The 54930-nt window shown below is 70.2% G+C and carries 61 protein-coding genes (1 of these 61 only partly in view); 25 read left to right on the top strand and 36 right to left on the bottom strand.

Annotation, left to right across the window (positions count from 1 at the left end; all coding sequences use genetic code 11):
* Positions 1-308: the beginning of a transcriptional regulator gene (locus ACWCQM_RS36850; RefSeq protein ID WP_450919445.1), read on the bottom strand. 1051 nt of this gene lie to the left of the window's left edge; only the first 308 of its 1359 coding nucleotides appear in the window; it begins with the start codon at positions 306-308; the stop codon falls past the left edge of the window.
* A 182-nt stretch (positions 309-490) separates the two neighbouring features.
* Here ACWCQM_RS36850 and ACWCQM_RS36845 point away from each other — a divergent pair, with 182 nt between their 5' ends.
* The 8 genes from ACWCQM_RS36845 to ACWCQM_RS36810 all read left to right on the top strand — a co-directional run bounded on the left by ACWCQM_RS36845 (position 491) and on the right by ACWCQM_RS36810 (position 8010).
* Positions 491-1477, top strand: coding sequence for a glycosyltransferase (locus tag ACWCQM_RS36845; RefSeq protein WP_450919444.1), 987 nt, complete (start codon positions 491-493; stop codon positions 1475-1477).
* On the top strand, positions 1477-2721 hold the full coding sequence (locus tag ACWCQM_RS36840; protein WP_450919443.1) for a methionine adenosyltransferase: 1245 nt from the start codon (positions 1477-1479) through the stop codon (positions 2719-2721). The genes ACWCQM_RS36845 and ACWCQM_RS36840 overlap by 1 nt, the downstream gene beginning before the upstream one ends.
* Positions 2718-3620: a sugar phosphate isomerase/epimerase family protein gene (locus ACWCQM_RS36835; protein WP_450919442.1), complete on the top strand. Its 903-nt coding sequence runs from the start codon at positions 2718-2720 to the stop codon at positions 3618-3620. Before ACWCQM_RS36840 ends, ACWCQM_RS36835 begins: the two co-directional genes overlap by 4 nt.
* Positions 3617-4648, top strand: a complete 1032-nt coding sequence (locus ACWCQM_RS36830; RefSeq protein WP_450919441.1) for a Gfo/Idh/MocA family oxidoreductase — start codon at positions 3617-3619, stop codon at positions 4646-4648. Before ACWCQM_RS36835 ends, ACWCQM_RS36830 begins: the two co-directional genes overlap by 4 nt.
* A 1-nt stretch (position 4649) precedes the next feature.
* On the top strand, positions 4650-5516 hold the full coding sequence (locus tag ACWCQM_RS36825; RefSeq protein WP_450919440.1) for an AAA family ATPase: 867 nt from the start codon (positions 4650-4652) through the stop codon (positions 5514-5516).
* Positions 5516-7135 (top strand): carbamoyltransferase family protein, encoded by a 1620-nt coding sequence (locus ACWCQM_RS36820; protein WP_450919439.1) that lies wholly within the window; start codon positions 5516-5518, stop codon positions 7133-7135. Before ACWCQM_RS36825 ends, ACWCQM_RS36820 begins: the two co-directional genes overlap by 1 nt.
* A 21-nt stretch (positions 7136-7156) precedes the next feature.
* Positions 7157-7618, top strand: a complete 462-nt coding sequence (locus ACWCQM_RS36815) for an NUDIX hydrolase (protein ID WP_450919438.1) — start codon at positions 7157-7159, stop codon at positions 7616-7618.
* A gap of 170 nt (positions 7619-7788) precedes the next feature.
* Entirely contained in the window at positions 7789-8010 is a 222-nt protein-coding gene (locus ACWCQM_RS36810; RefSeq protein ID WP_450919437.1) for a hypothetical protein, read from the top strand.
* 50 nt (positions 8011-8060) lie between these two features.
* On the opposite strand, the gene ACWCQM_RS36805 is transcribed toward ACWCQM_RS36810, so the two are convergent.
* Positions 8061-8285 carry a hypothetical protein gene (locus ACWCQM_RS36805; protein WP_450919436.1) on the bottom strand — a complete coding sequence of 75 codons (225 nt, stop codon included), beginning with the start codon at positions 8283-8285 and terminating at the stop codon, positions 8061-8063.
* Positions 8285-8530, bottom strand: coding sequence for a DUF6372 family protein (locus ACWCQM_RS36800; RefSeq protein WP_450919435.1), 246 nt, complete (start codon positions 8528-8530; stop codon positions 8285-8287). The genes ACWCQM_RS36805 and ACWCQM_RS36800 overlap by 1 nt, the downstream gene beginning before the upstream one ends.
* A gap of 120 nt (positions 8531-8650) precedes the next feature.
* Between ACWCQM_RS36800 and ACWCQM_RS36795 the strand changes: the two genes are divergently transcribed.
* Positions 8651-9181 (top strand): hypothetical protein, encoded by a 531-nt coding sequence (locus ACWCQM_RS36795; RefSeq protein WP_450919434.1) that lies wholly within the window; start codon positions 8651-8653, stop codon positions 9179-9181.
* A 70-nt stretch (positions 9182-9251) separates the two neighbouring features.
* On the opposite strand, the gene ACWCQM_RS36790 is transcribed toward ACWCQM_RS36795, so the two are convergent.
* Positions 9252-9617 carry a hypothetical protein gene (locus tag ACWCQM_RS36790; protein WP_450919433.1) on the bottom strand — a complete coding sequence of 122 codons (366 nt, stop codon included), beginning with the start codon at positions 9615-9617 and terminating at the stop codon, positions 9252-9254.
* A gap of 82 nt (positions 9618-9699) precedes the next feature.
* Between ACWCQM_RS36790 and ACWCQM_RS36785 the strand changes: the two genes are divergently transcribed.
* The 3 genes from ACWCQM_RS36785 (at position 9700) to ACWCQM_RS36775 (ending at position 11781) form a co-directional block, all read left to right on the top strand.
* Complete coding sequence (locus ACWCQM_RS36785; protein ID WP_450919432.1) at positions 9700-10182, top strand: hypothetical protein; 483 nt, start codon at positions 9700-9702, stop codon at positions 10180-10182.
* Between the two features lie 565 nt (positions 10183-10747).
* Positions 10748-10936: a hypothetical protein gene (locus ACWCQM_RS36780; protein WP_450919431.1), complete on the top strand. Its 189-nt coding sequence runs from the start codon at positions 10748-10750 to the stop codon at positions 10934-10936.
* A 98-nt stretch (positions 10937-11034) separates the two neighbouring features.
* Positions 11035-11781 carry a hypothetical protein gene (locus ACWCQM_RS36775; protein WP_450919430.1) on the top strand — a complete coding sequence of 249 codons (747 nt, stop codon included), beginning with the start codon at positions 11035-11037 and terminating at the stop codon, positions 11779-11781.
* 201 nt (positions 11782-11982) lie between these two features.
* Here the strand turns inward: ACWCQM_RS36775 and ACWCQM_RS36770 are convergent, their stop codons facing one another.
* Together ACWCQM_RS36770 and ACWCQM_RS36765 are read right to left on the bottom strand one after the other, a co-directional pair.
* The gene (locus tag ACWCQM_RS36770) at positions 11983-12135 is read right to left on the bottom strand and encodes a hypothetical protein (RefSeq protein ID WP_450919429.1); all 153 of its coding nucleotides are present in this window, start codon (positions 12133-12135) and stop codon (positions 11983-11985) included.
* Entirely contained in the window at positions 12132-12548 is a 417-nt protein-coding gene (locus tag ACWCQM_RS36765; protein ID WP_450919428.1) for a hypothetical protein, read from the bottom strand. The genes ACWCQM_RS36770 and ACWCQM_RS36765 overlap by 4 nt, the downstream gene beginning before the upstream one ends.
* A gap of 121 nt (positions 12549-12669) precedes the next feature.
* Between ACWCQM_RS36765 and ACWCQM_RS36760 the strand changes: the two genes are divergently transcribed.
* Together ACWCQM_RS36760 and ACWCQM_RS36755 are read left to right on the top strand one after the other, a co-directional pair.
* Positions 12670-12942: a hypothetical protein gene (locus tag ACWCQM_RS36760; RefSeq protein ID WP_331720845.1), complete on the top strand. Its 273-nt coding sequence runs from the start codon at positions 12670-12672 to the stop codon at positions 12940-12942.
* Entirely contained in the window at positions 12939-13331 is a 393-nt protein-coding gene (locus ACWCQM_RS36755; RefSeq protein ID WP_450919427.1) for a hypothetical protein, read from the top strand. The genes ACWCQM_RS36760 and ACWCQM_RS36755 overlap by 4 nt, the downstream gene beginning before the upstream one ends.
* A gap of 126 nt (positions 13332-13457) precedes the next feature.
* On the opposite strand, the gene ACWCQM_RS36750 is transcribed toward ACWCQM_RS36755, so the two are convergent.
* Both ACWCQM_RS36750 and ACWCQM_RS36745 read right to left on the bottom strand, forming a co-directional pair.
* A complete protein-coding gene (locus tag ACWCQM_RS36750) occupies positions 13458-14360 on the bottom strand; it encodes a hypothetical protein (RefSeq protein WP_450919426.1) in 903 nt (300 codons plus the stop codon).
* Entirely contained in the window at positions 14357-15052 is a 696-nt protein-coding gene (locus tag ACWCQM_RS36745) for a hypothetical protein (protein ID WP_450919425.1), read from the bottom strand. Before ACWCQM_RS36745 ends, ACWCQM_RS36750 begins: the two co-directional genes overlap by 4 nt.
* 311 nt (positions 15053-15363) lie before the next feature.
* On the opposite strand from ACWCQM_RS36745, the gene ACWCQM_RS36740 reads away from it, so the two are divergent.
* The gene (locus tag ACWCQM_RS36740) at positions 15364-16764 is read left to right on the top strand and encodes a DUF2637 domain-containing protein (protein WP_450919424.1); all 1401 of its coding nucleotides are present in this window, start codon (positions 15364-15366) and stop codon (positions 16762-16764) included.
* 247 nt (positions 16765-17011) lie between these two features.
* Here ACWCQM_RS36740 and ACWCQM_RS36735 read toward each other — a convergent pair whose 3' ends face one another.
* The 3 genes from ACWCQM_RS36735 to ACWCQM_RS36725 are packed head-to-tail and all read right to left on the bottom strand — an operon-like array spanning position 17012 to position 18502.
* Complete coding sequence (locus ACWCQM_RS36735) at positions 17012-17653, bottom strand: hypothetical protein (RefSeq protein ID WP_450919423.1); 642 nt, start codon at positions 17651-17653, stop codon at positions 17012-17014.
* Positions 17650-18057, bottom strand: coding sequence for a hypothetical protein (locus tag ACWCQM_RS36730; RefSeq protein ID WP_450919422.1), 408 nt, complete (start codon positions 18055-18057; stop codon positions 17650-17652). Before ACWCQM_RS36730 ends, ACWCQM_RS36735 begins: the two co-directional genes overlap by 4 nt.
* Complete coding sequence (locus tag ACWCQM_RS36725) at positions 18044-18502, bottom strand: hypothetical protein (RefSeq protein ID WP_450919421.1); 459 nt, start codon at positions 18500-18502, stop codon at positions 18044-18046. The genes ACWCQM_RS36730 and ACWCQM_RS36725 overlap by 14 nt, the downstream gene beginning before the upstream one ends.
* 454 nt (positions 18503-18956) lie before the next feature.
* Between ACWCQM_RS36725 and ACWCQM_RS36720 the strand changes: the two genes are divergently transcribed.
* Together ACWCQM_RS36720 and ACWCQM_RS36715 are read left to right on the top strand one after the other, a co-directional pair.
* A complete protein-coding gene (locus ACWCQM_RS36720) occupies positions 18957-19835 on the top strand; it encodes a helix-turn-helix domain-containing protein (protein WP_450919420.1) in 879 nt (292 codons plus the stop codon).
* Positions 19832-20047 carry a DUF397 domain-containing protein gene (locus ACWCQM_RS36715; protein ID WP_450919419.1) on the top strand — a complete coding sequence of 72 codons (216 nt, stop codon included), beginning with the start codon at positions 19832-19834 and terminating at the stop codon, positions 20045-20047. Before ACWCQM_RS36720 ends, ACWCQM_RS36715 begins: the two co-directional genes overlap by 4 nt.
* 307 nt (positions 20048-20354) lie before the next feature.
* Here the strand turns inward: ACWCQM_RS36715 and ACWCQM_RS36710 are convergent, their stop codons facing one another.
* The 5 genes from ACWCQM_RS36710 to ACWCQM_RS36690 all read right to left on the bottom strand — a co-directional run bounded on the left by ACWCQM_RS36710 (position 20355) and on the right by ACWCQM_RS36690 (position 24065).
* Positions 20355-20657, bottom strand: a complete 303-nt coding sequence (locus ACWCQM_RS36710) for a hypothetical protein (RefSeq protein ID WP_450919418.1) — start codon at positions 20655-20657, stop codon at positions 20355-20357.
* A gap of 47 nt (positions 20658-20704) precedes the next feature.
* On the bottom strand, positions 20705-21322 hold the full coding sequence (locus tag ACWCQM_RS36705) for a hypothetical protein (protein WP_450919417.1): 618 nt from the start codon (positions 21320-21322) through the stop codon (positions 20705-20707).
* Between the two features lie 81 nt (positions 21323-21403).
* Entirely contained in the window at positions 21404-22105 is a 702-nt protein-coding gene (locus ACWCQM_RS36700; protein ID WP_450919416.1) for a hypothetical protein, read from the bottom strand.
* A gap of 170 nt (positions 22106-22275) precedes the next feature.
* Positions 22276-22959 (bottom strand): hypothetical protein, encoded by a 684-nt coding sequence (locus ACWCQM_RS36695; protein WP_450919415.1) that lies wholly within the window; start codon positions 22957-22959, stop codon positions 22276-22278.
* 44 nt (positions 22960-23003) lie between these two features.
* Positions 23004-24065: a peptidoglycan DD-metalloendopeptidase family protein gene (locus tag ACWCQM_RS36690; RefSeq protein ID WP_450919414.1), complete on the bottom strand. Its 1062-nt coding sequence runs from the start codon at positions 24063-24065 to the stop codon at positions 23004-23006.
* A 1286-nt stretch (positions 24066-25351) separates the two neighbouring features.
* Here ACWCQM_RS36690 and ACWCQM_RS36685 point away from each other — a divergent pair.
* Genes ACWCQM_RS36685 through ACWCQM_RS36655 form a run of 7 tightly spaced genes read left to right on the top strand, consistent with a single transcriptional unit; the run spans position 25352 to position 33571 of the window.
* Positions 25352-25675 (top strand): hypothetical protein, encoded by a 324-nt coding sequence (locus ACWCQM_RS36685; RefSeq protein WP_450919413.1) that lies wholly within the window; start codon positions 25352-25354, stop codon positions 25673-25675.
* Between the two features lie 4 nt (positions 25676-25679).
* A complete protein-coding gene (locus tag ACWCQM_RS36680) occupies positions 25680-26444 on the top strand; it encodes a hypothetical protein (protein ID WP_450919412.1) in 765 nt (254 codons plus the stop codon).
* On the top strand, positions 26437-28254 hold the full coding sequence (locus ACWCQM_RS36675) for a hypothetical protein (RefSeq protein WP_450919411.1): 1818 nt from the start codon (positions 26437-26439) through the stop codon (positions 28252-28254). The genes ACWCQM_RS36680 and ACWCQM_RS36675 overlap by 8 nt, the downstream gene beginning before the upstream one ends.
* Positions 28255-28256: 2 nt before the next feature.
* Complete coding sequence (locus ACWCQM_RS36670; protein WP_450919410.1) at positions 28257-29783, top strand: SCO6880 family protein; 1527 nt, start codon at positions 28257-28259, stop codon at positions 29781-29783.
* Positions 29783-31333, top strand: a complete 1551-nt coding sequence (locus tag ACWCQM_RS36665) for a type VI secretion protein (protein WP_450919409.1) — start codon at positions 29783-29785, stop codon at positions 31331-31333. The genes ACWCQM_RS36670 and ACWCQM_RS36665 overlap by 1 nt, the downstream gene beginning before the upstream one ends.
* Before the next feature lie 17 nt (positions 31334-31350).
* Positions 31351-33033: a type IV secretory system conjugative DNA transfer family protein gene (locus tag ACWCQM_RS36660; protein WP_450919465.1), complete on the top strand. Its 1683-nt coding sequence runs from the start codon at positions 31351-31353 to the stop codon at positions 33031-33033.
* On the top strand, positions 33026-33571 hold the full coding sequence (locus ACWCQM_RS36655; protein ID WP_450919408.1) for a hypothetical protein: 546 nt from the start codon (positions 33026-33028) through the stop codon (positions 33569-33571). The genes ACWCQM_RS36660 and ACWCQM_RS36655 overlap by 8 nt, the downstream gene beginning before the upstream one ends.
* Positions 33572-33630: 59 nt before the next feature.
* Here ACWCQM_RS36655 and mobF read toward each other — a convergent pair whose 3' ends face one another.
* The gene (gene mobF, locus ACWCQM_RS36650) at positions 33631-39150 is read right to left on the bottom strand and encodes a MobF family relaxase (RefSeq protein ID WP_450919407.1); all 5520 of its coding nucleotides are present in this window, start codon (positions 39148-39150) and stop codon (positions 33631-33633) included.
* A gap of 901 nt (positions 39151-40051) precedes the next feature.
* On the opposite strand from mobF, the gene ACWCQM_RS36645 reads away from it, so the two are divergent.
* Positions 40052-40645, top strand: coding sequence for a hypothetical protein (locus ACWCQM_RS36645; RefSeq protein ID WP_388495110.1), 594 nt, complete (start codon positions 40052-40054; stop codon positions 40643-40645).
* Between the two features lie 82 nt (positions 40646-40727).
* Here ACWCQM_RS36645 and ACWCQM_RS36640 read toward each other — a convergent pair whose 3' ends face one another.
* From ACWCQM_RS36640 to ACWCQM_RS36550, 19 genes are all read right to left on the bottom strand, one after another.
* The gene (locus tag ACWCQM_RS36640; protein ID WP_450919406.1) at positions 40728-41327 is read right to left on the bottom strand and encodes an HNH endonuclease; all 600 of its coding nucleotides are present in this window, start codon (positions 41325-41327) and stop codon (positions 40728-40730) included.
* Between the two features lie 65 nt (positions 41328-41392).
* Positions 41393-42187, bottom strand: coding sequence for a hypothetical protein (locus ACWCQM_RS36635; RefSeq protein WP_450919405.1), 795 nt, complete (start codon positions 42185-42187; stop codon positions 41393-41395).
* 118 nt (positions 42188-42305) lie between these two features.
* On the bottom strand, positions 42306-43586 hold the full coding sequence (locus tag ACWCQM_RS36630; RefSeq protein WP_450919404.1) for a hypothetical protein: 1281 nt from the start codon (positions 43584-43586) through the stop codon (positions 42306-42308).
* A 195-nt stretch (positions 43587-43781) separates the two neighbouring features.
* The gene (locus ACWCQM_RS36625; RefSeq protein WP_450919403.1) at positions 43782-44336 is read right to left on the bottom strand and encodes a DUF6884 domain-containing protein; all 555 of its coding nucleotides are present in this window, start codon (positions 44334-44336) and stop codon (positions 43782-43784) included.
* A gap of 81 nt (positions 44337-44417) precedes the next feature.
* Positions 44418-44858, bottom strand: coding sequence for a DUF6197 family protein (locus tag ACWCQM_RS36620; RefSeq protein ID WP_450919402.1), 441 nt, complete (start codon positions 44856-44858; stop codon positions 44418-44420).
* A 72-nt stretch (positions 44859-44930) separates the two neighbouring features.
* On the bottom strand, positions 44931-45851 hold the full coding sequence (locus ACWCQM_RS36615) for a hypothetical protein (protein ID WP_450919401.1): 921 nt from the start codon (positions 45849-45851) through the stop codon (positions 44931-44933).
* An 82-nt stretch (positions 45852-45933) separates the two neighbouring features.
* Positions 45934-46200 (bottom strand): hypothetical protein, encoded by a 267-nt coding sequence (locus ACWCQM_RS36610; protein WP_450919400.1) that lies wholly within the window; start codon positions 46198-46200, stop codon positions 45934-45936.
* 77 nt (positions 46201-46277) lie between these two features.
* Complete coding sequence (locus tag ACWCQM_RS36605; protein WP_450919399.1) at positions 46278-46415, bottom strand: hypothetical protein; 138 nt, start codon at positions 46413-46415, stop codon at positions 46278-46280.
* A 176-nt stretch (positions 46416-46591) separates the two neighbouring features.
* A complete protein-coding gene (locus tag ACWCQM_RS36600; protein WP_450919398.1) occupies positions 46592-48466 on the bottom strand; it encodes a DUF3560 domain-containing protein in 1875 nt (624 codons plus the stop codon).
* Positions 48467-48696: 230 nt separating this feature from the next.
* Positions 48697-49128: a hypothetical protein gene (locus ACWCQM_RS36595; protein WP_450919397.1), complete on the bottom strand. Its 432-nt coding sequence runs from the start codon at positions 49126-49128 to the stop codon at positions 48697-48699.
* A 64-nt stretch (positions 49129-49192) separates the two neighbouring features.
* The gene (locus ACWCQM_RS36590) at positions 49193-49975 is read right to left on the bottom strand and encodes a hypothetical protein (RefSeq protein WP_450919396.1); all 783 of its coding nucleotides are present in this window, start codon (positions 49973-49975) and stop codon (positions 49193-49195) included.
* A 131-nt stretch (positions 49976-50106) separates the two neighbouring features.
* Positions 50107-50694, bottom strand: a complete 588-nt coding sequence (locus tag ACWCQM_RS36585; protein ID WP_450919395.1) for a hypothetical protein — start codon at positions 50692-50694, stop codon at positions 50107-50109.
* Positions 50695-50768: 74 nt separating this feature from the next.
* Positions 50769-50939, bottom strand: coding sequence for a hypothetical protein (locus ACWCQM_RS36580; RefSeq protein ID WP_450919394.1), 171 nt, complete (start codon positions 50937-50939; stop codon positions 50769-50771).
* Between the two features lie 126 nt (positions 50940-51065).
* Positions 51066-51608 (bottom strand): hypothetical protein, encoded by a 543-nt coding sequence (locus ACWCQM_RS36575; RefSeq protein WP_450919393.1) that lies wholly within the window; start codon positions 51606-51608, stop codon positions 51066-51068.
* 233 nt (positions 51609-51841) lie between these two features.
* Positions 51842-52282 (bottom strand): hypothetical protein, encoded by a 441-nt coding sequence (locus tag ACWCQM_RS36570; protein ID WP_450919392.1) that lies wholly within the window; start codon positions 52280-52282, stop codon positions 51842-51844.
* Between the two features lie 111 nt (positions 52283-52393).
* The gene (locus ACWCQM_RS36565) at positions 52394-52942 is read right to left on the bottom strand and encodes a hypothetical protein (RefSeq protein WP_450919391.1); all 549 of its coding nucleotides are present in this window, start codon (positions 52940-52942) and stop codon (positions 52394-52396) included.
* Between the two features lie 197 nt (positions 52943-53139).
* Complete coding sequence (locus ACWCQM_RS36560; RefSeq protein WP_450919390.1) at positions 53140-53595, bottom strand: hypothetical protein; 456 nt, start codon at positions 53593-53595, stop codon at positions 53140-53142.
* An 80-nt stretch (positions 53596-53675) separates the two neighbouring features.
* Positions 53676-54023 carry a hypothetical protein gene (locus ACWCQM_RS36555; RefSeq protein WP_450919389.1) on the bottom strand — a complete coding sequence of 116 codons (348 nt, stop codon included), beginning with the start codon at positions 54021-54023 and terminating at the stop codon, positions 53676-53678.
* Between the two features lie 151 nt (positions 54024-54174).
* Positions 54175-54570: a hypothetical protein gene (locus ACWCQM_RS36550; RefSeq protein ID WP_450919388.1), complete on the bottom strand. Its 396-nt coding sequence runs from the start codon at positions 54568-54570 to the stop codon at positions 54175-54177.
* Positions 54571-54930 lie beyond the last annotated feature (360 nt).

Raw genomic sequence — 54930 nt, 5'->3', positions numbered from 1 at the left:
GCAGGGGACCAGGGGCTGTCGAGCACTGGGCGGTCATCGGGGAAGGCCAGCAGGAGGAATCCGGGCCAGCCGAGTTCGGTGACGGCCGTCGCCGGGATGCCGTGGAGGTGTGCCATCGCGTAGCGGGTGGGTTCGTCGGGGGCATGGACGCCGGTTTCCCAGCGGGACACCTTTTCCCGGCGCTTGGCCATCCGGCCGTAGCCGAGCGCGTGATGGGAGTCGTCGAGCCGATCCAGGTACTCCTCGGCGGTCAGGTCGAGTTCGGCGCGCAGCGCGGCCAGAGGGCTGCGTAACGGCGTTGCGGCCATCGGAATCTCCTCCGCACCGGGGCCTAGGGTGCGCTGCTGACAGTAGTCAGTGGCTCACCACGGCGGCACCGGTTCGAAATACGGTCCGCAACACCTCAGCAACAGGCTTCGCCTTCCCTGCCCGGGGTCGGCGGCGGTGCCATGGACCCGCCGCACACACCGCCGTGAAGGAGGGAGCCACGATGGGCGAGTTCAACGTACCGCTGGTGTCAGTGGTGGTGAGCGCTCGCGGGAACACCGCGCGCCTGCGGAACCTGCTGGATGCCCTGGCCCGCCAGAGCCTGCCCGCCGACCGGTTCGAGGCGGTGGTCGTGGACAACGACCTGCCCGGACCGGTCCGCCCGATCGCCGAGGCCGTCCGGGATGGTGACTGGCCGTTCGCGGTGCGGGTGCTGTACGAGCCGACGCCGGGCCTGAGCGCGGGACGCAACCGCGGAATCTGCGCGGCCCGGGGCCGCTACGTCGCCATCACCGATCCGGACATCACCCCCGAACCGGAGTGGCTGGGGACCCTGGTGGCCGCGATCGAGGAGGAGAAGGTGTTCGCGGTCGGCGGCCGCACCGTCGTGGAGTACCCCGGCGGCGAGGTCACCGCGCTGACGAAGGCCCTGCGCGAGTGCCACGGCGCGGTGGACTGGCCCGATCACCGCGAGCTGGCGGTGTGGCCGTACTGGGTCACCGGCTGCAACCTGCTGTTCGACCGTCAGACCGCGCTCGACATCGGCCTGTTCCGAACCGACCTGGGGCGCCGCGGCCGGTGGCTCGGAGACTGCGAGGACCTGGAGTTCGTAGACCGCGCCCGCCAGAGCGGTCACCAGACCCTCATCGAGCCGGCCGCCGTCGTCTCCCACCCCGTCTACCGGCCGGAGACAACCCTGCGGTACTTCGTCCGCCAGGGCGCCGGCCACGGGATGTGCGTCGCCCGGATGCACCTGAGCGTGCGCGTCGAGCCCGCCGCCATCCAGGCCGGGCGGGACGCGGTGCACCAGGCCGTGATCGGACTGGCTGCCGGATGGACCTTCCTGGACCGCTCCCGCGCCGTGGAGTCGGCCCGCGACCTGGCCCGTATCGGGGCCTACCACCTGGAGCGCGGACGCCTGCGGCTGCTCGGCCGCCGCCCGATCGCGCTCGCCCACCTGCCTGCCCAGAAGACCAAGGAGACCTGCTGATGGACGTCATCACGGCCGCAGGGCTGTACCCCGCTGGCGCCGAGAACGCCGTCGAGGTGATCGAGCGGAAGGGCTCCGGCCACCCCGACACCCTCGCCGACGGCATGGCAGAGGCGATCTCCCGTGCGTACAGCGCGTACTGCCTGGACCGCTTCGGCGCCATCCTGCACCACAACACCGACAAGCTCGCGCTGCTGGGCGGCGCCGCCGACGTCGCGTTCGGACACGGCGAGATGACCGCCCCGATCCAGGTCCTGGTCAACGGGCGGATCACGACCGCGCTGGGCGAGCAGAGCATCCCCGTCGAGGACATCGTCACCACGGCGGCGCGGCAGTTCCTGGGCGCCGCCCTGCCGCTGCTGGACACCGGGCGGTGGGTGCAGGTGAGGCCCCGGCTCACCCAGGCGTCCAGCCCCGGGGCCGTCACCACTGGTACGAACGCCGACCGGGAGGCGTCCCGCCAGCGCTGGTTCGCCCCGCGGAGCCTGGACGACCTCGCCGAGCGGCACCGCCTGTTCTCCAACGACACCTCCGCCGGCGTCGGCTATGCCCCCCTCGGCATCGGGGAACAGCTCGCCGGCGGCATCGAGACGCACCTGAGCAGCGAGAGCTTCCGTGCCGAGCACCCGTACTTCGGAACGGACATCAAGCTGATGGTCGTGCGCACCGGCACCCGTGTGCGCCTGACGGCGTGCGTGCCGCAGATCGCCCGGCACACCCCCGACCTGGACACCTACATCGCCCGCCGGGCGCTGGCCCGGGAGCTGATCATCGAGACGGCCGCGCGGATCGCTCCGGCCGTGGACGTCGAGGTCTTCGTCAACACCCGCGACCAGGACCAGCGGCCCGAGCTCTACCTGACCGCCACCGGCTCATCCATCGAGTCCGGCGACGAGGGAGTGGTCGGCCGGGGCAACCGCTCCAACGGGCTGATCTCGATGCTTCGCCCCTGGTCGGCCGAAGGCGTCTCCGGTAAGAACCCGGTCTACCACGTCGGCAAGCTCTACAACCTGGCCGCCACGGAGGCCGCCCGCCGGCTGCACGAGGAAACCGGGCTGGAGTGCGCGGTCGCACTCGTCTCGCAGTCCGGCCGGGACCTGGCCGACCCGTGGCAGGCCGTCGTCCAGACCTCCGGCCCGAACCCGATCCTGGCCGCCGACGCCCGCCGGGTCCTCACCGCCGTGATGGAGGACCTGGAAGGGCTGCGGGAGCGGCTGCTGGCCGGGAAGCTGGCCACCGCATGATCGCCCACCGCGAGACGGCCGCCCCGTTCCTGCCGTGCCTGAACCCCGCCACCCTCTCCGGTGTCGACCTGCCCGACTTCCTCGCCCTGGCGTCGGCCGCCGGGTTCGAGGCGGTCGAGCTGTCCATCCAGCAGGCTCAGGCCGTCGGCGCCGCCAGGGTCCGCGACCTGCTGGCCGAGCACGGGCTGGCGGTGGCCGCCGCCAGCGGCATCCTGCCCGCCGGGCCCGTGCTGCCCGCCCCGCTGCTGGTCGACGCCGCGGCGTACGACGGGCACCTGCTGACCCTGCGCGAGCGGCTGAAGACGTTCACCGAACTGGGCTGTCCCGTCGCCACGACCGTCCTCAACCCCTTCTCCCCGCTCGACCAGGGCGAGGCCCTGACCCTCGCGCGCCAGCGGATCGCCCGCCTCGCGGACACCGCCGCCGAGTACGGCGTGCGCCTCGCGGTGGAGGCGGTCAGCGTCGTGGACGGGCTGCCTCCCGAACTCGCCGGTCCCCACCCGGTGGCCGCCACCCTGCCCGCCGTCGCCGAGCTGCTGCACGAGAGCGGCGCGGAGAACGCCGCGGTGCTGGTCGACTCCTTCCACTGGGCGGTCTCGGGAGCCGACCCCCGGCACATCACGGATCTTGGTACAGGAGGAGTCGGCCACGTACAAGTCGCGGACGTCCCCCACGCCGGCACCCCGCACGGCTGGACGGACGGGCTGCGGCTGTTCCCCGGCGACGGCGCCCTCAACTGGTCCGCCTTCGCCGACGCGCTCACCCAGGTCGACTACGCCGGGACCGTCTCGGTGGAGCTGTTCAACCCCGTTCTGCGGGCCCTGCCCGAGGACGAGATCGCCGCCCGTTCCTACCGCGCGGCCACCGGCTACTGGACCCCCGAGGAGGCATCCCGATGAGCCCGCAGACCCGGCCGTGGAGACTGGCCGTCGCCGGATGCGGCGCCGCCGCCTTCGGTCTCCACCTCCCTCTGCTCGTCTCCCGCCCCACCTTCGAGGTGACGGCACTGGCCGACCGCGACCCGGCGCGGGCCCGCGCCGCCGCCGCTCGCTTCGCCGTACCCCGCGTCGCGGGAACCACGAAGGACCTGCTCGATGGCGCGGACATGCTGGTGATCCTCACCGGCGTCCACGAGGACCTGATCGAAGCGGCACTGGACGCGAACGTGCACGTCTTCACCGAGAAGCCGGTCGGACTGGACGTCACCGGCACCCGCAAACTGGCCGCCCGTGCGCAGGAGGCGGGGCTGCTGCTGGAGGTCGGGGCGATGCGCGCCCACGACCCGGCCCTGCACGCCGCCCTCGCGGCGGTCCCCGACCCGTCGGGCGGCTGGCTGATCAAGGCCGACGGCGTGGACGAGACCGCCCGGCGGCGCTTGCTGCCGCCCGGCTTCAGCCCGTACACCTTCGCGGACGACCCGCCCCAGGCCGCACCCGAGCAGCTCGGCGACCCGAGCCAGGTCGCCGCCCTCCAGATCCTCCTGTGGCAGGGCTACCACCTGCTGACCGCTCTGGTCCTGGCGGTCCCCGGCGTGACGCCGGCCGCGTGCACCCTGGACGCCGACGGCCAGTCCCTCCATGCCGTACTGCACGGTCCCGCTGCGGAGACCTTCACCCTGGTCATCAGCGCGACCCCGCCGGGCCGCTTCCTGGAACAGATCCATTTCAGCGGTGCGTCCGACGCGGCCACGGTCGACTTCGCCCGCCCCTACGAGCCGTCCGCCGCGACGCGCGTCACCACCGCTACCGGCGAGCAGAACGGCTTTGCCGACCCGTTCGCCGCCATGTGGCAGGCCGTCAGCGACCGGCTGGCCGGGCAGTACCCGGCCGATCTGCCCACCAGTGCCAGCCTCGCGGTACGGGTGGAAGACCTGGCGCTCGCCCTGGCCGCCATCTGCCGCCCCGGCCCGCACCCCCGGAAGGACTGACATGCCCACCGACGCCCCTGCCCTCGTACTCGACGGGCCTCCCGGAGCCGGCAAGACCTCCTTGCTCGCGCGGATGGTGCCCGTCCTGGGCGACGAGTGCCTGTGGTTCACCGAGCCCAACGCACGGCTGAGTAGCGGCCTCCGGGCCCCCGTGCACCCCTCCACCGCCGGACACAGCCTGTGGTTCCTGCGGCACGAGCTGGACAAGGCCCGCGCCGCCGCCCAGCTCGCCGCCGACCCCGCCACCCGGCTGCTGATCTCCGACCGCAACCACCTCGGCGCTCTGGCCTACTGCTGGGCGACCCGCGCGGACGACAGCCTTCCCTACCGCACCGCTCGCGACTTCTACGCCCGCCACATCGCGCCCGCCCTGCCCCCGCAGGTCCTGACCGCGATCCTCCTGGTCAGCCCCGGCGAGAGCCTGAACCGCCGGGGGAACGTGGCCGAGCGGCCCCGCTGGAAGCAGTGGTTCGACGAGGGACTGCTGGAGCGGCTGCACACCTTCTACACCGACATCGCCCCGACTCTGTGCCCCACCCCACCGCTAATCATCAAGACCGACAGGGCTACACCGGACACCGTCCTCGCCCAGGTCAGCGGCTTCCTGGCAGACGCCGGCCTCACCGACACCGCCGCGAAGCTCACCACCGCCATCACCCCGGACGTACGGCCGGAGCTGGACGCCCGATTCCGGGCCGTCTACGACGCACTGGGCGGACTTGAGTCCTTCGGTCACCCCTTCACCGAACCGCTCGACCACCGCGGCGGCACCGTCCAGCTCTGCCAACTCGGCGCCCTGTACCGCGACCCGGCGGGCCGCACCGGGCTCTGGGACCTGCTGGCCGAGCCTGTTCGAGGGGCCGCCTGATGACCGCCCACGCCCCCGTCGTCGTCGGCATCAACGTGGGCCACGACGGCGGCGCCGCCCTCATCACCGACACCACGATGGTCGCCATCAGCGAAGAGCGCCTCAACCGCACCCGCTACAGCCCCGGCTGGCAGGCCGCCCTCCTGTACTGCCTGCGCGCCGCCCGGGTGCAGCTCCAGGACGTCGACCTGATCGCGGTCAGCGGCATCGGTCACCACCCGCCCACCGCCGACGAGACCGGCCTGACCCACCTCGGCGTCGACCCGGCCCGGATCGTCCCCGTCGACCACCACCTGAGCCACGCGTACACCGCGTACTGCCTCAGCCCGTACGACGAGGCGACCGTCCTGGTGGTCGACGGCGGCGGGAACAACGGCGACACCGAGACCTACTACGCGGCCACCCGGGATGGCATCCAACGCCTCGGCGGCAACCCGCCCGAGCGGCCCCGCGCGGGCGGTATCGGTGCCACGTACGAGGCGTTCACGAACTGGCTGGGGTGGCACGAGCAGGAGGCCGGGAAGACGATGGCCCTCGCGTCCTACGGGGACCCCGGCGCCCACCGGACTCCGCTGTTCGACGTCGAAGGCGCCACCGTGCGCGGGCGCCTCACCCGTACCCACACCGCAGGCGTCGCCGAACTCGCGGAACGAACCGGCGCCGACTTCGGCCCGCCCGACAGCCGGGGCGACGATCCGCGCGGCACCGACGCCGCGGCGTACGTCCAGGCCCAGACGGAACAGGCCCTGTGTGCTCTGGCCGGACAGACCATCGCCGCCACCGGCCTGAGCAACCTGTGCTTCGCCGGCGGCGTCGCCCTCAACTGCGTCGCCGCCGACAAACTCCGCCACCAGGACGCGGTCAGCGGCTACTTCGCACCGCCAGCGTCTTCCGACCGGGGCCAGGCACTCGGCTGTGCCCTCTACGCATGGCACCAGATGACCGGCGAGACTCCCCGCCGCCCGCTCGCCCACGACTACTTCGGCCGCACCTACACGGACGCGGAGATCGAGCAGGCCCTCACCCGTGACCCACGCTCCGGACTGGTCGAGCGCCGCCGGACGCCGTACCGATGGCGCAGGGAGAACGACATCGCGGCCGCCGCCGCCCAGATGATCACCGCCGGGAGGATCATCGGCTGGTTCCAGGGGGGCAGCGAGCTCGGCCCGCGCGCCTTGGGCGGACGAAGCATCCTTGCCGACCCGCGGACCACCGCAGGGTCGGACGCCCTCAACCGCCGGATCAAGCACCGTGAGCCGTTCCGACCGTTCGCCCCGGCAGTCCTCGCTGACCAGGCATCCGCCTGGTTCGACCTGGACGTGCCCAGCCCTTTCATGCTGCTGGCACCCTCGGTCCACGCGGAACGGGCCACCGACATCGCGGGGGTCGTCCATGTCGACCGGACCGCCCGGGTGCAGACCGTCACCCCGGCCGCCGCCCCGGCCTTCGCCGCTGTGCTCGACCACGTCGACCGCCTCACCGGCGTCCCGGTGGTCCTGAACACCAGCTTCAACGACCGAGAGCCGATCGTGGAAACGCCGGCGCACGCTCTGGCCACGTTCCAGGCGTGTGACCTGGACGCTCTGTGTATCGGGGACTACCTGGTCGAGCGAAGCTGAACCACCTGCCAGACTTGAACCATGAGCACCCTGCCCCTCCGGGAGGCGGCCCGAGCCGTCATTCTCGACGCTGACCAGCGCATCCTGCTGCTTCGCTATGACGAGAATGGCGGCTTCTGGGCGACCCCAGGCGGCAGCCTTGAGCCGGGTGAGGACTATCCGACCGCCGCCCTGCGCGAGCTGGGCGAGGAACTCGGCGCAAGGGGCGTGATCCTGTCTGGTGAGATCGCCGAGCGTCGCCAAGACCATCCAGTCGGCGGGCGCCGCGTACAGCAGGTCGAGAAGTATTTCCTCGTCCGCGCATCGTCCGACGCCCTCGATGCTGCACGAGCCACACAGACGGACAACATCCGGGCCAGCCGCTGGTGGTCGCTGGATGAACTCCGATGCACTGCGGAGACGGTCTACCCGCTCGGCCTCGCCGATGTGGTGGCTGACGTCCTCGTTAAGGGCGTCCCGCGAAAGCCTGCCATTCTTCGCTGACGCCGCACGGCCCGGCAAGCCGTGTCCGACGTCGACTGACCTGCCACTGACGGCCACACCTGAAGGACCCCGTACCGGAAGCCGGTACGGGGTCCTTTCGCGTGCGCGGACAGCCGCCCGGTCGGGCGGCGCGAGGTGCGGAGAGCAGGGACAGGGCTGAGCCTGGGGGGATGCCCCCCGCCGCGAAGCTGGTCGTATATCCGCCTGATGAGAACGGCTGGCGCCGAGTCCGCTACGACGGCGTCGCGATCGGTGTAGCGCACCGCCCCTCGGACATCCGGGCCTTCCTCGCCGCGGCGGGGATGGAGGAAGCAGAGGACGTAGACCTGACCGACCCGGGGTTCGTTGAGTGGCGGGGCGCCGGCCCGGAGACATGGGAGCCCACCCGATAGGTCGCGGGGCTGCCTTCTCGATACGGTCGGTGTGAATTTTTACTCCGGGATCAGCCAGAGCGGTGCGCCCGGCGGGCAGTGAGCGCGGCCGTTGCAGTGCGCGGGTCAAGGGCGATGCCGAACTCCGCGAGGGCGATGTCCTGTACGTCGCCGGAGCTCGCAGCGGAGTCCTGGTTGAGCGCGAGGTCGGCGGCGCCGAGCGCGAGGACCTGGTCGCGGTTGGCAGCCGCGGGATCGGTGAGTGCGGCCAGCACGGTCCGCCAGAGGGTGGGCATCAGTCCGCGAGCGGCGCCAGCGCCGTGTAGCAGTCCCGGCAGACAGTCAGCGGCCCATCGGACTGGGTAGCGGTCACCACTCGGATGAGCAGTCCCGGCTCGGCGGCAGCGAGGCAGACGCCGCTACCGGGGATGTTGTGGAACATGCGGCACAGGCAGCGGCAGCCACCCGGTCGGTGCTGCTCCCAGCCGAACATCCAGCGCATCCGGATCGCGAGGACGGGGCTATCGGACTCGCCGGTCACGACCGACTCCCTTCGAGGTGAACATCAAGCATGGCAGGGCTGCCGACACTGAGGGGACGGAATCGGTGTCGCCTGCCACGAGAATGCGGGACCTCCCGTCAGGCGCTCTACGCTCTGGCCATGACGCGACGTATCGGCCGGGGCGGCCGCAAGGGACAGACCCACACCGCCACGCCCACCCTCCGTTCGTACGACGTGCCGCCGGCCTCCGACGTCTCCGTGACGCAGGTCAACGGCGCCTCCTACACGGTTCCCGCGCAGAGCCCGAAGGCGCCGCTGCGGCCGTCGCGGAAGCGCGGCCCGCTTATCTGCGCGATGTGCGGCGACCCGATGAACGGGCCCGCCTTGTTCAGCCGCTCGCGGGGCACCAGGGGCAAGCCGGTTCACGGATCATGCGATCCCACCGCCACGCCTGAGCGGCTGAAGCGGCCTAAGCCACCGCGGCAGCCAGCTGCGACGCCGTCACCGCGCGGGCGTCTTGCCCCGGGAGCGGACCCGACGACAGCGTGGATCGAATTGCCGTGCACCCAGTGTCCGGCCCAGCCCGGGGAGCGCTGCACCGTCCGCTACAGCGACGGTTCGACCGCCGAGGCGAAGATCCCTCATCGCGAGCGGACCCTGGCGGCGAAGAAGGCCGCGGGGCCCCGGTGACGTTCGCCGGTCCCGGGCCGGAGGGCATCCGGACGGAGGCCGTCACGCTCTCCGCCCGGACATCCTGACGCTACGCGTCGGCGGCCACAGGCCGGGCGGCGGCGAGGGCTTCTCGGAGGTCGGCGGGCAGCTGGGGGTGGTCGATCCAGGTCACTGCGATGTTGGCCAGGCTGCGCCAGGTCGCACGTGCGGCCGTGGGGTCGGCGGCCGGGCCGTCAAGCGCGTCCGCGAAGAGGCTGGCGAAGTGGTGCGTGACGCTGGTCAGCGCTTCCGGGATGCGCAGGAGCTCTTCGGCGTCCGGACTCTTCGACTCGGTGGCCAGGTCTGGCACCCGGCGCTTGAGGACCGCCACGGACTCCTGGACGCGGTCGGTGACGAACGCGGCGAGGGCGCGCACCTGCTGCTCGGAGGGTAGGGCGGTGACGGTTGTGGTCATGGTCGGTGAGCCTAGAGGCGAGGGGTCTGCTGGTTCAGGTGGACCGGTGAACTGCCGGGGAGCCGTGCGGCAGGATGGCCGCATGATTGATCTCGGAATCCGCATCGAGTTCTTCGACGAGCCGGTGGAGTTGGGTGTCGAGCCGCACCGTGGGCGCATGGGGACGCTCTACCGCGACGAGGGATACCGGGCGTTCGCGGTGCCGGCGGTGGGGACCAAGCTGGACGCGGTCTCGTTGCGGGTCGCTTCGCGGGACGACTTCCTGCCGCTGGTGATGCAGTCCCACCTGCTCGTTCACGATGTCTGGCACACCCCCGTCCCGGTGCGGGAGGGCAGTGTGCCGACGTGGTGGGACTCTCCGGTGCCCGAGCCCGCGGTGACGGTCGTGCTGCGGACCAAGCTGTCCCCGAACGCGAACGCCGAGACACTGCTGCCCCGTGTCCGGCAGTACGTGGCCGACGGCTGGCGGGTCATCGACACCCCCGACGGCAGCGCACTGGATGCGGCCTGGCGCCAGGCGTGGCGGGAGTACCGGGACGGGACGCTGGCACGCCCGGCCGGTTGAGGACCGGCTGCTTCTTCACGGCTCCGGCTGCCGCTCTGGCGCCGGGGCCGTCGTCGTACGGGCGGCGCCGCCGTCCTGGCCGACGACGTCCCGGTACTGACGTCCCGATGGCAGACGACAATCGGGTTGACCCCTCGACCGCAGCGACGCATCAGCGCCCATTTTCAAGATCGCTAAGGCCACGCATAATTCCGGTTATGCGCGAGGGATTTTGGATCATGCGCATGTCATTTCCTAGTAGGAAAAAAACGCGCTGGAGGCGGTACGCTACAGACTGCGACCACCCCACGGGCAGGCGCAGCAGCCTAAGAACACGCAGGTCAGAGCAGCTTCTCAGGAGAACCGACGCGCTGGACAAGCCCGCCGTCAACCCCACTCGGAGGACGTACGCGTGCGCACCAGTGAGAGTCTCCTCGGAGTCACCGAAACCGTTACGGCCTGGTTCGAGTGGGGGCTTTGGCTGGGCATCGGTGCCGGGGTACTGACGGCCGCGGCCGGCTGCGTAGGCCGGACTCGGCAGGCTTCGGATCGGGGGACAGCGTTGACCGGGTGGGGAGTCTGGAGCGTGCGGCGTCGCCGCATCACGAAGCGGCGCTGGCGACAGGCTCTGGAGCGCTCACACGAGACGGTGGCCGCCGCGTACGGGGACTACCTCTGCGACGTCCTGGAGCGGCTGGACCGGCCGTCCCTGAGTGATGTGAGCGCTGCACTGGAGGACAGTCACCGTCTGGCCCTCGCACCCAAGCACCTCTGATCCGGGACGAGAACACGATGCGACGCCCCCGTAGAACCCCGCCACCGACCGCCCGCGAAACGCGCCCGGCGCGGCAGGCTCCGGAGGAGCAGCCCCGGGTGCTGGCCGCGCGGCTGTACGAGCTGCACCGCGAGACCGGCAAAAACGAGTTGTATCTGGAGCACTGGCCCGGCGATCACGAGCTGTTCGGCGTGCTCCAGTTCGCCCAGGAGCACGCCAACCGACTCAAGGGGGAGGCGTACCGGGAGGCGGCGGTGCTGCGGATGCAGCTGGCCGAGTGGCTGCGCCTCGCCGCGGACCCCTTCCAGCTCTCCGCGATCGACGACGCCCGCGCCGGCGGTACCTCCTGGAAGGAGATGGCCCTCGCGCTCCGGTATCTCGACCGGCTCGGGGAGCCGAACCCCGGCAGCGCCATGAACCTCCGCAAGCGGCTGTACGTGGCCGTCAACGGCCGCCCCGGTGACCGGCGGCAGCCGCAGGTCGCGCACCTCATCGACCGGCGGGCCATGGAGGCCCGCATCGCTGAGGCCCAGTTCATCGCCGCCGGGGAAGCGCGCTACGCAGAGCTGGACGCAGTCGCTCGGGCCCTGCTGAAGTACCACGACTCCGGAGAAATTCCCGCCGACCCCGACGATGACGGGTTCTGGTGGGAGCAGCTCGCCGAAGCCGTGGACGACCGCCGCAGCGCCTCCGAGCGCGCCAACCTCCTGGTGTACGTCCGCGGCGTCGCGCGCGAGGCACGGGCGTACGGGAAGAGGACGGGACAACCCCCAGCGACCACGGAGCAGGCGACCAGCGTCCTGGACGCGGCGGCCGGGCTGGTGGACCTCGACGCGGACGGCTGATCTCCCCGCCTGCCAGAAACGCGAAGGCCCGGACCGAGTGATCGGTCCGGGCCTTCGTGCCGTGTGCCCTTACGCCGTGGCGGGCCGCTCCGATGGGCAGCACCGGGCGGCCTGCATGAAGCCCACGATCGGAGCGTCTCCGGATCGCGGACGGTGCGTGCTGGCCGTTGATGAGGAAGAGGTGCACCTCGAAGCCTGCGGTCATCCGTACGTCACCACCACAATGAAGGTGAGGGCCACCGCCGCCAGGATGGCCAGGCCGGCGAGCAGGGAACGGGCCTGCCCTTCCGCACGGCGGTGTTCGTGCGCCTGAAGCCCACGTGCCACCCCTCGCGCGATCTCGTCCTCGTTCATTCGGTCGTCTCTCCTCCTGCTTCCGTCGTACCTGGTGACACCTTCCGACTGGAGCCGGTCCGCCCGTTGTTCACTCCGCGCCGCGCGGCCGGCCAGGACAGGGCGGCTCCGTGGGTGTGCTGTCGGTAGACGACATCACGGGACAGGCCCGCCGCCGCACCGATCTGCTCGTAGGTGACCGGGGCGCTCTCCGGTCTGCCCACACCCTGCCGGGCAGCCCCGGCGGCGTCATGGGCCGCGCGGCCCGCGGCGTCTGCAACGAGCATCAGCAGCTCGATGCGGCGTAGGGGGTCTATGGCGCGGCTGGCCGCGCGGGCCAGGAGCTCGACGCGATCGGCGCCTTGGACTTGGTCGGCCTGTTGCGCGAGGTGCTCGACTTCGGCGGCGAACATGTCGACGTCGTACGTCGTCAACGGGAACCCCCTTGTTGGTTGCAGCCAACGGCACGGCTGAGCGTATCGAGCCCTGTTGGCTCCAGCCAACGAGTTCCGCGAATCTCTCCCCTTGCACGTCGCGGAGTGGTATGACTCAGGTATGACCGATTCGAAGAACCCGCCCAAGGCGAAGACGGCGATCACGATTCCGCAGGAGGTCCTCGACCAGCTCAAGGAGCGGGAGGCCGCAGGGCAGATCAGTAGCGTATCGGGGCACATCACGTCTCTGCTCCAGCGCGAGCAGGAGGCCGCGGAGGTGGACGCCGTACTCGCGCGACTCTTCCCCGGCGAGCGCCCCACGGCTGAACACCTGGACTGGGCGGCGAAGGCTCTCGGCGTCAGCACCAGCGCCGGGCAGAGCAGCGCCGCGTGATCGGCGGCCGCATCCTCGACACCACGGCGCTGACGGCCGCCGCTCGGGGCAGTCTCTACATGCAGGCTCTGCTGTCGGTCGCCCACCAGCGCGTGATCCCGCTCCTTGTCCCTTCCACCGCCCTGTCGGACGCGTACGCCGACCTGAAGCCCGACGCCGCGCACGCCCTGTCGGCCATCGTCCAGTTCCCCCTGCTGACCGTCGAGGCGCTGGACGAGGCGGACGCCCGCGGGTCGGGGCTCCTGCGCTCGAACGCCGCCAGCGAGGCCGGCACCGCAGCCGGGCACGTCGCCTACCTGGCGGCTGCCAGGCAGTGGCCGGTGATCACAGGGGAGCCCGACCGGCTCCGCGCGCTGTACCCGGACATCGAGCTGGAGGACCTGCCGTGACGATCACCCCGGGGTCACCCCCGAGGAGTACATCGTCAAGTTGACCGCCTCCGTGCCACTCGGCCTTACCCGGCATGACGAAGGCCCCCCACCACGTGGTGGGGGGCCTTCGTCATGCCGGGCCGGTTAGGCCACGGCCTGGTCTTGGGCGCTCTCGGATCGCTCCGCGTCGGCCGCCTCCGCGCGGGAGCCGGGGATGGCCTTCCTCGGGTACACCTTGTCGATGATGCCGAGGTACTGGTCCAGCTGCGCGCGGGCGGCCTCCGCCTGGACGCGGACGGCGTCGGCGTCACTTCGGGACATGGCCGCGATGTGCTTCTCCCTGACGCTGCCGAGCGCGGTGGTGAAACGTCCCAGGGTGTGCTGGGTCCGGACGACGGCCGTGGGTGCGGCAAGAGCGGGGGGACTGTCGTCGGTGTCGTCGCTGATGAGCTTGACGGGGTAGTCGAGCTCCTTGGCGGCCTGCTCGAAGAGGGCTGCCGTGGGGCGGGTCCGGTTCTGCTGCGCAGCGAGCTCGTGTGCCTTGGCGATGGTCTTGAGGGCGGCATCCTCGCCGTGTTGGTCGATGACCGCAGAGATGACGACAGCATGGGAGGGGCGACTGACGCGGTGGTGCACTTTTTCACACCTGTCGTTCAGCGCCACCACCTTCGCCAGAGCGGCGGCCTCACGGACCAGTCGGTGAACGTACTTCACGCTCACCTCAAGGACAGCGGCACCCCACTCCTCGAACTTCGCGTGCTCCGAGTGCTGCCAAAGGGCCTCCTTCTTGGCGTAGGCCAAGAGGAGACCCTTGTTGACCGCCCCGACGGCCTTCACGTCGGCGAGAGCCTCCTCTCCGCTCTCCTTCGCTTCCTTCAGCAGGGCGGTGACCTGAGCGAGCTGCTCCGCAGGGGTGCCCGTGATGATCAGGTCAGGGTTGATGACGTTTGCCCCGTTGAACCGGTCGGCGTCCAGGCCGGGGACCTTCTTCACGGCAGGGCTCGGGTTCCGCAGGCGGCCACGGGTGATGCTGGGGCGTTCGGTCACTTGGCCACCTCCGCAATCAGCTCCTTGGCCAGACGGTGCATGGGGGAATCCACTTGGAGGGTCGGCACCTTGCCGAAGCTCTGGGCGAGCCCCCCCTTGGACTCCGAGGCCGGGATCTCGGCTTTCAGGACGTGCACCCCGTCTCCCTCCAGCTCCTTGCGGACGCCGTCGGCGGCCGACGAGGAGTTGTTGAAGCGAGTGAGGAGGGCGACCAGACGCGGCCGGTGGCCAGACATCGTCTCGACCTCGTCCATCGCCGCGAAGATCGACCCGCCCCGGTCCGTCTCCATGCCGCTCGGATAGAGGGCCAGGACGAGCAGATCGGACGCCTTGACCGTGGCGTAGTGGCTGTTCGCCGTCTTCCTTTCCCACGCTTTGGTGTCGATCACGGAGAGACCGTGCGCCGGCCGGAGACGGTTGACCTCGACCTGCAACCCAGGCGCGGCGGGCGCGCGGTAGACAGGGGAGCCTAGCCCGGGGCCGGTGACACCGAGCATCTCGGACCACGCGAGCAGCGACCCAGGTTCCAAGCCATCAGAGTCGTCGGCATCGTGGCCCACAGCGGGAATGCCCATCTCCTTCCAGTAGCGGAGCAGATGGGCGAGGGTGGTGGACTTCGCGCCCCCGCCCTTGCCTACGAACCCGATCGTTCGACCCTCGGCTGGGAGGGGGTTTTCCATCGTCCAGTCCATAGCCCGGAGGGTACCGAGGCAGGACGATCCGGGAAGGGCTCGACGCCGTTTTTTGTACGACCAGCACCCAAACCGACTTCTTTGGTCCCGCATCCGTGTGACGGACGGGCCGAAAAGGAGCCGACGGGGCTGCCGGGCTGGAGGAGGATGCTGCGGTATCAGGGGCTGTGGCTGTCGCGCCCTAGGGTTATGGAGCCCGAGCCCCAGAAACCGATGATCGGAGTGTCCATGCGTCACCAGGCGGCGGACATCAGCCGCAGGCCCATCCCGCCCGAGGCCGCGGCCGCGAACAGGGAGAAGGGTTCCCGAGGATGATGGACGAGAAGTTCCTCCTGCCCGCTGGCGTCGGCTTCGCGGCGCTCTGTGTCTTCGGCATCGTGGCCCTGGTGCTCCGCTCCCGCCGTACACGCGAGCAGGACAAGCTGTCCGCAGAAGACCGCGAGAAGCTGGCGGAGGAGCGGCGCAAGACCTGGCGCCGGCGCCTCGCGGTCATCAGCCTCTCGGTCTCCTTCGTCATCATCTTCTGCATCGCGGGCATCGCGGCCTGGCTCAGCTTCGGCGCACAGAAGGCGTACGCCTTCGACCGCAACGGAGGCTCGTGGACCGCCGCAACGGGCTTCGCCCTCTTGCTGGACGCCGGGGCGCTCGGCCTGTCGCTGCTGCGGTTGTTCGAGGCGTTGACCGCTCGCTCCAGTCAGCTGACCCGCTTCTACCTGGTCGGGTTCATCGTGGCCTCGGCCGTAATGAACCTGCTGCACACCCCGCACGCCCCCGGGGAATCGCCCACCCTCGGCGGGCGGCTCGTCGCGGTCATCCCGCCCCTGGTGTACGCCATCTTCCTGGAGTCCTTGCTCAAGAAGGTGGAGCAGCTGGTCCTGGGGAAGTACCCGAAGAAGAAAAAGAAGAACGCGGAGCGGGGCTACAGCCTGCTGCTGTGGGTGCCCTTCATTGGCTACCCCCGGGAGATGTGGAGGCAGTGGCGTAAGGACCTGCACGCCACCTTGCAGTACGTCCGCGCCCCTGGCTCCCGCACGCCGCTCCCTGCACCGATCACAGCATCGGGCGTGGAGCCGGACGAGGGAGAGATGGCGCCGCGAGCAGAGCTCCGGCCCGTTCCGAGGGAGACTCCCCGCTCGATGCCTGCTCTCCAAGCACCGCGAGAGCCCGCTCCCGTTCCCGCCCGGCAGGCGCCAATCGCTTCCCCGGCCACAGCGGAACCGAGCGGGGCAGCCGCCGGAACGATACGTCCGCCGGCACCAGTACCCGCGCCGACTCCCGCGCCTTCACCGGCCGCCGCCCCCATCCAGCCGGAGCGGGTTCAGCCGTTGGGTACTTCCAGCAGCAAGCCGAAGAAGGATCAGCTCCGGGATGCCCTAGTGGCACAGATTCACGCCGGTGACATGAGAGTGCTGGACACCAACGCCCAGGTGGCCAACGGCGCGGCCTACCGGGCCAACATGGCGCTGGGCCAGGCCGCAGGGCTCGGTCTCGACAGCGACGGAAAGCAGGAGGGCCTCATGAAGGCGGGTGCGGTGCGTACGACCGTCAAGCAGCTCCTGCCGGAACTGCGGCACGTGGCGACGGAGGCAGAGACCGAAAGAGCTCGCCGCACGGCGGCAGCCGCCGCGGCTCCGGAGGACGAAGAGCTCACCATCGGGCAGCAGCGATCAGCTGACGAGAGCAAGGCGGCGAAGGAGGCCGCGCTGGCGTAGGGATGTGTTTCGGCACGGCTGAGGGGCCCGACGATTCGTCGGGCCCCTCAGCCGTGCGCGGCGGGGATGTATACGGCCACGACGGCAAGGACCGAAGCCACGGAGCCAGGGTACGCAGGGGACAGACACGGGAGGCCCCGCGGAATGGGGGCGCCCCCCGTCGTGAGCGGCTGCTGACGGGGGGCGCCGGGGAAGGGCCTGCGCGGTCGGGGGAGGTCGCGCGTCAGCCGTGGTCTGCGGTGGCTGGTCAGTCTGCCGGGACGGTATCGGCGAGCTCGTCGAGCGATACCGGCGTCACTCCACGCAGGATGCTGACGTGGCGTGACGCGATCACCCATTGAATCCGGGCATCGTCGTATCCCACCCTGATGGGCCCCGTGTCGATGGGGGCAAGCGTGCGCGGGTCATATTGCAGTCCATAGACCCCCCATGCCTGCGGGAGCTCCACCCACGCGGCGACGTGCCCGGTACGCAGATGGGGACACATCCGCACAGCGATCCGGGCACACGGAAGGCACACGGGCGGGGAGCTGGTGAGCTCCCCTTCGGCCACGGGCTGCCCAGTGTCCGCCATGATGTGGAGCTGCCGATCGGGGGTGTCTGTCAGGGTGTCTCGGCCGCAGACCTGGCACAGCAGGCGGGTCATCGCCTGACGCTGTCGCAGTGCGTGCACGGCGGCAAAATCGGGGGCGCCTCGACCACGGCCGAGCGCCTGGCGGGCCCACAGAGCGCCGAATGAGTCACGGTCGTAGGGGCCCTCGTCCTGGTAGGACAGGATCCATTGGCCGTCTCGGCCCCTGCGGCGGGCGAGTGGCGGGCGGAGCATCGGCTCTGCGTCCCAGGGAGCGATGTACGGGACGGGCAGACCTCGGTAGACGTGCTGGGTCATGCGTTCACCTGGCCGGAGTCGGCGGGGTGCTGGAACGTGGCCCACGGGTCGCCGGTGAGCTCGCGGTACGCGGTGAGGGTGTAGAGAGCGGCGTCGTCGTAGACGGTCACCGCGATCGGACTACCTACGGCGAGCGCCTGCATCATGTGCTCATGGGCGACCAAATCCGCCTGCCAGGCCCGTAATTGCTCGCCAGGGTCTCGCCCGTCCGGAGCGCTCAGGCGGAACATCCTTTCAGAGGCCCATGTGACCTCCTGGGGATCGGGGTCGAGGTGGGCGGCGAGCTCGCCGGCTCGCGCTGTCAGCCATCGCAGGGCGAGTCGCGGTGTGCTCGTGCCGTAGGTCGCCAGCAGCCATTGCCCCATGCGGTCGGGGCTGTGGGCGGTGATTTCACACAGGATCAAGGGTCCTCCGTCCGGCCGGGGCCAGGGTGGCGATGGCGTCGGCGGCTATGGCTGTGGTGACGGCCTCGCAGAGTGCGTCAATGTCAGTGAGGGTGAGCGGATCCGCGGGGGCAACGATCCAGCGGCGAGCGCCGGTGGATCGTCCGCCGCTGGCGGCGGTGATGTGCGGCGGGGGATAGAGCAGTACGCCGGTGGACACGGCCCGTGTGCCCCGCAGATGAGGCCAGGAGACTGCCTCGCCGGGGGGCACGAGGTACTCGACGGCCGAGCGGAGCGGCGTATGGAGCACGGGGCCGACGGGGGCCCCCATGGCCCGCAGCCGGTCGAGAGTGTCCATGCCGAGCCGGGCGGTGATCCGTACGACGTCCCACGTCGCGCCGATCCGGACAGGCGTGGCCTCCGCACCGGCAGTCGCCGCACCGATCTCCAGAGGAAGGGCCGTCATGCGCCTGCACCCGGTCTCTGGCAGTTGCCACACGCCTGCACCAGCCACCCGAGCCGCCCACGGCCCTCCGCCGCGGTGTACGCGTATCCAGCGGGCTGGAGGCCATGAGGCGATCCACAGCGCGCACACCGCTCACCACGTAACCGCGCCATCTCCTCGGGCGTCGCGCTGCGCAGGTCCAGAACTCCGTGTCGTACGTCGCTCGCGGCGACCGGCGTGCGTTGCATCGACTGCATCCCTGTCGTCTGCACTGACTGAGTGGGGGGACGGGAGCGCACATGATCACCTGCGGCGCTCACGCGGGAACGCTCCGTGTCTATCGCATAGGCTGCCATTGAATTTCAATGAGCGAAACCCGCATGACTGAATCCGCCTCCATACGAGATGCGTCCGCAGGGGATTCATGTGTGGCGGCTGCCGGATACGCTGCGGGGACACATCAGAGGGGGGCGAGTTGACCACATCAGGGACCGCCGGGCCTGCGGGCCGCATGCAGGTGGCCCGCACCCTGCTCGCGCTGCGGACTCGGGCCGCCCTGACGCAGAGTCAGGTAGCTCAGCGCGCGAGCGTCAGTGTCGGCACGGTCAATCGCTATGAGTCCTGGCAGGACCGCGCGAAGCTGCGGGTCCCGACCGTGCGGGCCATCGCTGATGCCTGCGATGCGACGGCGAGCGAGCGCGACGCCCTGGTCCAGCTCGTCACCCGGCAGGAATCCGGATGGTGGATGGATCACCCCGCGATACCGGAGATCCTCGATCCCCTGGTCTCATTCGAGGCGTACGCCTCGTACGAACATGTCTGGGCCAATACTCTCGTGCCAGGCCTGCTCCAGACGCCCCGCTACGCGCACGCCCTGCATCAGCGGGCGGCGGTCCGAGTCGACGCGGACACCATCGCCAGCACCGTGGACGCTCGCATGCAGCGTCAGAGCATCCTGAATCGAGAGCCCCCGCTGCACCTGTGGGTAGTCCTCGATCAGGCTGTCCTGCGGCGTGTAGTCGGCGACGCCTCCGTGATGGCCGAGCAGATCGAGCACCTGGCGACCATGGCCGAGCGCCCGAACATCGATCTCCAGGTCCTGCCGGCCTCGACAGGCGCCCACGCGGCCGGAAGCGGCGGGCACTTCGTGTTGCTGGGCCGGGACGACGAAAGGAACCCGCTGGACGCCATGGCCGTCGTGTATTTGGAGCTGCACCGCCGGGGCCTGTACCTGGATACTCCAGACGACGTACGCGATTACAAGATCATGTTTGACTATCTGCGATCCAGCGCTGCCGACCCTGCGGCCAGCAAAAATTTGCTGGCCGACGCACGACAGGAGCACATCCGATGACCACCACTCCGCCCACTGCCGCTCAGCTCGCGGGCGCTCGCTGGTCGACCAGCACGTACAGCGCCGCCAACAACGAATGCGTGGAAGTCGCCACCGGCCTGGGGGCCTGGGTCGGCGTCCGGGATTCAAAGGTGCAGCGGGGCCCCGTCCTGGCTGTGCCGGCTGAGGCGTTCGCCTCGCTGATCGGAGCAATCCGCGGCGGCTCCCTGTAGTCCTCACGCACGGAGGGCCCGGCCTGGGTTCAGGCCGGGCCCTCCGTGCGTGGCAATGGGGACGGGTCACCGGGGGAAGTTGTGCACCCTCATGCGATCGACTGACCTAGAGCTCCCTCCGCGCGCACCTTGGCCAGACTCGTCCAGCGGGGGGGCTCGTACGCCTCCGGACTGGGGAGGGCGGGAGCGTGGGCCGCGTTCAACGCTGCGGATGCGGCCACTAGCCCCCACACCATCCGGCGGGTGCGCCGCATCGGGCGAGAACGCCCCCGCCGGCTGGCGGGGGCGTTCTGCGTACGGCCGCCGATCAGCAGGGGTTCAGGCCCGCCGCGTCGGCCTCCTGGCGGACGTAGCCGCCAAGGTTCGACGCTTTCCAGTCCGGATGCGCTGCCGGGAGCGGGCCCCGGTGGCTGCCATGCAGGGCATCGTGCTTCCACAGCAGGCTCGCGGTCAGCTCGGCGTCCTCGCGCGCCTCCTGGAGGTCGCTTCCGGTGGCGCTGGCGGCCGCGAGGTGGCGCTGGGCGAGCGCGGCGCGGCACAGCTGGTACTCCCGTTCCTGCTCGGGCGTGGTGGTGCCGGCGGCGTCGCTGACGCGGAGCTCGTCAACCATGCGCTGCACCTCGCACGTCGAACGTAGAAGGCTCCACAGGTCCTCGGTCATCGAGTAGGTCCGTTCTTCATCGAGCGGATGGTCAGCCAGGTCGTGGTGACGGCGGCGAAAGCGCCGATGGCTCGGTGGAGAGCTTGATCGAGTTCGAAAAGCGCGGTCCCGGGACCTGACTCCTCCGTTCGGGCCGCGCCGTCCTCATCGAGGCGGCGCACGACGGTGCAGTGGTCGACGTATGCGCTCTTCCCCGCCCTGGCGGCCAGCCAGAGCAGCGGCTGCCGCTTGTCGATCACCAGATGAGTGAGAGCGTTAATCCCGGCACCCGCGACCAGCGCCGAGGCGGGTACGCGGTAACCGAGCACACGGGTGAGGAGGACCGTCCCTGTCACCTGGCCTGCGGAGTAGCTGGCCACGTGCCGTGCGGCGCTGATCCAGCCCAGGCGGGTGGCGGTCATGGTGGGGTGCCCCGCGCGATCGTCCCCCTCGGTTTTCTCACCGACGGGAGAGCCGTCTCGGTAGACCAGGTGCTGCCCGTAGGCGCCCTTGTTGGCCGCGTCCCCGTTGCCCTGGAACCATTGGTCGAACAGAGGGTGCAACGCGTCCCAGGTCGCCAGGAGAGCGCCGGTTAACGCTAGGGCCTGCGCGGGGGCGGGCCGGTCGGTCATCATGGGTGTTCCTCGTTTCGTCGTTACGGAACTGGGGGCCCCGAGGCGACCGCCACGCCTCCAAGCAGTCGGCAGCCTCGGGGTTCACGCTTCCTGATCGTCCGAATGGGCCCTGCCCTGCCGTGCGGCAGTCACGGTGTTGGTGCCGGCGGTGCCGGACCATCCGCAGCTGCACCGGGCCAGCACCTTCCCCGGCTCCTCCTGACTGTCGTAGACACCAGTCTCGTGCTCGCGCGGCGGCCGAGAGGGGCGGGGAAGCTCGCCGCCATTGGCGTACATGGCGGCGCGCTCCGTGTGCTGGGTCAGCCAGCCGCGCCACTGGGCGGTGTCGCCGTCGAGGATGCGCTTGTGCCGCTCGCCCACGGTGCTGTGATGCTGTCGTAGCTCCTCGCCGATGTCCCGGAAGGGGAGCCGGGCCCGGCCGTTCGGACCAGGCTCGCGGGCGAACAGCAGCAGCTCCTCCTTCAAGGCGGTCATGCGCGTCTCCAGCCGCCGCACGTCGCGAAGGTATGCCCGGAGCGCTTCCGGGGTGATCTCCTCTCCGCCACGGAGGGCCTCAAGGGCCCGCAGCGCGGTGTCGGCCTCGTCGGCGACGGTCCAACTGATGTGGCCCCCCTTGAAGTGGAGGACGTAGGACGTGGTGCCGTCAGGCCAGTAGACGGTGGGGCCGGCGAGCTCGTTCGGGTCCTGCACGGTCTTCACGGGAGCCCCGGTATCCGGGTCCAGCTCGACCTGCGCGATTCTCCACTGCGTGCCCGTGTAGTTGGGGCTGTAGGTGGTGGTCACAGATACCTCCCACTCTCCTTGTCGGGGTTACCCGACAAGGAGAGAGTTTGGCGGGAAACCCCGACAAGCGTCAAGCGTGCAAGTCCGGCGCCGCCGGTAGAGCACCTGATCCGGCCAGGAAACACGTGAGCCCCCGGCATGGCCGGGGGCTCACGTGGAAGGGCGCCGATCTATCGCGTGGGCTGCTCATACCGGGCGACGCGGGCCCGGATGAAGCTCGCAGCATCGCTGTCCTCGCCGAGCACGGCAGTCACGACCTTGGCCAGATCAAGCCCGATCTGCACCACGTCCGCAGGGTCCTTGACCTGCTGCCAGGTGTGAACGGCTCGCCGCGCAGAGCCCTCAGCTTCTGTGTGGGTTGCGCCCCGCAGGGCGATCTGAAGCCCGGTGGTATGCAGGTACCAGCGGGCAGCCACGTCCGGCTCCCCCAAGAGAAGGGCGAGCCATCCGCGCAGCTCCCGGATGCCGATTACGTAGGGATGCGGCTGCCCATACTTCGCAGTGAGCTCGCGATCGAGCGCCTCGGCTTCGATCGTTGCGGCAGCGAGGCCCGTGCGGTCGTCAGGGCTGCCGAATGCGGCAACGATGGAGTTGATCCGCTCCAGGTAGGCCTTGGGGGGACGGCTCTGCGAGGGCAGGGCAGAGCCTTGTGGCACGGGGAGGGGGGTCTGAACCGGCAATACCGCACTATCGACGCCGGCATGTGCGCCAGGGAGCCCCGATGGCGCTTCCCCCGCCCCCGAAAACTCCTGCTGCGGTACCACCGTCGTGCCGCCCACGTCGGAACGGTCGGACCCGTTCACCCAGTATTCGGGCGTCACGATGCCCCAAGGGCGGAAAACCTCGTCATCCACGACTGTTCCCTTGCTGGTGTTGATGCCTACGTACCCTCAGAGGATCAGATGCTGACGCCCTTCGCCCGCAGGTATGGCAACGGGCTCACGTCGCTGCCGTACTCGGGCCCCGTGCGGATCTCGAAGTGGAGATGCGGACCGAACGCATTGCCCGTCTCGCCTGACAGGCCGACGACCTGCCCACCACTGACACTGTCGCCCTTGGACACTCTGATCCTGCTCAGATGGGCATACTGGCTATACATACCGTCAGGATGGCGGATGACGACCTGGTTTCCGTAGGCCCCGCCGTTCCCAGCCGACACGACCGAGCCGGGCCCGATGGCATGGATCGACGTCCCTGTGGAGACTGCGAAGTCAATACCGGTGTGGTAGCCGCTCGACCAGGCTCCTCCAGCCTGGTGGTAGGGCGTCCCCAGCTTCCCTTTCACCGGTCGACCCCAGCCTCCTGATGTTCCCGGGTCGCCAGAGGTGTCAGGCGCAGTGAGCTTCTCGACGTTAGCCATGATGGCCTGGACGTAGTTGTAGGTCTGCCCGTCAGCGAACTCCGGAGGCGGCACGCCCTTGTACGACTCCACCCTGAACCACCCCGCGTTGTAACCGGCCAGGGCAAGCTCGATGGGCGACCCGTTGTACTCCGGATGTTTCTTCCCGGACTTGAGCAGCTTGCACATCATGGACGCTTGCGACGGGATGGCATCCTCGGGGTCCCACACGTCCTTCCTGCCGTCACCATTGCCGTCAATGCCTTCCGCAGCCCACGTGCTGGGGATGAACTGGCTGATTCCGTCCGCGATGGGGTTTCCGTTTGCGTCCTTGGACTGCGCCCTGGGATTGAATCCACTCTCCTGCATGATCTGCGCGGCCAGGACGGCCGCAGGCAGGCCCTGGTCACACGTAGCCGCTGCCCTCTCGATCAGTCCCGCGTATTCCGCCGGGACGTACCCCTTGCCCACTCGTAGCGACCCGGCGCTGAGATCGAAGCCGCCCCCACTGTCACCTTCGTCGTCGCTGGCGGAGATCAACAACACGATGCCCAACCCCAAAGCCAGCGGACTCACGACGAAGGCCCCAGCAAGTAGTGCGACGCCCCCCTTGGCCTTCAACCGGTCCCCCTTGCAGTACACCTGTCCTGTTTACTGTCGCGGCGCGTGACGGGTCGGCACCTACACGCATCACGCGCGATGTCGAACGAGGCCCCCACAGCACCCAACGTCACATTGCCACATGTAATTTGTGACCCCAAAGGCGCTGACACAGATCACAGAGCCTCACCCTCACGAGGCGCAACAGATCGATATAAACGGTCGTTAAAGGTGACGAACAACAGTAAGTGCCCTTTCTTGTGGGGGATTTGACGTGCCGCCCGCCTCACCAGCATCACCGGGGAGGCACCGGCCGGACATAGACTTCCGGACAAGTGTTCACATCCAGTGGCCGCCTTGATGGTCACAGTTGCAATGGGGGGATCGGTGGCTAAGAAGACTCCGACGGCCGTGACGTTGTCCACCCAAAACCGACTGCTCGTTCCGGTGTTGGGCGCCCGAGGCGGAAGCGGTCGTTCTACTGTTGCCGGCCTGCTCGCCTATTCACTTACGTCGGCGGGCACCAGCGTCGTGCTGGACACGGCCCCCCGGCTGACATCCCCGTGGCCTTCCTGGCCCGCGGAACACGGGGCAGGGCTCGCCTCGCTACCTACGGACCAACCCTTCACGCGCGCGCAGGCTCTTGCCGCCGCGTCACGCTCCGCCGGATCGAACGGCCCCTTTGACGTGCTGACCGATCACCAGGAATGGAACCGCGGTCCTCTCGCGCTGCCTACCGACCCGGCAGCCTGGTATCAGCTGGTGGCGGCCGGCGGATGGCAGACGGGTGTCGCGGATACGGCCCACCCGGTAGCTCATGACATCGTCACGGCACGCACCCACGGCCTGCCAGGCCTGACTTCCGCTTGGTGTGCACTTCCATTTGCGGTGCCGGTGCTGTGCGCACCCACGACGGGGCCCGGGGTGGCAGCTCTGCAAACAGCGGTCAAAGCTGCGTTCGCCGAAGGGCTACCGCTCCAACGCATGATCGTGGCCTTGACCGCTCCAGGCGAGGGCCGCCTGCCGCCTGTAGTGAAGGCTGCCGCCACGATGCTCCAGTCCCAGGTGGCTGCGGTCATCAAGGTGCCTTTTGATCCTCATATTCGTACCCACGGCATGGCCAACACAGCCCGCCTCGGGCGCCGTACAGCAGAGGCAGCCACTGCCTTGGCGGTGGCGGTGCTCACCTCGGCCTACCGAAGCTGGGGCAACCCGTTGCCGTCGGCCCCATCGCCGGCGGGCTTGCCCGCCCTCTCAGTCCCGACTTCCGCTCGCTCTGTCCAACCTGTCCCTGAAGGGGTTCTCTCATGAGCCAGTTGCTCCAGTCCATGCACACAGCCGTCGAGCTGGCCGCAGATCCGGTGATCCCGGGCTTCACACCGTCTCTGCCCGGAACACTCCAGAATCCGACCGGCAAGATTTTGGGCTGGACCGCAGGAGTTGGGCTCTCACTCGCGGTGCTCGGCGGACTGGTCGGCTGGGCCTGCGTGGCGGTCGGCCACAACTCCGAGCGCGCACAGCTCGCCTCGCGCGGCAAGTCAGCCATTGTGTGGTCGCTGATCGCTGGTATCGGTATCGGCGTGACGAGCGGTCTCGTCTGGGGCTTCTACTCCATGACGCAGGGAGCGTGATGGAGTGAGCGCCGCATACGACGGCAAGGCCCGCAAGGCCCGGCTGCGTCTCGCCCTTATTGGGGTCGCGATTGTTGGCACTCTCGGTGTTGGTGGGGCCCTCGGAGTCATGACGCTCAAGGCCGACGAACCGGAGGCGAAGGCGTCTCGGGACGCCTCACCTGGTGGCACCGCCTCTTCGGCCCCCCCGGCCAACAGAGCTCTCACCCCAGCCGAAGCCTCCCGCGTTCCAGTACTCAAGCCGAAGTCAAACACCGACGGCATCGGCACAGGCTTCGAGCACTCTGCACTCGGCGCCACATCAGCGGCGATCTCCTACTGGGAGGACCTCGACGTCCTCGACGACGTGATCGCCCGAAAACAGTGGACAGCCATCGCTGCCTCGGATTCCCCCAAGACCATCGACAAGGGTGTGACCGAGGTCCGCAAAATCCGCGAAGGGGTCGGCCTGCCTCCTTCGGGAGGAACGCCTGACGGCATCACCTTCAGCACCAACGTGACAGCAGCCCTCACTCGCTCACTCGATACGAGCGGCGACATCGTCAATGTCTGGATGGTCTTCGACCGCTACGCCACGATCCGCGACAAGGGGGCCGACGACAACCCGCTGAAAGATGAGGTCACCAACCTGGTCCTCAAGTGGGACGGCGGGGACTGGAAGGTCACCACAGACCCGCAGTACACCTCCGAGGTAAACGGCCCGCACGCGTACGACCCGGCCAGCACATACGCATGGGCCGACGGATGGCGGGTGGTCTCTGATGGCTAGGCCCCTCACTCGCCTGCTCACCCTGCTGGCAGCCATCCTTATCGTGCTGGTGTCAGGGACCTCAATAGCCTTCGCAGGCACTAAGCCTCCGGCTCCGTATCCACCGGAGCTGAAAAACGCCGACACGATCGGAATTAACAAGCAGACCGGCGAATACTGCGACATGTTCGCGGCAGACGAGAAGACGCGTCTGAACTGCCGAGCCCCTGCGGACTGCGAGGACTATCCCGCCGGCATGGTGGTCTGCCTCGGCGAGGGTTCTCATGATTCAGACGAAGCCCACCAGTTCGAACTTAAAGAACTGAAGCGGTGGGAAGCAAAAGCAGACAAGAACGCCCCAAATTACGCGAACGTCCACAAGTATCTCGAAAAATGCGTCAAGGAAGACAAAAAGACCTTCCAAGAGTGCAACCAGGAGGCAAGCGCCAAATATCCGCTGCCGTCCAGCCACTTCCGCGACTGGGTAGCAGGCCAGATCAGCGAGATGGCGGCCAATGCGCTCGAAGAGGCCGCCTCCATGTTGGGGCACTCAGTCGTCTGGCTTCTGAAGGAGTTCGCCGACGCCTTCAACGAAGTCTCTACTATCGACCTCGCTAAGACGGGCATCGGGCCAGTACTCGGCATCACCACGGGGCTTTCCCTGGTCGTCGCGTGCTTCCTGCTCCTGATGCAGTTCGCCAAGGTGGCTGTCTCTCAGCAGGGCGGCCCCATGGCCACCGCCGTCGTTGGCCTAGCCAAATGGGGCGCAATTCTTGCCGTATATCTATTCGCCACCCAGGTCGCGCTGAACTGGTCGGACACCCTGAGCACAGCCTTGATCAATTACACGTTCGACGGCGGCGGCTCCAGTGCTGGTGACGCATCCAAGGCCATGGAGAAGCAGCTCGGGACGCTCTTTGCGGGCCTCGTTGGCACGGGCGGCGCTGCCACGGCGGGCGCCGCCCTGATCACAGGCAGCGGCATCGCCCCGACTGCGGTCGGATTCGTCGTCGTGATCTCGATCCTGTGCATCCTGGCCATCGGAGCCCTATGGATCGAGATGCTGGTCCGTCAGGCCGGCATCATGATCCTGATCACGATGATGCCGCTGGCTCTCGCCGGCCAGATGTCCGACGGGACTAAGGACTGGTGGCCGAAGGCTCGCAACGCACTCATTGCCCTGATCTTGATGAAGCCGACCATCGTCATCGTCTTCAGCATCGGTTTTTCCGCCATGTCGGGTGCCGAAGGCGTACGAAACGTGATCGTGGGACTGATCATTTTCATGGTCGCGGCTATCAGCTGGCCCGTGCTTGCCAAGTTCATCGTGATGACCAGCACCGGCGAGGGCACATCCACCGCCTCCGGTCTGATCAGCAGCGTAGGAAGCTCTGTCTCCTCGATGTTCGGCGGGAACCAGCCCGGCCTCAGCGGGGCGGGAACGTCGGGCGGCGGCAGCAACTACACCAAGGCGCTGGAGGGCGAGAACGCGAGCGCCTCCGAGAGCGGCGGGGGTGGGTTCTGGTCCAAGACCATGATGGGAAGCAAGGGCGCCAGCTTCACGGCCAAAGCCGGTGGTGCCATTGGGGTTGGTCTCCAGGTCGCTGCCATGGGTAAGGACGTGGCCGAAAGCTCCTTCCAGAACTCGGCGGCCCACGCGGGTCTGGGCTCCGGCTCGCAGGGCGGTCGTCACGTCGTGATTCCACCCCGCAGCAGCCCTGACTCGCGGGCACCTGTGGGGCAATCCGCGGCGCAGGAGGCTGAGCCTCCTACGTCGTCGCGCGATGCTGCACCCAAGCCCACCCCGTCCGCCTCGTCCGAAGGGAGCTGACCATGGCTCAGGCGGAGCCCACCCTGTATGGCGGATGGCAGTCGGAACGCTCGGGATTCATGGGGAACCTGAGCGGACTGGGATTCGTCCTGGTCGCGGCGTCCTCGATCACCGCGCTCATCCCCATCTATACCCGCTCGTGGGGCACAGTGCTGTTCGCCTTGCCCCTGGCCGCGGTCATGCTCGTACTCGCCTACGGGCGTGTCCTCGGCCTGTCGGCCAATGAATGGATCGTCCTCGCAGTAAGGCATCAGCTCGCAGTGGCAACGAACCGAAACCTCTTTTTCTCTGGAGCCTTCGCACCCCGGACGAAGGACGGAAGCCAGCCGATGGATTTGCCGGGGCGGCTTGCCCGGCTGCACCTGCTGGAGGCGCCGGATGGCCTTGGGGGCCAGCTCGGGATCATGCACAACCCTGTCGACAACACCTATACGGCGGTCTGTCGCGTCACCTTCCCCGGCCTGGCGCTGATCGACACGGAACGGCAGAACGTCCGCGTCAAAGGGTGGGCTGCGTTCCTCCGGGGACAGTGCAAGGAGGACGGGGCCATCACCAGGGTCTCCGTCCATCAGCGCAGCCTCCCCGACGATGGGGCAGCCCTTCGCTCGTGGACTGAGCGTCACACTTCCCCAGATGCTCCCGCTGTCGCCGTCCAGGCACTGGACGAGCTCATGGAGGGTGCCGGCCCAGCCGCCACAATCCGCGAGACCTACCTGTCCATCACCCTGTCGGCTCCGCGGGCACGGCTCGCCATCAAGGGTGCCGGCGGCGGTCAGATCGGCGCGGCCGCCGTCCTCGTCCGCGAGATCAACGCGATGGCGGGTTCGCTGTCGAGCGCCGGTCTCCAGGTCGTCGAATGGCTCCCGCCCCGCGGCGTAGCCCAGACGATCCGCACGGCCTACGACCCGGAGGCGCAGATGGCGCTGTCCGCCCGCAACACCGCGGCGGACGATCCGACATGGAAGGGCGCCGCGAAGGGCGTCGTCCCGGAGCTCGCGGGCCCGGCCGCGACGGAAACCGTCTGGGGCCTGTACCGGCACGACGGCGCATGGACGGTCAGCTACCAGGTCCGCGGGTTCCCGCAGTCCGAGGTCTACGCCACCTTCCTCCAGCCGCTGCTTCGCCCCCGCAGCAACGCGCGGCGCTCGCTGACTCTGGTCTACGAGCCGATCGGCCCGGCGAAGGCACGGCAGGAACTGGCCCGGGAAAAGACCAAGCGCGACGCGGCCAGGAAGCTGCGGGCGAAGACCGGCCGTACGGAGAGCGAGGACGAGCGGCGCGAGGCGATGACCGCGCGAGCCCAGGACGTGGCCCGCGCCAGCGGGCACGGTGTGGTCCGCCTCACGGCCCTGATCGCCGTCACGGTCACCGACCTTGAGCAGCTGGAGACGGCGTGCGCCGAACTTCAGGCGGATGCCTCGTCCGCAGGCCTGGAGATCCGGCGCGTGTGGGGCGCGCAGGACGACGCATTCGCCGTCGCAGCTCTGCCGCTCGGCCAGGGGCTGCCCGACCGACGGGTAGGCATCTGATGAGCTTCCCCTTCCGCCGTGGTGACGGCGGCGACACGAAGCTGAAGGCGTCCCGACTGGGGGACTTCCTCGACGAGATGGAGGGCGTACCGGTCCCCAAGCAGCTCTCCGCGCGGGAACGGCGCCGGTCGCGTCTGCTGGAGAGTCCCGAAGCAGCCATGCGGATCGCTCCGCGGAAGGGCTGGTCCCTGCCCTTCGCGGGCCGTGCTGCCTCGTTCGCCAAAACTGAGGTCTTCCGGGCGGACACCGAGCGGGCCAGCGGGATCTACCCGTTCCTGCACGCGGCGAGCCTTCCGCCGATCGGCGTGTACATGGGGTGGAACACCCTCACGATGCAGGCCTTTTCGGCACACCCGGCCGCCTGGGTCAAGGAGGGACTCGCCACCAACCCCAACGTGATGATCACCGGCATCCCCGGCTCAGGGAAGTCGGCGCACATCAAGGCCCTGTGCTTCCGCCTGATGGCGCTGGGCCACCGCACGCTGATCGCGGGTGACGTCAAGGGCGAGTACAAGGGGCTGTGCGAGCACCTCGGGGTCGAGCCGGTCCGGCTCGGCCCCGGCCTGCCGGGCAGGCTCAACCCGCTGGACGCGGGCCCGCTCGGCTACGACCTGGAGAACATCAAGGACCGGGCCGTGCTCCAGGCCCGACTCCAAGAGATCCACCGCAGGCGGCTGACCCTGCTCAAGGCACTGTTGGAGCTTCAGCTGAAGCGGAACCTCCGCCCGCAGGAGGAGGAGTGCCTGGACGTCGCTGTCCGCGAGGTCACTGGCGAGCTGCACGGGCAGAGCAGCCTGAGCGTGCCGACCCTGCCCCTGGTCTACGCGAAGCTCCGCGACCCGAGCGAGGCGATGGCGCGGGAGCTCCGCGTACGGGACAACGACATCCAGCTGGCCCGGGAGCACATGGCGTCCCTGCGCTCCGCGCTCGGCGGGATGATCACCGGCCACCTGGGCGGTCTGTTCGACGAGCAGACCTCGATCGGCCTGGACTGGGACGCCCCGATCCAGAGCGTCGACATCTCCGCCCTGGAGCAGTACGGCGACGAGACCGTGGCGATGGTCCTGACCTGTGTCTCCTCCTGGGCACAGTCGGCGATCGACCGGCCCGGCGAGCGTCCGTGGATCGTCGTCCGCGATGAGCTGTGGCGGCAGATGCGATCCGGCGGCGCCGCGATGGTCCGCAAGATCGACGCGGATCTGCGGCTGTCCCGCGCGACCGGCACCATCCAGCTCCTGGCCACGCACCGCCTGTCGGACTTCGAGTCCGTGGGCGCGGCCGGCTCGGAGGCCGTGGCCATCGCCAAGGACCTGATCGCGTCCTGCGAGACCCGCATCCAGCTGGCTCAGGACACCAAGCCGCTCCAGATCACGCGCGAAGCGATCGGCCTGACCGACGCTGAGTGTGAGCTGATCGGGAGCTGGGGCGCCGGCCAGCGCGGCCGCGCCCTGTGGAAGGTCGGCCGCGGCGGCGGCAGTCACGCGGTCCAGCTGATGCTGTCCCACACCGAGAAGGCCCTGTTCGAGACGGACGAGCGGATGGTGGTCTGATGGCCAGCGACAAGAGCATGGACGACAGCACGCTCCTGGCCGCCATCGGCGCCGGGTTCCTCATCGGTGCCAGCGCAGTCGTACTCACGGCCGCGCCGGTGGCCGGTCTGGTGACGGGCAACGGCTGGGCGTCGTCCAGCAAGAGCCTGCCCGAGACCATCCTGCTGACCGTCAGCCAGGGGCCCCGGTCGGTCTACGAACCGGCCCCGCCCACCTGGGCGTTCTGGCTCGTGGTCGCGATCTTCCTGGTCGTGCTGATCGTCGCCGTGGCCCTCCTGCTGCGGACCTTCGGCGGCAAGAAGAACCTCGGCGGCGCCCAGTGGGGCGGCATGAAGACGGAGAAGGAACTCGCCGTCGACCCCGACCCGGCCAACCGGCCGGACCAGATCACGGCCGGGCGGGGGCAGCTGACGAAGAAGATCCTCGCCACGGAGCCCAACATCTCCGCGACGGTCTTCGGTGTCCCGGGCTCTACGAAAACCACCGGTCTGGTCCTCGGGAACGCCGCCGAGTGGCGGGGCCCGCTGGTCGTGACCACCGTCAAGGCCGCGGACCTCGATGTGATCTACGAGAGCCGACGGCACCTGGGGCGGGTGTACGTCGTCGCCCCGGCCGGAATCCCCGGCCGCAAGACCGCCCGCTGGTCCCCCGTCGACTACGCCAAGGACCCCAAGTCGGCGGACCGGATGGCGGAATGGCTGGCCAACGCGTCGACCTCCGGCCACGACAAACGGGCCGCCCCCTGGATCGACCAGGCCCGCGGCATCCTCAAGGGGCTACTGCTCGCCGCCAACATCACCGGCGGCGGCATCAACTCCTTCCGGGAGTGGCTGGCCCTCGGCAAGGACGCGGTCGAGCACGTCAAGGCGGTCCTCGAAACGCAGTACCCCGAGGTCGCCCTGGACTACTCCCGCCCCTGGGTCACGCTCCATGACGACGGAATCGGCAGCATCCAGTTCACCCTGAACGTGATCGCGAGCGTCTACCGGGACGAGGAGGTGCGGGCCACCGCGGCCGGCACCGACTTCACGGTGGAGGAGCTGCTCGACAAGAACGCCACCGTCTGCCTGGTCGCCGCCCCTTCGGACGCCGAGCGGTACGCACCGCTGCTGACCGCCATCATCGCCTCGATCATCCACGGCGCCGAGCAGCGCTACCTCCGCACCGGCGTCCCCCTCTCCCCCGGCCTCGGCGTCATGGTCGACGAGGCCGGCAACATGCTGCGCTACCCACAGCTCCCGGGTGTTCTCACCACGGGCCGGGGCATGGGCATCACCGTGCTGACCGTCTGGCACGACCTGTCGCAGCTGCGGACCCGGTTCGGGCACGACGCTGCCAACACCGTCCTGTCCGCGAGCGGTCTGCGGATGCTGCTGCCGGGCTGCGGCGACCCCGAGACCCTGCGCCATTTCTCTGGCATTTACGGCCGCACGTACGTGGAGCGCACCACGAAGTCAACGGGCCGCGGACAGAGCTCCTCGTCGACCACCCAGGTCGAGACGGACCTGGCCCCGATCCACGAGCTGATGCAACTGCCGAAGTTCACGGCCATCGCGCAGTACAGCAACCTGCCGCCGGTGAAGGTAAACATGCGGCTCACCTGGCGGGACGATGACCTGCTGAAGTGGCTGACGCGGCCCGCCCCGGGCCCATCGCTGACGAAGTCCGCCCCAGTTGCCCCGGAGGCGTCGGATGTCTGATCCCACCGCCGTGGCGGCGCCGGCTACGGCCCCGAGTGCCGTGAACGGCGAGGAGAGCAAGCCCGAGCCGATCACCCGCTGGGTGTGGCGGGCCATGAAGCCGGCAGAGCGCGAGGCGCGGCTGCTGGAGCTGACCGGCTGGGTCGACTGGCTGCTGACGGCCCACCCCAAGCTGCATTCGAAGATGCCGAAGTGCTGGCACCTGCACGAGGACATCATCGAGCACCTGACCGCCCTGTTCCTGGGGTGGGTCCGTACGTACGCGGGCGACCCGGCCAAGATTTCCACCCGGGCCGAGATCGAGTGGCTCACCTCGCTCCACTCGCTCACGCCCCACCTGGGAAGCCCCGGCTGCCAGGCCGCCAGCACCCATCAGGACCCGCCGCCGCGCCCCAAGCCCGACGGCGAGCTCCTGGAGCAGTGGATGGACGGCGACCCCGAGTTCCTTGACGCCCCGGCACACCACCCGGCAGAAGCGGAGGTGTCCCGGATGGTAGCGGCCGCACGGGCCGCGGAGGCGGCCAAGGCACAAGGCTGATCGGCGACACGTAGAGCGGCGCCCCACCGAAGGTCGGTGGGGCGCCGCTCTACGTGTGGCTATGCCTTCGGGGTGCCCCGGCTCGGACCCTGGTCCGGTCCGGGCATCTGCGGTCCCTGCTGCTGTTGCTGACGCTGCTGCTCGGCCGCCATGGCCTGCTGCTGCACCTGGAGGCGCTGGGCGTCCTCCGCGACGCGCTGCGTGTACGGCTGGGCATCACGCAGGTTCATCTCCTGCCGAAGCTGCGCGGCGGCACCATCGAGCTGGCCCACGCGGTTCCCGGCAGCACCGGCCTCCGCGAGCGCGTTCTCCGCGCGGCGTTGACGCGCGGCCACGGTCCGCTCCAGCACGGCCTCCCGCGACCCGCCCGCCTTCTCCCAGTCCGTCAGGACCCGGTCGTGCTCCGCCGGGTTGCCCGCTGTCCGGCGACTGTCCTCCGCCTGGCGACGGATGCTCTCGATCGCAGTGTTGGTGTCCTGGGCCGCCGTACGCAGACGGCTCAGGCTCGTCTCCATCTGCTGCCTCTCCTCGCCGCGCACCGCGGGCCTGCCCAGCCGGTTCTTCTCCTCCAGCCGGGCCTCGATGCGGCGCATCTCGTCGTGCTGCTGCTCGGCCCGGCGGCTGAGCTGCTCCAGGCGGCCCGGTGCCGCCCGCAGGTCCTGGATGGCCTGGACGCGTTCGGCGCGCTCGTTGACGTTCTGCTCCACCGGGCCGCCGGGGGCGATGGCCGCGAGGAGCTCGGCGGCGCGTGCTTCCTGGGCAGCGGCCTGTTCCTGGGCTGCTTCCGCCGCCTCGACGGTCTGGGCCAGAGCGTCGGAGAGCGCGGAATCGGACAGGGCGCCGTACAGTCGCGTCTCCCACGTGACAACAGTCGGCGTGGCTTCCTCGTCCCTGTTCTGCGGGTCCTCGGTGGTCGCCTGGTCGTCGTCGGTGCGGATCTCTTCGGCGTCCGACGCGGCGACGGGCTGCGGTTCCTCCTCGGGAACCGCGAATGCCGGCGCGGGCGGCTCGGCGTGCGTGTCCTCCGGCCGGGCAGGCTCCGCCTCCTGGGTCGGCTCGTCGCCCGCAGGCAGCTCGACGTCGGCAGCCGCCTCGATCACCACGTCTTCGACAGCGGGCTCGACCACTGCCTCCTCGACGTCCTCGCGGGTCGCTTCGATGGCAGGCTCGGCAAGCTGCTCGTCCTCAACGGCTGGCGTGGCTTCCGGCTGGCTGGCCTGCTCCGGCTCGGGCGCGAAGGCCAGGTCTTCCCCTTCCGCCATGACGGTCTCCGTCAGCTCGGTGCTTTCCTCAACCGCGATGGCTGCGGGCGCAGTGCTCGTGTCCCGGTCGGTCGTGGCGTCCGGGGTGGTCCAGGTCTCGGTCAGCGCTTCGCCTCGGCGGGCGGCGGCCTCAGTGGCGCGGGCCCGGCGTCCGACCTCGGCAACCTGGTCGTGCAGGACCTGCCAGGCGTCCACGTCCCGGCCGCCGACGGGCTGGCCGCCGATGCCGTTCTCGGAGTCGCGCAGCTGACGCCGAGTCCTCCACGCGTCCGCGAGAGCGGCGGTCCTCTCCCACTGCTCGCGCAGTTCGGTGCCGGGAGACGGGACCGGCCCCAGGGCCTTGGCCCAGGCAGGCGGATCGGCGGCCAGGGCCTGGCCGGTCTGCGCCAGGCGGGCGTCGATGACCTGGCGCCGGGCGTCTAGGTGCTCCAGCCAGGCCATAGGGGTGTGCTGGTCGCGCTCGACCTCGCGCGGGGTCAGCCACTCCGGCAGCGGCCCGGTGTTGTCCGGGGTCGGAGCGGGGCTGTCGGGCAGGAGTCGGCGCAGGCGCAGTTCGGCCTGGACGCGCTGGTCGACGACTGCGGCACGGTCCAGCTTCTGGCGGGCCTCGTCCTGGCCGTGCAGGTTGGCGCGCATCTCGGCGGCGACGGTTTCGCCGTCCAGGCCGGCGGTGTGCGCATGGCCGACGCCGGGCTCGCGCTGCCACTCCTCGCGGGCACGGTCGCGCCAGTCCATCGAGGAGCGAAGGCGCTGCTCTTCCCTCAGCGCACCGAGCCGGAGCGCGGCCGCGCGGGCTTCTTCCCGGTCGCCTTCCCGGCCCGCCATCCGGCCGTCCCGTCGCGCCTGGGCGATGGCCTGGGAGAGCTGGGCGCGGGTGAGATCACCGTGCTCCCGGCCGGGCCAGGCCGGGGCCGGGAGACCGTCGACGACGACCGGCCGGGGCTGGCTGTCCACCCGGACGTCGGCGCGGCGCAGCTCGTCCAGGGCCTGGGTACGGCGTTCACCGGCGCGCTCCGCGAGGCTGTCCAGCTGTGCGTCGGTGAGGTCCTTCAGCGGGCGGCTAAGGCCCTGCTCCTCCAGGCGGCGCAGGGTGTCGCGGGCCTCCGCCACGTGGTTGTCGATGCGCCAGCTCAGTACGGCGGCGTTGTCCTCGGCGTCCGCGAAATCCCGCTCATAGAAGGCGGTGGAGAGGATGCGTTCGGGCGCGAATCCGACCCGCTCGGCGTCGCGCAGCGCGCGCTCGACCGCGGGCCAGGCGTCTTCAGCGATGATCGCCTCGGCCCCGAATCCGAGGACGTTGCGGGCCATGCCCTGGTAGCGCAGAGACAGGGCGCGGGCGTGCACGTCGTTGTACTCGGCGGACAGCTGGCCGATGCCCCAAGCACGGTCCTGCTCGGCCCGGATCGCCTCGGTGGCGGAGACCGATGCCTGCGAGTTCCGGGCGATGGTGTCCAGCACGTCGCGCATCGTCATGCCCTCATCGAGCACCACGTAGAGGCGGTTCTCCTGGCGCCCACGGGTGGTCTGAACGTACGCCGACTCGCGGGCGGTGCGGCGGGTGAGGAGGCCGCTACCGGTGTCGACGGTCGCGCCCTGGCCGCGGTGGCCGGTGCTCGCGTAGCCCAGCTCGACATGCTTGGCGACGTACTCGGCGGGCAGCACGGTGCGGCCGCCGTGGTCGGTGTGCCGGACCTCGATGTCACCGTTGTCCATGACTCGGAGCAGCTGCCACTGGTCGCCGTTCTTGACGAAGTCCTTCCCCGACCGGAGCACGTTGGTACGGGCGTTCTTACGAGTGACGATCAGGTCGCCTCGGTGGGCCTCGGCGCCTTCGCGGATGGTGACCGTGTGGGTCGTGTCGAGCTGTCCGGAGCCCATCCGGTACGCCTGGGCGAGCTGGTTGAGTTCGGCGACGCTGGTGTTGTCGTCAGCCATCATCAGGGCCGTGCGGCCAGCCTCGATGTCGCTCTGCCAGTCGGCGAAGATCCGGTGGATCATCTGCTCCCGGGTACCAGCGACCACCCGGGAGTTGTTCAGGTACCAGGACCATGCGGTGTCGGGCTCGCCGTTGCGCAGAGCGAGCGATGCGGCCGCCTCACCGGGCGTGCGGAAGCGGTGCACGCTCTCCAGCTCGACGACCTCGGTGACGTTCGCCAGCAAGCGCAGCGCACCGCCGCTCTCCACGGCGCTGAGCTGGAAGGGGTCACCGATCAGGCGCACGACAGCGCCCGCCCGTTCGGCCTCGGCAACGACTGCGGCCAGGCGCTTGCTGCCCGCCATTCCAGCTTCGTCGACGATGATGAGGTCACCCGCGCCCAGGGCGTACTCGGGGCGGAGCGGCTTGCCCTCAAGTGCGCGTTCGCGCGCACCGAGCCAGTCGTGCAGGACGAAAGCCGGCGCGTCCAGACCGTTGGAGAGTTCGGCGGCTGCACGTGCTGACGGGCCGAGACCGATCACCCGTCCGCCGCTGGCACGGACCGCGTCAGCGGCCACCTTCATCGCTGTCGTCTTGCCCGCACCGGCGGGTCCGATCCCGGCGGCCACGAGCTGCTCGGAGGTGGCGAAGGTCCGCGCGAGGGCGCGCTGTCCGGCGTCCAGGCGACGGTTCGGATTGGCCTCCTGGTAGGCGGCCTCGACCCGGTTGTAGACGTCACCGGAGGCGGCGGGGATGATGCGGGTACGCGCGGCCGCCACGATGCGGTCCTCGGCGGCGAGGACTGCGGCGCTGGTGTAGAGCTCGCTCTCGCGGCGCCGATAGATGCTGCTTCCGTCGTCGCGGGTGAGGGGCTTGAAGGCCGGGTTCAGGTCGGGGGGCGTGATGTCAATCGTGTGCCCACTGAGGACCCGATCGGTGATCCGATCGGCAAGGTCACGGCCCGGTGCGGCGCCCGTGGTGGCCTGGAGAACCCATCGCCTGGCCTCGGCCAGGACCTGCCGCCGGCCCCACACACTGCGGTGGTCCGAGACGGTGTCCAGGACCTCGCGAGCGGCCTTGTCGATGTCGAGGTGAGCCACGGCTTCGGGGGCGGGGCGAGCCTGCCCGGCAGCGTGGCGGGCCGCTTCGAGCAGTCCGTCGACGCGCTCGACACCGAACGTGTCGACGGCCGCTCGGCGCCAGTCGGCACGCAGTTCGGAGAGGGGTCGAGCGGCCTTCTTGTCCGGTCGGGTCTCCAGCGTGGCCTGCTGCATGAGCGCCGTCAGGGTCTTGCTCGACGGCTCGTATCCGTGCCGCTCGCGGTAGTCCGCGACTAGCTCGGCCGTGCGCTCCTTGATGCTCTTCGAGCGGGTCGAGTGGACTTCGATCATGTCCGTTCCGACGCCCGCGATCTCCATGACGGGCCGCTTCCCGGGGGTCACTTCCCGGGCCTCGGCGCGCAGGCCCAGCTCGCTACAGACCTCCTCGACCACCCGCTGGTTGTAGAGCTCGCTGGCGGCGACCCCTTGCATGTAGAGGAGCTGGCCGTCGAGAGAGCGCCACTTGCCGTCGCGTCCCTGCACCTTGTTGGCGACCACGACGTGGTCGTGGAGCAGGGGGTCACCTGTGCGGCTGTCGTAGTGCCGGAAGCGGGTGGCGATGAGCCCGCCAGAGACCTCTTCCTGAGCGATCCCGTTGACTCCGGTCCGGGTCATCGTGGCCTTCTGCTCCAGCCACTCCAGGGTCTCCGTCATGGCCCGCACGTGGGCCCGCTCGACTGCCGTGCGTACGTCATCGTCACCCAGGCCCCAGAGCACGGAGACGGACTTGGGGGCACGGAAGACGAGGTCGAATCCGGCGACTGCATTGCGCTGCTTGCCGCCCTCTTGCTCCTTGATGAACCTTCCGAGCTCCTCTTTCGACTCGGGGCTGCGCCCGTGCTCTGCACGGAACTGCACGGCGCCGACCTTGCCCCGGATGTCGGTGCGCTCCTTCGCGTTCGGCTCGCGACGGTGCAGCCGCTCGAAGGTCTCCAGCTCCTCGGTGAGTCGACGCCCGAACGGCGTGTTCTTGTCGACGAAGGTCATGTACTTGCGGCCCAGTTTGGCCGCTCGCATCGCCTTCTTCGCACTGTCGCCGGCTGCGATGCGCTCGGCGATGATGCGGTCTGCATCCGGGTGGAGACCCTCGCCGTACAGGGCCTTCATCTGGGCTTCGGTCACGGTTCCTGAGACGCCCAGGGCGTCGATTCCGGAGCCCATCCACAGGCCCGGAGGGTTGCCGCTCGCGGTGTAGTAGTCGCCCAATTCCTGACCGCGCTCGCGCTGCTGATCGGCGCTCACAGTCTCGTTGATGTAGTAGGCATACCCGTCCCCAGCGCTCAGCTTGTGGACGGTCATCATGCGGTGATCTTACCCGGCCCGACCCCACTTCGGGCCTAATACAAACCCTGGTACATTCATAATGCAAGAGCTGTGACCGTAATGATCTTGAAGCGCGTTGCGCGTCCAGACGAGACGTGGAGGAGCTTGCGACGATCACGGTGAGGCTGGACGGCGACGTGCTGAAAGAGCAGGACGGTCACAGACTTCGTCTGGCGGCTTTCCATAGTCAGGTCCTCCGGACATGGCTGTGGAAAGGCGTACCGGCGGCGTCACCTGTGGACGCGTCAGGTGCTGAGCCGAGACGACGTGGCGTATCGCTCCCGCAGCGCTTCGCCGCTCGTGAGCCTCGTGGCGGTGCGTCGTACGTGCAGTACTGGCGGGCGGACCCATGCGCTCGCTCGGTGCAGGTGGATGCGGCCGCACCGACGATGTCGATGCGGCCGCGGTGCAGTTGCTCCGCATCGGCCCGCGCTCCTTCACATGCGGTACCTCCAGCGTCACCGGTGCACCCGCCCGCCGCACCCCGGCGCCGCCGCACCGGCGGAGCCGGTGCGGCGGCGCGTGCACTCCCCCGCATCACCGCCCCACTTCGTCAAGGGCGGTGATGCTGCACGGCCCGCTGCACCGGACCACCTCGCGCGGCCGGCGCGAGAACTCACCTCGCGCCTGCGGCGCGGCGTGCACCCTTCCGCCAGGATCGGCGCACGGGCACGTGCGGTGCCGTGAGGGCTCGTCCGCGCTCACGGCCCGGCATCCACCTGTCCCGTCACCAGTGGTGCGGGTGCACCTTCGGCCGCATCACCCCGGATCGGCTTTCGGCTCCGCCACGCGGGGGCGCCCGAGCGGGCGGCCGCGGGAAGGCGGACCGCGGCAGGCAGAATGAGCCGTACAGTCACACGACACGGAGGTGCAGCAGCACATGACGCAGAAGCCGCAACGCAGGTCGAGGACAGTGCTGGCGAGGGAGGCCGCGCGGGAGAAGGCGGCGCGGTTCCGGGAGCTGGAGGACGAGCGCCTTCGCATCGCCGAGGCAGCGATCCTGATTCAGGAAGAGATCGACGACTTCGACGAGGAGACCGAGCGTCGCGTCGCCAAGCTCCGTGAGGAGCGGAACAGCCAGCTGGGCGAGAAGCGGCAGAAGCTCGACGCGCTCGTGGTGGAGATGCTCGACACCGAGATTCCCGCCCAGGAGGCTTCCGAGCGGCTGGGCATGTCGGTGGGTCAGGTCCGGGCGGCGAAGAAGTCGTTCGAGCAGACGGTGGCGGCGCTCGCCGAGAATCCCGCCGCCGACGTCACCGCGACGGCTGCCGCCCCCGCGACGACGGACGATGCGGCCGCTCCGTCAGCCCCGTCCGCCGACGAGCCAGATGCTGCGGCCCCCGCGGCAGAGACGGCCGCGCCGACGGAGTCGTACGACTTCCCACCTCCCGGCGGATCGCCTGCGGTGCCGGCTCAGGAAGGCTCACCGGAAAACCTTCAGGACGCGACCCTTCCGCCAGGGTCGACCGGCTGAGGGCGCACCAACGCGTAGGGCCCCGGCCCGGGATGGCTTTCCATCCCGGGCCGGGGCCCTACGCGTTGCACGGGCGGAGCGGTCAGAACAACGACATCTGTCCGTCGTCCTCGACACCCGGAGCGGCGACGCCGTGGTCCGCAGAGAAGAGCGGGACCATCGCGGCACTCGGGTCGGACGCACGAACGGCGGCAAGGTACGCCTCCGCGTCATACCCTCCGGCCAGCGCCTTGCGAACGAGCGGACGTGCTTCGCCCTCCAGCATTGCGGCGGCCAGCGCGTCCAGGTCGAGCCCCTCGCGAAGTGCGGCCTGGAGAGCCTGCGCCCGCCCCAGGGAGCCGCGGGTGTCCGCGTAGCCGAGGTGGGCCCGGCCAGCCGCACGGCCCTGGTCGGCCATCTGTCTCATGTTCGTGCGCTGCGTCGCGCTCGACAGGTGGTCGATGTGGACGCACAGCGATTCGTTGCAGCTGTGAGCGGTGATCGCACGTACAGGAAGCGGGCCGTGGACCTGCTCCATCAGCCACCGGTGCACCCGTACGGTCCGTTCGCGTCCGGCCTCGGTGACGACGGCCTTCGCGTAGCCGTCCGTGGTGAGGCTCCTGGTCCACAGTCGGCACCCGTGCGGCACAAGGATGCTGCGTTCGGCGACGTAGTCCAGTGCTCGCTCGGTGTCCCTGACCATGTTGCCGCTCCCCCGCTCGTCCCGCTCCGGCGATCTTCATCCTGCCAGGGCTGGACGAGCGGGGTTCACTGCGCCTGGCGGGCCTCGTCGAGCAGCTTGCGGGCGTGCGAGGTGACGTGCAGACCGATCTCCCGCTGGACGTCCTCGGCGGTCAGGTCGGGCTGGTCCTTCAGCAGACTGATGACCTTGTCCAGACGAGCCGCCCGCAGGAGTCGCTCGGCGTGGACCGGGTGTACTCCGAGGTCCTCGCCCAGCATCTTCGCGGTGAGGGTGGTGGGGTGCTGGACCAGCAGCTGGCGGGCCCGCTCCTTGCGCTCCTCGGCCTGCGGGTTCGGCGGACGGGACTGCGATTCCTTCCGGCCAGCCGGACGTCCCTTGGGGTTGCCGCGGCCGCGGCGGTTGGCAGCCCAGTCAAGGATGGTCTGCCGGCGCCAGAAGTCCTCTCCACCGACGACCTCGCCGTCCACCTCCTTGCCACCGAGGTTGAAGTCGGGGTCAGGAAGACGCGTCTTGGTGCCGTACCGGTAGCCCTTCCACGTGGACAGGGTGACGCGCTTGTCCTCGGGGAGGGCGTAGAGGGACTCCTCCAGGTCGAGCAGGTCGCCGGGGTGCTCCTCGGCCGGCACCGGGGGGAGGTCGTACCGCGGCTGCTCGTTGACGGCCTTGGCCCGCTCCTCCTCCGCGCGCGCGGCCAGCAGCTGCTCCTTGGAGTAGAGGCGCCGGCGGCTGCCCTCGCGGTTGAGGAGCTTCAGGCCGCGGATCTCCTCCCAGCGCTTGGTGTCCTGCCAGTAGCCGACGCTGACGCCGAAGATGTCGGCCGCGATCTGGTCGTCGGCAGGGGTGACGCCGTGGGGAATCATGAGTGTGGTGCTCCTGTAGGTAAGGGCTTCGAGGTGCAGCAGGTGGTGCTGGCCAGGTGCCACCCTAGCCAACATTGAAAAAAATACCGCACTTGGGCCATGCGTGGGAAGTCGGAACTCAGAACAAGGTCTCTTGCCCCCAGCCGGCACTCGCTCCGCGAGGACGTCGAGGGGCGGCGCCTGCTGTCACTCTGGTCCGCTGACGGTCTCTGGAACGGGGCTGCGCTGAGGTGACTGCGTCCCGCCCTGGCGAGATCACTCCGGCAGCGTTGTGTGCCTGCGGCTTGCGGTCGGCGTCCGGTGCGAACGGCCACCGCAGGACCTGGTCCCGCGGTTCCTCCTCGGGAAGGTTCGCGGTGACCGCGGCTGCGCGGGCGGGCGCCGTGTCGGCGCCGACTGTCGGGCGGGGCGTCTCGACGCCGGGGCAGTAGCCGCCCTCGTCCTCCCACTGCTCGGCGGCTTCGCGCGCCGCGCGGGCCTCCTGCTCGACGAGCGTCACCGGGCGCCGGTAGCGGCGCACCGTGCCGCCACCCAGGGCCGGAAGGCGACGGGCGGCGGCCTTCTTGTCGTCCATGCGCTTGTACCGCTTCGCGACACGGGCGTAGCGGGCCTCGTACGCCGCCTTGTCACTCTCATGCAGGCCCGCCGGGTAGAGCCGTGCGAGCTCCAGCGCGACCTGACCCATCGGGGTGAGCGCGAGCATGCTCGCGCCGTCGGCCGCGTCGACGGCGACGAGGAACCCGGCGGCGCGCAAGTCCTGCGTCCGCTCCCGACTGATCCGGCGCCCGCCGCTCCACACACCGTGCTCGGCAGCCTTGCGGGCCTGCCCGTTGAGCCAGTACAGGCGGCCGGTCTCCGCGGCCTCCAGCACCCGCACGTGCCCGGCGGTCCATCCGAGCGCGGGCACGATGCCCTCGGCGAGGTAGACGTTCATCACGACCAGGTGGCGGTTGTCGCTGTCCATGCCGGTGGCGGCCCGCTCGGCAGCCTCCCGCTCCGCCTCCTCGCGGCGCCGCTGGCTCTCCCGCTCGGCGTGCTCCTGCGGCGTGAGCTTGCGCTCCAGCTCGGTCCGCAGCGCGGCGGCCGTCACCTCGACCCCGGCCGCGGCCTGGGCTTGTACGGCGTGGTCGACGGCGCCGCGTGCGCAGTAGTTCAGCGCGCTGTCCGGCATATCCGGGTCGGCCGCCCACTGCTGTGCCCGCGCGGCGTATCCCTCGGCCTCGGTGGCCTCCCGGTGCGCCGCGTGCATGACCTGCTCCAGGCGGGCGGCATTGCCGGAGCGGCTGCGGCACACGGCGTTCATCGCATCGTCAGCCGCAGCAACAGCGAGTTCAGCGGCCTCGCGAGCCACCCGGAGGCAGGTCTGCGGGGTCGGCTCCCCCGCCTGGGTCTCGGTCATCAATCAGTCCTTGTCGTTGAAGTGTTCAGGTCGTTGCGTGGGCCACCCCTTGCTCGACGGGCGGACGGCGGCGCGGGGAGGGGTTGCTGCGCGCCGGGGGGAGGGACTTCGGGTGCGGCCGTCGCCGGCGGCGCGCTCCCCGTCGGGCAGGCGCACGGCGGGGAGCGACCTGGCAGGTGTCGGCGCGGCCGCCGGTTACCGCCCGGCGGCCTGGGCGGCGTAGGCCAGGGCGGCGGCCCGCGGGTCGAGGGCCGCCGCGATGCGGGTGAGCCGCTGGAGCTGGGTACCGATGCCGACCCCGGCAAGGGGGCGCAGAAGATGGGGCCAGACGGCCGCCGCGGCGTCGGCGTAGTCCTTGCCGGCCAGCGCGATCACCTCGGGCGCGTGCCGCAGGGCCCGGCCCATGGCGGCCGCCTGGGCGCGGTGCTTGACGTGGTCGACGGCCCGCGGGTCCAGCCGCTTCTCGTACGGGCGGATCGGGGTGTCCGGAGTGATCAGCCCGTACTCGGCGCTGACGATGACGACCCATCCGCCAGGAATGGCCTGGGCGGCCGCGAGGCATTTCGCGAAGTACGGGCCTGTGTAGAGCTGAGCGGCGGGGAGCTCGTCGACCCTGTCGGGCAGGGGCCTTTTACCGGCGCTGCACGGGATGACCACCACGGGGCGGCCGACGGCAGGCGGCGCGAGGTCCTCACGGGCCTCGGCACGGGGCTGAGGCACGTCGGCGGCGGAAAGGGTGCTGGCGTGCACGGTCGGGATCTCCTCGGGTGGGTTCGGGTTTCGAGAGAGCCCGGGGCGGCGGTGCCAACCGCTGCCCCGGGCAGGGGGCGTTCAGAAGAGACGGTGCGCAGCGTCGGCGAGCTCGGCCGCCTCGCGCAGCGCGGCGGCCGCCTCCTGCGCGGTGCGGTGGGGGGCCAGGCTCCACTGGTGGACGATCACCCGGCGCCACTTCTTCGGGTCGGCGCCCTCGGGGGTCTGGACGGGGGCGCCGTGCAGGTGGTCGGCCAGGAGGCGGTACGCCTCTTCGAGGACGGCGGCGATGGCGTCCATGTCGTACGTGCGGTCAGGGGTCATGCGGTCGCGGCCGGCGGCGATGTCGACGGCGCCGCCGACGGAGCACCGCCGGTTGATGAGGCGGCCGGGGCCGGAGAACAGGCTGTGTCGGCTCTGGTAGATCCCGACGCGCGCGATGTGCGCGGCGGCCCACTCCAGGAGGGCCCCGGGGGTGGTGGGGATCAGGACGCTGTCGGGCGCGTAGCGGATGCCGGGCACGGTTCCTCCTCGTGCGGTCGGGGTTTCGAGCGGGCCGGGGGCGGCGGCGCCAACCGCCGCCCCCGGTGTGGGTCAGGTGCGCAGGACGTGCTGGAGCTGGAGGGTGCGGCCGCCCGGGAGGCGTCGGCTCAGGCACTCGGTGCTGTCCAGCGGGGCCGGGGTCTGCTCCAGGGCGGAGGTGTAGAGGGCGGTGCCGCAGTGGCCGCAGTACCCGCGCAGGTGGGCGGCCTCGGCGTCCTCGCCTCCGCAGACGTGGGCCAGGTAGGCGACGAGGAACGCCAGGTCCTCGGGGGCGCGGGCGATCAGGTCGGCGTTGGCCCGGGTGGCGGCGATGTCCTCCTCGGGGGTCTCCGTGTCTCCGGGTCCGTCGTGGTTGACGGCGATCTCGGCCACCCGGATGTCGTCGGCGTCCGTGACGACGAAGTCGGTGTGCACGGCGTCGGGGTCACCGGCGCTGACGAGTCCGCCGTTGCGGTTGTAGACGAACTCCTCGCTGGCCCAGGGCCCGCGGGTCGACGCGGCCAGCCGGTCGCGGATCTCGGCGACCCGGGCGCTGTTCTGGATCTCGGCGGGGAGGACGGCGGCCTGGGCGAGGTCGAGCTGGTAGTGGGTCACGTCGCCTTCCTTGCCCTCGTGCTGGCACAGGGGCTCCCACACGGCGCGGTTGTAGTGGTCGAGTTCGGTGGTCCACTCGGCCAGGCCGAAGAGGTCGAGGTGGTCGGTGATGCGGCGTTCCTCGCCGGACGCGGTCCAGTAGGTGCCATCGGTGATCACCCGCTGGTGCTGGTTCACCGTGAGCCGGAAGGTCGCGGCGTCGAACGGTGCGGCGGGGTCGGGGTCGTAGTCGGTGAGGATGTCGCGGACCGATGCGGCGATGAGCGCGCAGGCGACGCGGGCCATGCGCGCCTCGGCGCGGTGGACCCGGTCGCGGGCCTCGTCCACGGCCTGGGTCAGGTTGCTGGGGTCGAAGGTGTACGGAGCGGGGTGGGTCATGGGTTGTGGGTCCTCCTCGTTTCGGGACGGGTTTCGAGCTGGGCCGGGGCGGCGGTGCCATCCGCCGCCCCGGCGGGGCGGTCTACGGTGCGTGGGTGTTCGCCTGGGCGACCAGGGCCCGGTGCTGGTCGTGGGTGGCGTTGGCGCCTCGGACGTCCTCGGTGCCGCCGTAGCCCTCCCACGCGGTGATCTGCGCGAAGTAGCGGCCGCTGGGGTCGATCTCGACGTAGTAGGCGTCACTGCCGTGGGACACGCGGACCTGCTGGCCGAGGTTGGTACGCAGCCAGTTCGGGCTGGCGGCTGCGGCGGCGAAGATCGCGGCGGCGGTCTGGGGGTCGAGGGTGAGCACGTGTTCCCTTCGTTCGGGGTCGGGTTTCGAGCTGGGCCGGGGCGGCGGTGCCATCCGCCGCCCTCGGGGTGTGCGGGTCAGTTCTGCGGGCGGCCCTTGCGGACGATGGCGGCCGGGTCGGGGCCGAGGAAGCGGACCAGGTTGATCACGACATCGGCGAAGCGCTCGGCGATGCCGGCGGGGCGTGCGGTGGTCTGCTCGGCTGAGGTGCTCACGGATGTGCCTCCGGTGACGGGTTTCGAGTGGTGGTGCCGGTCGGGGTGCCACCCCCTTCCAACAGGCTCAATAATACTAGCTTTACCCCTGATCTCCAAGGGTGGGGGGCGCTGGTCTGCGCGGGTTTGCCGGGGCCCGGCCGCCGGTCTCGGCGGTCGGACCCCGGCTGTACCGGCTAGGCCGTAGCGGCGGCCACGGCCTCCCGGGCGGCGGTCCACTCGCGGCGCGGGGTGATGCCCAGGTCTTCGAGGACCGGGTCAAGACTGCCGTTGTCCGGCACCCATTCCCAGTCGGTCCCCTCGTCGCCGGGGCGGTCGGACCAGGTGAGCATGTACGAGCGGCCCGACGTACGGGAGTCGCCGCACACGGCTTGCGCCTCTCGCCGGGTCATCGCCCACAGGGCCCGCTTACGGGCCCGTCGGGTGTTCTTCGAGACGATGAACACCATGGCCATGCCCTCCTGCCAGTCCTGCGCTCCCGCAGCGGGGGCCGGCGCGGGCGTCGGCGTCGCCGCCGGGTTGTGGTGGCAGTGCCCGCAAACGCGCACCTGCGGGTTCCACTGGCCGGAGTGACACATGGGGCACGTCTCCGCCGGGACGGACTGCCCCTCGACAGCCGGGGCCTGCTCAGCTCGCTTCTTGTCCTCGACCGCTTCAGGCGCGGGCTCGGCCGCCGGGATCTCCTCAATGGCTCGGCTGGCACCCTGGATCGACTCGCCGCTCCACCCCGCCTCTCGGAACCGGAAACCGCGCTCGGCCAGGTACTGGGCCGCCGCGGTCCGCAGCGTGTTCGCCCAGATGGTCTCAGTGAACTTCTCGCCCTCCGGGGGCGTGAGGGTCACCGGCTCGAAGTCCTTGTGCGGCTGGCTGCGCCCGGTCAGGAACGTCAGGGTGGCCGCGGTGCGGTCCGGGGCGCACTCGACCCTGACACGCTTGGGAATCTTCGGGTCGCTGCGCTTCTTCGCCTTCGGCTTCGCGGCCTCGGCCGCCCGGACCGCGTCCGCCGGCAGCTTCTCGGAAGCCTCGTGCGCGGTCTTGGTGCCGGGGACCTTCCCGTCGGCGAGGAAGGCGCGCATCACCTCACCGGGGCAACGGCCCCGTACGGTCGTGTAGTCCACGGTGAAGGTGCCGAGGCGGTAGCCGGGCACGGTGGCGTCCTCCCGCGTCATGACCTGCTTCGGGGCGAGTCGCAGGTTCCACGCGATCGACAGCGTCTTGGAGTTGACGCGGATCACCTCGTGCCAGGAGCCGCCGGTCCGGACGAAGTCGCCTGCGGTGAAGTCTTCCGGGCCCCAGACCTTCACGCCTTCGGCCTTGGCCTTCTCGACGACGTCCTCCCAGTGGGTGATCTCCTCGGTCATCTCCTCGATGAGCCGGGCGTGCCGGGCCCCGTCCCGGCCCGCTGCGGTCGCGGCCGCAAGGTGCCGCTCCTGGGCACGCAGGTCGGCGCGCAGCTTCTCCAGGCGCCGCAGCGTGCGGTACGGGTCATTGCGGTGCTGGGTGTAGCTCTCCGACGCCTGGGCCCGGTTCGACCAGTACCCCGCACGGTCCCGGTCCTCGAACGAAGCCCTCATGTTCGCGTCGATCCGGGCGGCATCGCGGCGGGCGCGGCCCTCGCTGTGGTGACCGACCAGGATCGGCTGCCCGAACTCGAACCGCTTCGAGAGCTGATCGGCGGCCGCTCGCCGAGCGTCCGCCGAGGCGGCGGCCCGGCCCGCGCGGTCGCCGAACCGGTCGGCCCTCTCCGCTGCGCGTTCCTCGCGGTCGGCCTCGGCCTCAGCGAAGGACCGCCGGGTGTCCTCATCGATTTCGACGGTCACCTCATGGCCAGCCGCCCGGAGAGCTTCGGCCGCCGCGTTGATCCGCCAGGTCTGGGCCTCCCTGTCACGGGAGCGCTTGAGGAACAGGCCGTCCACGTTCCGGGAGAACCAGAAGTTGTGACCGCGGACGATCTCGAAGATGCCGTCACCCTTGCTGGAGCCGGTGAGGATCGTGCCCTCCGCCCGGGTGTGGGTGATGGTGATGACGCCCTTCTCAGGGGTTTCAGTCACGGGGTATTGCCTTTCGTTCGTACGGGTTTCGAGTGGTGGCGTTGGTCGGGGTGCCACCCCCTTCCAACAAGCTCAATATTACCAGTCTTGAGCCTGATCACCTAGCAGAATTGGACCCTTGAGCAGGGGTTTTAGCTGTGGCCGTTCCTGGGGCGCGGGGCTCCGGCGCCGGCGCTGGGAGCGGTGGGGCCGGGCCTGCGCCGGGTGTGGTGCGGGCCCGGCCCGGGGGTTCAGAACAGGGCCGACTGTCCGGCGTCCTGGGCGTCCTGTTCGTTCTGCTGGCGGCGCAGCTGGGCGACGAGCGGGGCCTGGCGCGCGGCCGCGGCCCGCTTGCGGGCCTGGAGTTCCTCGCCGGTGGCCCAGCGGACGAGCTGCTCGTGGTCGGCCAGGCCGGGGGCGTCGTCAGTGACGGTGTACCGGATGTAGGGCTGTTCGAGCCGGTGGCGAATCTCGGCCCGGGTCATGACCCAGTCCGGCCCGTAGGCGCCGGCCACCGTGAGCAGGGTGCCGTCCGGCGCGCGGTAGCTGCGGACGGAAAACCCGTCCTCCCGGTAGAGGCCGGGGCGGTCCTTGTACTGCGCGGCCTCGGTGAGCTTCAGGTCGATCAGGCCGCCCTGGACCAGGTGGTGGGCGACGGTGTGCTGGCGGGTGACGCGCGGCATCGCGCTCCTCTCCGTTGGGCGGTGGGGCGGCGGCCGCGCCGCCGCCCCACCTGGTCGGGGTCGGTCAGTTCTTGGGCTTGGGCAGGAAGGTCTTCATGGACTCGGCGCGGGCGCTGCTGGCCGGGCAGGGTCCGAGCAGCTGCGTCAGCAGCGGCCGCAGGGTCTCGACGTCGTCGGCCTTGCGGGCGCGCTCGGCGCGCTCCAGCAGCTTCTCGACGTCCTCGGCCGTGGTCGGGTGGGTGATCTCCCGGCAGGGGCAGCTGGTGGGGCGCTCGCCCACCAGGGCGGCGACCTTTCCGGCCTGGTCCTCGAAGTCGATGCACCCCTCGTGCCGGTACACCGGCCGGGGGGTGTTGTCGCCGTTGCGGCCGCGCAGGTGCGACCACCAGCGGACGACGACCTTCCCGTCCAACCGGCACGTCAGCTCCCACGGGTTGTCAGATCCCGGGTAGCCGGTGGTGTTCCCGTCCTCGTCCTCCGGGAGCCACGCGAGTTCGGCGACGCGGGCGAGCGCGATGCCCGCGCTGAGGATGTTGCGCCGGGTCGGCTTCAGGCGCGGGGACAGCCACGGGACGATGCCCTGCGCCGCGACGGCCGGGGCCTTGGCCGGGGCGGCCGCGGGGTCGACGGCGCCGGAGTCGACCAGGTCGACCAGGTGCGAGGCAGCGGCGTCCTTGTCGTCGTGGCGGCTCTCCTCGGCGCGGCCGTGGGGGCGGGCGTACCACTCGCCGTGGAAGCGGTGGATGTCACCGGCGGGGCGGCCGTCGACGGTGACGGGGTAGCGGCCGCTGGCCTCGCGTGCGCCGAGCTCGTAGCGCTTTGCGGCGGGCGTGGTGGTCGTGGTCAAGGGGTGTTCCTCTCGTCGGGCGTGGGTTTCGAGCTGGGCCGGGGCGGCGGTGCCAACCGCCGCCCCGGCCGGGCGGACCGGACTTCGGTCAGGGGGTCTCTTCCGGCGGGCCGCCGGGGTTTGCCCGCCGGTTACGTGGCGGGCAGAAGGAGCCGGTCCGTGGGGGCGTCCTGGGGAAGCCGTCGGTCCGGAACGAGGATGTGGCAGGCGGAACCCCTGCGGCCGTCTCCTCGCATGGTCCAGGCGGAGAGGTCTCCGGCCTGGTGCGGCTGTGGGCCGCCGCTGGTGTAGAAGGTCCCGTTTTCGAGCATGACGGGGTTTTCGGTGACCCAGTGCCGATCGTCAGTGGTCCACCGGAGGTAGATCGTCCGGAGGGAGAGAGGGCCGCCGGTGCGGACCTCCCAGGTCTCCGCCTCGACCCCGAGGTAAGTGCGCTTCTTGGGCTTGGTGGTGCGCAGCGCGTTCGGATCGGGCTCCGCGATCGTCCCGGCGCACTCGATGCGGGCGGCGTACCGGGACGGCCAGTGCGTCAGGGTCGTGCCGACGTGCATGTGGGTCGCCAGGTAGTCCGCGAACGACTGTGCTTCGTCCTTGGTCGCGCGCCGGTTGTCGAGGAGCGACTGGGCGGCCAGGGCTGCGGCCTTGCCGACCGTGGGCATCGGCACGGATACGGGCCGCTCGGTGCCGTTGGGGAAGATGTGGACCAGCGTGAACTTCACGGTTCCTCCGGGGTGTGGGTTTCGAGGGGGCCGGGGCGGCGGTGCCATCCGCCGCCCCGGCGGGGGGCCGTCTTCTACCAGCCGGGCGGGACGGGCTCCTCGTACTGCGAGGGGGCTTCGATCTCGCGGGTGTACCCGCCGTGGAGCTCCTCGTCGTAGTGCTCGCACTCGGGGTCGCAGGGCTCCCCTTCGCCCGCGCCGCAGTCGTCGCAGGGCTCTTCGAGGTCGTCGATGTATGCAGGCATCAGGTGCCTTCCGGTTCGGGTTTCGAGTGGTGGTGTCGGTCGGGGTGCCACCCCCTTCCAACAAGCTCAATATTACCAGTCTTGGGCCTGATCGCCTAGCAAAAAGGGGGCCCTGAGCAGGGGTTTTCAGTTGGTGGCGGCGGGGAGGTTGAGCGGCTTCCACTGGTCGCCGGTCCAGAATTCCCAGACTGCTACGTCGGGGTCGCTGGCCTTCAGGTCGCGGGCGAGCCGGGGCAGGAACGGGGAGTCGGCGCGGTCGAGCCAGAGCGGCGGGGCGCCGATGGCGATGGTGACGGCGGGCAATCCGTCCTCCTCGAATCCGCGGATCAGGCTTGCGCGACGGCGCGCGCACTTCGCGACTTCCTGGGCGGTCTCGTGCTCGGTGATGAGGTGGTCCAGCACCTCCTCCTCGGCCAGCGGTTCCCCGTCCATGCGGCAGGCGGCGGCGAACTCGTGGACGGCCCGGTGGTCGGCGGCGGTGGCCGGGAAGAACCAGGTGCCTCCGCCGTTGCCCTGGTTCTCGATGACGCCCACGCAGCGCTCCCCCTCGTGGACGGTGGCGTTGTAGGCGATGCCGCAGCGCGTCGTCATCTGCTGGAAGTCGGCGAGGGTGTAGCGGTCGTGGGGGACGTGGAGCCCGGTGTGGGGCAGCTTGGTCAGGTCGGTCATGGGGTTCCTCTCGCAGGGTGGGGCACCACCTGGAGGTGGTGCTGGGACGTGGCGGCGCACGGTGCCGGCCACGGGCGACGGTTCGTCGCCCGTGGTGGTCAGTGACCACCGTGGGGCGCGGCCGCGCCGGGGGCCTGGGGCCTGTCGGCGCGGCCGCGCGCCGCGATGGTCAGTTCCGAGCGGGGCCGCAGCGTCCCGGCGGTGTGCCGGGGCGCTGCGGCCGGTGTCGTTCGTCAGGCGGCGGCGGGCGGTGCCTGCGGGGTGGAGGCGGCGGCCTGCTCGGCCTCCTCCTTGACCACATCCAGGGCGGCGGCCATCAGGGGGGCCTCGCGGTCCTCCCGTTCGATCTCCTCGGCGGTCTTGTACTCGGCGCGCACGGCCTTGTAGACGGCTGCCGTCACCTCCGCCGTGGCGAGCCTCGCCCGCTTCATGTGCCGCGCGGTCGCGGTCGTGGCGGCCTCGTACTCCTCGCGGGCCCGGGTCACCTTCGTCCCGTAGTAGAAGGTGCTCCCGAACTCGTGCCGCTGAAGCTCGGTCCGGATGACTCGCTCGATGATCGGCAGCCCGTCCCGCATGGTCTTGTTCACTTCGCTCTGCCGCATCTGCCCGGCCTTCACGTACGGCTTCAGCGCGTCTCGGGCAGCGCGCTCGGCAGCGGTCATGGTTCGGCCCATGGGGTCCTCCAGCGTGGGTTTCGAGTGGTGGTGTCGGTCGGGGTGCCACCCCCTTCCAACACGCTCAATATTACCAGTATTTGAGCTGATCCGGAAGGGTGAAAGGGTGTTTCACCTGGACGTTTCCGGGTCGACCGCCGGAGTGGATCGGGCGATGCGGAGCAGAGTGTCCACCACGGCCACCGGCTCGTAGAAGAGTGTGACGGTGATGCGGTTGAACGCCAGGCGGGCGCTGCCGCGTTCGTCCTCGTCGGCGCGGCGGTAGTCGATCCGGCATTCCTCGGTGGTCTCGGAGAGGAAGGCGAGCGTGGGCCACGGGTCGTCAAGGCAGACGCAGCCGTGATCGTGGCGGCACTCGTCGCGGCCCTCGGCCCATGTCCGCATCTGCTCGTAGGCGGCCGGGGTGATGCCGGTCAGCGTGACGTGCGCGCGGTCGCCGTGCGACTCGGACAGGATGTGCGCGGTGAAGTGCGCAGACCTGACCACGCACCAGGTGTCGCCGTGCTGCTCGTGTGAGCCGTCGTGGATGCTGCCCCGGCCGCCGTCCGCCTCGATCAGGATCAGGGCGGCGGTGTGCGCGGCGGCCTTGGCGGCCGCGCGAGCGGCTTCGACGGCGATGCGCAGGCTGGTCGAGCTGGCTTCGGGCATGGTGGTGTTCATCGGGTTCCTTGTCGTGAAGAGGGTGCTCCGCGGGCGCGGCCCGGGATGTGCCGAGTGCGGGATGCGCGCCGGGGGCGCTGAAGACGTGCGGCCGTCGCCCGGCGGCCGACTGGCGGACGGACGGGCGCGCGGTGGGGTCGGTCGGGGAGTGGTCGGCGCGGCCGCCGCCGGTTACCGCTCGGCGGCGGCCGCCGCGCTCACCACGTGCGGTGGGCCCATCGGCCGGGGTCGGCCTGTACGGCGGCCCGGTGGTCGGCAATAGCCTGGGAGCTGAAGAACTCGGCGCGCATCCGCAGGTAGGCCGTGTGCACGTTCCGGTGCAGCTCGGCGTACGCGGTCACCCGGTCGCGGTCGGTGCCTCCGCCTCCCTCGTAACGCGGGCACTCGTCGCAGATCACGCGGTAGATCGGCACCTCTCCGACCTCGTGGCCGCGCGTCGCGGGACGGGGTGCGACGCTGCCGGGCGTCCACGGGGCTCCGGCGTTCGGGTCCGGGTGCGTCGCCGCGTGCATCCGTACGTCCCACATGTGGGCGTCGCGGTCGTCCGTGACCTTCCCGGCCCATGCGGGGCACCGGTCGCAGGTGGCCCCGTATAGCGGCGTCGTGGCGACTGCGCGGACGTGAATGGTGGGGGTGGCGGTCGCGTTGGCCATCGGGGCCTCTCTCTGGCTGAACGGGCGGGTTTCGAGCGGGCCGGGGCGGCGGTGCCATCCGCCGCCCCGGCCGGGGGGTGTCAGCTCATGTCCCAGTCCACGCGACGGCGCGTGACCGGGGTAAGGGCGCGCTCCATGCGGAGGGCCTGGCGGCGGGCCGGGTCGCGGCGGTACGCGGCGGTGGACAGTGCCGCGCGAACGGCTGCGCGGTCCGCCCGGTGGGTGGCGGTCTGGTACGCCTTCCGCGTGCCGGGCTTGGTCGCCCACACGTTCGCGCTCCGGCTGTACTGCGGGTTCCCGTCGTCGAGCCGTACGGCCGTCGTCAGGATTCCGGCGCGGGCGGCGGCCTGGTCGTTGACCCCGAGGACGCGGGTGGGGTTGCCCATGCGGACCGGGCGGGGGCGGCGGTGGTGGTGGGTGCGGGACATGGTGTCCTCCTGCGGTTGCCGGGTTTCGAGTGGTGGTGCCGGTCGGGGTGCCACCCCCTTCCAACAAGCTCAATATTACCAGTGTTGGGGCTGATTTGGAAGCGAAAAGGGGGCCTGACCAGGTAGTTTCAGGCCCCAGCCTCGCGCTTCGTCAGGCCGCGTCGTAGAAGAAGGTCGGCCGGTCGACCGGGCGGCGCTCGCCCCACGCGGGGCGGTCGGCCGGGTCGGTGAAGATCAGGTTCGCGCTGATGATCTCCTCGCCGCGCGGCTCCTCGGCAATGTCGTTCTCGGCGGCCCAGGCTCGGGCGGCGGCGACCGTTCCGCTCTCCTCGTCCCCCTCCTGGAACGTGACGACCATGAACACGTCGGAGCCGTAGAACAGCGAGAGGTCGTAACGGACATCCTCCAGGGCCCGGCGTACCAACTGCGGATCAACCTCCGAGGCCCCCGCGACCAGGATGCGCTGGACGGAAGCCAGGTGCGGCTCCGGCTTCGCGGTGCACGTGCAAGTGAAGAGCTGGGGGGCGCGGGTCGCGGTCGCGGTCATGTCGTCTGCCTCCGTGCGGTGCGGGTTTCGAGTGGTTCTCGTTGTCCGGGGCGCCATCCCCTTCCAACAAGCTCTATATTACCAGTGTTGGGCCGGATCACCTAGCGGAAAAGGGGGTCTGACCAGGGTTTTTCCCGGAAGTTCCATGATCTTTTAGCGGGCGTCCGGGCCCCGCCGACCCCCCTCCTTGCCAGCCGCTTTTCCCTCCCCCGGCCCCGGGCCGGCCCGCGCCTTCCCCACCGGCTCCAGCTCCTCCTGGCCCTCTTCGACCTCAGCCCCTCGCGGTCACCACGGCGGTGCCGGCGGATGACGACGGCGCGCAGGAATCGCCCCGGCCACAACGGACTTCAGCCCGTCCCC

It is taken from the genome of Streptomyces sp. NPDC002125, from assembly GCF_053593715.1.
This window is presented reverse-complemented; position numbering and strand designations above follow the sequence as displayed.

Bases quoted from the DNA above. Each gene is read 5' to 3' on its own strand.
- ACWCQM_RS36640 (WP_450919406.1), bottom strand. From the start codon at position 41,327: ATGGTCAGGGACACCGAGCGAGCACTGGACTACGTCGCCGAACGCAGC.
- ACWCQM_RS36675 (WP_450919411.1), top strand. From the start codon at position 26,437: ATGGCTAGGCCCCTCACTCGCCTGCTCACCCTGCTGGCAGCCATCCTT.
- ACWCQM_RS36670 (WP_450919410.1), top strand. From the start codon at position 28,257: ATGGCTCAGGCGGAGCCCACCCTGTATGGCGGATGGCAGTCGGAACGC.
- ACWCQM_RS36740 (WP_450919424.1), top strand. From the start codon at position 15,364: ATGATGGACGAGAAGTTCCTCCTGCCCGCTGGCGTCGGCTTCGCGGCG.
- ACWCQM_RS36655 (WP_450919408.1), top strand. From the start codon at position 33,026: ATGTCTGATCCCACCGCCGTGGCGGCGCCGGCTACGGCCCCGAGTGCC.
- ACWCQM_RS36760 (WP_331720845.1), top strand. From the start codon at position 12,670: ATGACCGATTCGAAGAACCCGCCCAAGGCGAAGACGGCGATCACGATT.
- ACWCQM_RS36555 (WP_450919389.1), bottom strand. From the start codon at position 54,023: ATGTCCCGCACCCACCACCACCGCCGCCCCCGCCCGGTCCGCATGGGC.
- ACWCQM_RS36725 (WP_450919421.1), bottom strand. From the start codon at position 18,502: ATGACGGCCCTTCCTCTGGAGATCGGTGCGGCGACTGCCGGTGCGGAG.
- ACWCQM_RS36645 (WP_388495110.1), top strand. From the start codon at position 40,052: ATGACGCAGAAGCCGCAACGCAGGTCGAGGACAGTGCTGGCGAGGGAG.
- ACWCQM_RS36550 (WP_450919388.1), bottom strand. From the start codon at position 54,570: ATGACCGCGACCGCGACCCGCGCCCCCCAGCTCTTCACTTGCACGTGC.
- mobF (WP_450919407.1), bottom strand. From the start codon at position 39,150: ATGATGACCGTCCACAAGCTGAGCGCTGGGGACGGGTATGCCTACTAC.
- ACWCQM_RS36795 (WP_450919434.1), top strand. From the start codon at position 8,651: ATGACGCGACGTATCGGCCGGGGCGGCCGCAAGGGACAGACCCACACC.
- ACWCQM_RS36615 (WP_450919401.1), bottom strand. From the start codon at position 45,851: ATGACCCACCCCGCTCCGTACACCTTCGACCCCAGCAACCTGACCCAG.
- ACWCQM_RS36835 (WP_450919442.1), top strand. From the start codon at position 2,718: ATGATCGCCCACCGCGAGACGGCCGCCCCGTTCCTGCCGTGCCTGAAC.
- ACWCQM_RS36560 (WP_450919390.1), bottom strand. From the start codon at position 53,595: ATGGCCAACGCGACCGCCACCCCCACCATTCACGTCCGCGCAGTCGCC.
- ACWCQM_RS36710 (WP_450919418.1), bottom strand. From the start codon at position 20,657: ATGGTTGACGAGCTCCGCGTCAGCGACGCCGCCGGCACCACCACGCCC.
- ACWCQM_RS36630 (WP_450919404.1), bottom strand. From the start codon at position 43,586: ATGACCGAGACCCAGGCGGGGGAGCCGACCCCGCAGACCTGCCTCCGG.
- ACWCQM_RS36830 (WP_450919441.1), top strand. From the start codon at position 3,617: ATGAGCCCGCAGACCCGGCCGTGGAGACTGGCCGTCGCCGGATGCGGC.
- ACWCQM_RS36685 (WP_450919413.1), top strand. From the start codon at position 25,352: ATGAGCCAGTTGCTCCAGTCCATGCACACAGCCGTCGAGCTGGCCGCA.
- ACWCQM_RS36825 (WP_450919440.1), top strand. From the start codon at position 4,650: ATGCCCACCGACGCCCCTGCCCTCGTACTCGACGGGCCTCCCGGAGCC.
- ACWCQM_RS36735 (WP_450919423.1), bottom strand. From the start codon at position 17,653: ATGACCCAGCACGTCTACCGAGGTCTGCCCGTCCCGTACATCGCTCCC.
- ACWCQM_RS36705 (WP_450919417.1), bottom strand. From the start codon at position 21,322: ATGATGACCGACCGGCCCGCCCCCGCGCAGGCCCTAGCGTTAACCGGC.
- ACWCQM_RS36785 (WP_450919432.1), top strand. From the start codon at position 9,700: ATGATTGATCTCGGAATCCGCATCGAGTTCTTCGACGAGCCGGTGGAG.
- ACWCQM_RS36770 (WP_450919429.1), bottom strand. From the start codon at position 12,135: ATGAACGAGGACGAGATCGCGCGAGGGGTGGCACGTGGGCTTCAGGCG.
- ACWCQM_RS36635 (WP_450919405.1), bottom strand. From the start codon at position 42,187: ATGATTCCCCACGGCGTCACCCCTGCCGACGACCAGATCGCGGCCGAC.
- ACWCQM_RS36665 (WP_450919409.1), top strand. From the start codon at position 29,783: ATGAGCTTCCCCTTCCGCCGTGGTGACGGCGGCGACACGAAGCTGAAG.
- ACWCQM_RS36565 (WP_450919391.1), bottom strand. From the start codon at position 52,942: ATGAACACCACCATGCCCGAAGCCAGCTCGACCAGCCTGCGCATCGCC.
- ACWCQM_RS36595 (WP_450919397.1), bottom strand. From the start codon at position 49,128: ATGCCGCGCGTCACCCGCCAGCACACCGTCGCCCACCACCTGGTCCAG.
- ACWCQM_RS36580 (WP_450919394.1), bottom strand. From the start codon at position 50,939: ATGCCTGCATACATCGACGACCTCGAAGAGCCCTGCGACGACTGCGGC.
- ACWCQM_RS36840 (WP_450919443.1), top strand. From the start codon at position 1,477: ATGGACGTCATCACGGCCGCAGGGCTGTACCCCGCTGGCGCCGAGAAC.
- ACWCQM_RS36815 (WP_450919438.1), top strand. From the start codon at position 7,157: ATGAGCACCCTGCCCCTCCGGGAGGCGGCCCGAGCCGTCATTCTCGAC.
- ACWCQM_RS36820 (WP_450919439.1), top strand. From the start codon at position 5,516: ATGACCGCCCACGCCCCCGTCGTCGTCGGCATCAACGTGGGCCACGAC.
- ACWCQM_RS36745 (WP_450919425.1), bottom strand. From the start codon at position 15,052: ATGGACTGGACGATGGAAAACCCCCTCCCAGCCGAGGGTCGAACGATC.
- ACWCQM_RS36715 (WP_450919419.1), top strand. From the start codon at position 19,832: ATGACCACCACTCCGCCCACTGCCGCTCAGCTCGCGGGCGCTCGCTGG.
- ACWCQM_RS36810 (WP_450919437.1), top strand. From the start codon at position 7,789: ATGCCCCCCGCCGCGAAGCTGGTCGTATATCCGCCTGATGAGAACGGC.
- ACWCQM_RS36570 (WP_450919392.1), bottom strand. From the start codon at position 52,282: ATGGGCCGAACCATGACCGCTGCCGAGCGCGCTGCCCGAGACGCGCTG.
- ACWCQM_RS36845 (WP_450919444.1), top strand. From the start codon at position 491: ATGGGCGAGTTCAACGTACCGCTGGTGTCAGTGGTGGTGAGCGCTCGC.
- ACWCQM_RS36805 (WP_450919436.1), bottom strand. From the start codon at position 8,285: ATGCCCACCCTCTGGCGGACCGTGCTGGCCGCACTCACCGATCCCGCG.
- ACWCQM_RS36660 (WP_450919465.1), top strand. From the start codon at position 31,351: ATGGACGACAGCACGCTCCTGGCCGCCATCGGCGCCGGGTTCCTCATC.
- ACWCQM_RS36790 (WP_450919433.1), bottom strand. From the start codon at position 9,617: ATGACCACAACCGTCACCGCCCTACCCTCCGAGCAGCAGGTGCGCGCC.
- ACWCQM_RS36575 (WP_450919393.1), bottom strand. From the start codon at position 51,608: ATGACCGACCTGACCAAGCTGCCCCACACCGGGCTCCACGTCCCCCAC.